Annotated in this window: 56 protein-coding genes and 1 tRNA gene (2 of these 57 only partly in view); 33 read left to right on the forward strand and 24 right to left on the reverse strand. The window is 62.8% G+C overall.

The features are described 5' to 3' along the window. The 5 genes from rpe to BGO80_RS02355 all read left to right on the forward strand — a co-directional run. Positions 1-124, forward strand: partial view of a ribulose-phosphate 3-epimerase gene (gene rpe, locus BGO80_RS02335; RefSeq protein WP_286718791.1) — the 3' end only. The gene continues 557 nt to the left of window position 1, outside the view; the window shows 124 of its 681 coding nt (coding positions 558-681); its start codon lies beyond the left edge, outside the window; its stop codon occupies positions 122-124. Between the two features lie 180 nt (positions 125-304). After that, positions 305-1,636, forward strand: a complete 1,332-nt coding sequence (gene purB, locus BGO80_RS02340) for an adenylosuccinate lyase (RefSeq protein ID WP_286718793.1) — start codon at positions 305-307, stop codon at positions 1,634-1,636. Beyond that, on the forward strand, positions 1,633-2,181 hold the full coding sequence (locus tag BGO80_RS02345) for an RBBP9/YdeN family alpha/beta hydrolase (protein WP_286718795.1): 549 nt from the start codon (positions 1,633-1,635) through the stop codon (positions 2,179-2,181). Before purB ends, BGO80_RS02345 begins: the two co-directional genes overlap by 4 nt. Further along, complete coding sequence (locus BGO80_RS02350; protein ID WP_286718797.1) at positions 2,178-2,600, forward strand: GNAT family N-acetyltransferase; 423 nt, start codon at positions 2,178-2,180, stop codon at positions 2,598-2,600. The genes BGO80_RS02345 and BGO80_RS02350 overlap by 4 nt, the downstream gene beginning before the upstream one ends. Before the next feature lie 257 nt (positions 2,601-2,857). Next, positions 2,858-3,154: a DUF1344 domain-containing protein gene (locus BGO80_RS02355; RefSeq protein ID WP_126150253.1), complete on the forward strand. Its 297-nt coding sequence runs from the start codon at positions 2,858-2,860 to the stop codon at positions 3,152-3,154. Positions 3,155-3,222: 68 nt separating this feature from the next. Here the strand turns inward: BGO80_RS02355 and BGO80_RS02360 are convergent, their stop codons facing one another. Beyond that, positions 3,223-3,546, reverse strand: a complete 324-nt coding sequence (locus tag BGO80_RS02360; protein ID WP_126150254.1) for a DUF1476 domain-containing protein — start codon at positions 3,544-3,546, stop codon at positions 3,223-3,225. A 208-nt stretch (positions 3,547-3,754) separates the two neighbouring features. Here BGO80_RS02360 and purC point away from each other — a divergent pair, with 208 nt between their 5' ends. Genes purC through BGO80_RS02375 form a run of 3 tightly spaced genes read left to right on the forward strand, consistent with a single transcriptional unit; the run spans position 3,755 to position 4,922 of the window. Further along, entirely contained in the window at positions 3,755-4,519 is a 765-nt protein-coding gene (purC, locus tag BGO80_RS02365; RefSeq protein ID WP_126150255.1) for a phosphoribosylaminoimidazolesuccinocarboxamide synthase, read from the forward strand. 15 nt (positions 4,520-4,534) lie between these two features. Continuing rightward, complete coding sequence (gene purS / locus BGO80_RS02370) at positions 4,535-4,780, forward strand: phosphoribosylformylglycinamidine synthase subunit PurS (RefSeq protein ID WP_126150256.1); 246 nt, start codon at positions 4,535-4,537, stop codon at positions 4,778-4,780. A 7-nt stretch (positions 4,781-4,787) separates the two neighbouring features. Next, entirely contained in the window at positions 4,788-4,922 is a 135-nt protein-coding gene (locus tag BGO80_RS02375; protein ID WP_268907398.1) for a hypothetical protein, read from the forward strand. A gap of 116 nt (positions 4,923-5,038) precedes the next feature. Here BGO80_RS02375 and BGO80_RS02380 read toward each other — a convergent pair whose 3' ends face one another. Next, positions 5,039-6,160: a phosphatase PAP2 family protein gene (locus BGO80_RS02380; protein ID WP_286718804.1), complete on the reverse strand. Its 1,122-nt coding sequence runs from the start codon at positions 6,158-6,160 to the stop codon at positions 5,039-5,041. 229 nt (positions 6,161-6,389) lie between these two features. Between BGO80_RS02380 and BGO80_RS02385 the strand changes: the two genes are divergently transcribed. After that, a complete protein-coding gene (locus tag BGO80_RS02385; RefSeq protein ID WP_286718806.1) occupies positions 6,390-7,460 on the forward strand; it encodes an acyltransferase family protein in 1,071 nt (356 codons plus the stop codon). Positions 7,461-7,620: 160 nt separating this feature from the next. Here the strand turns inward: BGO80_RS02385 and BGO80_RS02390 are convergent. Then, positions 7,621-7,695 (reverse strand) — tRNA-Cys (locus tag BGO80_RS02390). Positions 7,696-7,903: 208 nt separating this feature from the next. On the opposite strand from BGO80_RS02390, the gene purQ reads away from it, so the two are divergent. The 10 genes from purQ (at position 7,904) to grxD (ending at position 14,857) form a co-directional block, all read left to right on the forward strand. Beyond that, on the forward strand, positions 7,904-8,572 hold the full coding sequence (gene purQ, locus BGO80_RS02395; protein ID WP_286718808.1) for a phosphoribosylformylglycinamidine synthase subunit PurQ: 669 nt from the start codon (positions 7,904-7,906) through the stop codon (positions 8,570-8,572). Beyond that, positions 8,572-9,213, forward strand: coding sequence for a Pr6Pr family membrane protein (locus BGO80_RS02400; RefSeq protein WP_126150260.1), 642 nt, complete (start codon positions 8,572-8,574; stop codon positions 9,211-9,213). Before purQ ends, BGO80_RS02400 begins: the two co-directional genes overlap by 1 nt. Continuing rightward, the gene (gene purL, locus BGO80_RS02405; RefSeq protein WP_286718811.1) at positions 9,210-11,435 is read left to right on the forward strand and encodes a phosphoribosylformylglycinamidine synthase subunit PurL; all 2,226 of its coding nucleotides are present in this window, start codon (positions 9,210-9,212) and stop codon (positions 11,433-11,435) included. Before BGO80_RS02400 ends, purL begins: the two co-directional genes overlap by 4 nt. A 113-nt stretch (positions 11,436-11,548) precedes the next feature. After that, complete coding sequence (locus tag BGO80_RS02410; RefSeq protein WP_286718813.1) at positions 11,549-12,145, forward strand: hypothetical protein; 597 nt, start codon at positions 11,549-11,551, stop codon at positions 12,143-12,145. Positions 12,146-12,233: 88 nt separating this feature from the next. Continuing rightward, the gene (locus tag BGO80_RS02415; RefSeq protein WP_126150263.1) at positions 12,234-12,467 is read left to right on the forward strand and encodes a BolA family protein; all 234 of its coding nucleotides are present in this window, start codon (positions 12,234-12,236) and stop codon (positions 12,465-12,467) included. Further along, positions 12,467-12,787 carry a DUF6665 family protein gene (locus BGO80_RS02420; protein WP_223214156.1) on the forward strand — a complete coding sequence of 107 codons (321 nt, stop codon included), beginning with the start codon at positions 12,467-12,469 and terminating at the stop codon, positions 12,785-12,787. The genes BGO80_RS02415 and BGO80_RS02420 overlap by 1 nt, the downstream gene beginning before the upstream one ends. Beyond that, positions 12,787-13,179 carry an HIT family protein gene (locus BGO80_RS02425; RefSeq protein ID WP_286718816.1) on the forward strand — a complete coding sequence of 131 codons (393 nt, stop codon included), beginning with the start codon at positions 12,787-12,789 and terminating at the stop codon, positions 13,177-13,179. The genes BGO80_RS02420 and BGO80_RS02425 overlap by 1 nt, the downstream gene beginning before the upstream one ends. After that, positions 13,176-13,802, forward strand: a complete 627-nt coding sequence (locus BGO80_RS02430) for an HAD family hydrolase (RefSeq protein WP_286718819.1) — start codon at positions 13,176-13,178, stop codon at positions 13,800-13,802. Before BGO80_RS02425 ends, BGO80_RS02430 begins: the two co-directional genes overlap by 4 nt. 71 nt (positions 13,803-13,873) lie before the next feature. After that, a complete protein-coding gene (locus BGO80_RS02435) occupies positions 13,874-14,416 on the forward strand; it encodes a hypothetical protein (protein ID WP_286718821.1) in 543 nt (180 codons plus the stop codon). 105 nt (positions 14,417-14,521) lie between these two features. Further along, complete coding sequence (gene grxD, locus BGO80_RS02440; RefSeq protein ID WP_286718823.1) at positions 14,522-14,857, forward strand: Grx4 family monothiol glutaredoxin; 336 nt, start codon at positions 14,522-14,524, stop codon at positions 14,855-14,857. 448 nt (positions 14,858-15,305) lie between these two features. Here grxD and BGO80_RS02445 read toward each other — a convergent pair whose 3' ends face one another. Further along, entirely contained in the window at positions 15,306-16,280 is a 975-nt protein-coding gene (locus BGO80_RS02445) for a GNAT family N-acetyltransferase (RefSeq protein ID WP_286718825.1), read from the reverse strand. Positions 16,281-16,416: 136 nt separating this feature from the next. Here BGO80_RS02445 and BGO80_RS02450 point away from each other — a divergent pair, with 136 nt between their 5' ends. Together BGO80_RS02450 and BGO80_RS02455 are read left to right on the forward strand one after the other, a co-directional pair. Continuing rightward, positions 16,417-17,628, forward strand: coding sequence for an MFS transporter (locus BGO80_RS02450; RefSeq protein WP_126152122.1), 1,212 nt, complete (start codon positions 16,417-16,419; stop codon positions 17,626-17,628). Between the two features lie 109 nt (positions 17,629-17,737). Continuing rightward, a complete protein-coding gene (locus BGO80_RS02455) occupies positions 17,738-18,991 on the forward strand; it encodes a multidrug effflux MFS transporter (RefSeq protein ID WP_286718828.1) in 1,254 nt (417 codons plus the stop codon). On the opposite strand, the gene BGO80_RS02460 is transcribed toward BGO80_RS02455, so the two are convergent. The 3 genes from BGO80_RS02460 to BGO80_RS02470 are packed head-to-tail and all read right to left on the reverse strand — an operon-like array spanning position 18,988 to position 20,323. Continuing rightward, positions 18,988-19,614, reverse strand: a complete 627-nt coding sequence (locus BGO80_RS02460) for an ATP-dependent Clp protease proteolytic subunit (RefSeq protein ID WP_286718829.1) — start codon at positions 19,612-19,614, stop codon at positions 18,988-18,990. The genes BGO80_RS02455 and BGO80_RS02460 overlap by 4 nt on opposite strands. A 53-nt stretch (positions 19,615-19,667) precedes the next feature. Beyond that, positions 19,668-20,012 (reverse strand): SRPBCC family protein, encoded by a 345-nt coding sequence (locus tag BGO80_RS02465; protein ID WP_286718831.1) that lies wholly within the window; start codon positions 20,010-20,012, stop codon positions 19,668-19,670. After that, positions 20,009-20,323, reverse strand: coding sequence for an ArsR/SmtB family transcription factor (locus BGO80_RS02470; RefSeq protein ID WP_286719600.1), 315 nt, complete (start codon positions 20,321-20,323; stop codon positions 20,009-20,011). The genes BGO80_RS02465 and BGO80_RS02470 overlap by 4 nt, the downstream gene beginning before the upstream one ends. 107 nt (positions 20,324-20,430) lie before the next feature. Here BGO80_RS02470 and BGO80_RS02475 point away from each other — a divergent pair, with 107 nt between their 5' ends. Further along, complete coding sequence (locus BGO80_RS02475; RefSeq protein WP_286718833.1) at positions 20,431-21,624, forward strand: pyridoxal-phosphate-dependent aminotransferase family protein; 1,194 nt, start codon at positions 20,431-20,433, stop codon at positions 21,622-21,624. Positions 21,625-22,235: 611 nt separating this feature from the next. Here the strand turns inward: BGO80_RS02475 and BGO80_RS02480 are convergent. From BGO80_RS02480 to ttcA, 3 genes are read right to left on the reverse strand one after another with little or no spacing between them, the layout of a single operon-like run. Further along, the gene (locus BGO80_RS02480) at positions 22,236-23,048 is read right to left on the reverse strand and encodes an inositol monophosphatase family protein (RefSeq protein WP_286718835.1); all 813 of its coding nucleotides are present in this window, start codon (positions 23,046-23,048) and stop codon (positions 22,236-22,238) included. Between the two features lie 35 nt (positions 23,049-23,083). Then, positions 23,084-23,887: an inositol monophosphatase family protein gene (locus BGO80_RS02485; RefSeq protein ID WP_502686539.1), complete on the reverse strand. Its 804-nt coding sequence runs from the start codon at positions 23,885-23,887 to the stop codon at positions 23,084-23,086. 11 nt (positions 23,888-23,898) lie between these two features. Continuing rightward, positions 23,899-24,759 carry a tRNA 2-thiocytidine(32) synthetase TtcA gene (gene ttcA, locus BGO80_RS02490; protein ID WP_286719601.1) on the reverse strand — a complete coding sequence of 287 codons (861 nt, stop codon included), beginning with the start codon at positions 24,757-24,759 and terminating at the stop codon, positions 23,899-23,901. A gap of 179 nt (positions 24,760-24,938) precedes the next feature. Here ttcA and sbmA point away from each other — a divergent pair, with 179 nt between their 5' ends. Further along, positions 24,939-26,255 (forward strand): peptide antibiotic transporter SbmA, encoded by a 1,317-nt coding sequence (gene sbmA / locus BGO80_RS02495; protein ID WP_286718839.1) that lies wholly within the window; start codon positions 24,939-24,941, stop codon positions 26,253-26,255. Between the two features lie 644 nt (positions 26,256-26,899). On the opposite strand, the gene rpsD is transcribed toward sbmA, so the two are convergent. The 6 genes from rpsD to BGO80_RS02525 all read right to left on the reverse strand — a co-directional run bounded on the left by rpsD (position 26,900) and on the right by BGO80_RS02525 (position 32,939). Then, the gene (rpsD, locus tag BGO80_RS02500) at positions 26,900-27,517 is read right to left on the reverse strand and encodes a 30S ribosomal protein S4 (RefSeq protein ID WP_126152019.1); all 618 of its coding nucleotides are present in this window, start codon (positions 27,515-27,517) and stop codon (positions 26,900-26,902) included. Positions 27,518-27,692: 175 nt separating this feature from the next. Further along, positions 27,693-28,931 carry an MFS transporter gene (locus tag BGO80_RS02505; RefSeq protein ID WP_286718841.1) on the reverse strand — a complete coding sequence of 413 codons (1,239 nt, stop codon included), beginning with the start codon at positions 28,929-28,931 and terminating at the stop codon, positions 27,693-27,695. A gap of 253 nt (positions 28,932-29,184) precedes the next feature. After that, positions 29,185-29,988, reverse strand: coding sequence for an RNA methyltransferase (locus BGO80_RS02510; protein ID WP_286718842.1), 804 nt, complete (start codon positions 29,986-29,988; stop codon positions 29,185-29,187). After that, positions 29,924-31,447 carry a GGDEF domain-containing protein gene (locus tag BGO80_RS02515; protein WP_286718845.1) on the reverse strand — a complete coding sequence of 508 codons (1,524 nt, stop codon included), beginning with the start codon at positions 31,445-31,447 and terminating at the stop codon, positions 29,924-29,926. Before BGO80_RS02515 ends, BGO80_RS02510 begins: the two co-directional genes overlap by 65 nt. 199 nt (positions 31,448-31,646) lie before the next feature. After that, on the reverse strand, positions 31,647-32,243 hold the full coding sequence (locus tag BGO80_RS02520) for a GNAT family N-acetyltransferase (protein ID WP_126152015.1): 597 nt from the start codon (positions 32,241-32,243) through the stop codon (positions 31,647-31,649). Between the two features lie 93 nt (positions 32,244-32,336). Beyond that, the gene (locus BGO80_RS02525; RefSeq protein WP_286718847.1) at positions 32,337-32,939 is read right to left on the reverse strand and encodes a GNAT family N-acetyltransferase; all 603 of its coding nucleotides are present in this window, start codon (positions 32,937-32,939) and stop codon (positions 32,337-32,339) included. Positions 32,940-33,017: 78 nt separating this feature from the next. Between BGO80_RS02525 and BGO80_RS02530 the strand changes: the two genes are divergently transcribed. The 3 genes from BGO80_RS02530 to BGO80_RS02540 all read left to right on the forward strand — a co-directional run bounded on the left by BGO80_RS02530 (position 33,018) and on the right by BGO80_RS02540 (position 35,104). After that, positions 33,018-33,455 (forward strand): GFA family protein, encoded by a 438-nt coding sequence (locus BGO80_RS02530; protein WP_286718848.1) that lies wholly within the window; start codon positions 33,018-33,020, stop codon positions 33,453-33,455. Further along, entirely contained in the window at positions 33,452-33,787 is a 336-nt protein-coding gene (locus tag BGO80_RS02535) for a TfoX/Sxy family protein (RefSeq protein ID WP_286718849.1), read from the forward strand. The genes BGO80_RS02530 and BGO80_RS02535 overlap by 4 nt, the downstream gene beginning before the upstream one ends. Positions 33,788-33,892: 105 nt before the next feature. Continuing rightward, the gene (locus tag BGO80_RS02540) at positions 33,893-35,104 is read left to right on the forward strand and encodes an NADP-dependent isocitrate dehydrogenase (RefSeq protein ID WP_126152012.1); all 1,212 of its coding nucleotides are present in this window, start codon (positions 33,893-33,895) and stop codon (positions 35,102-35,104) included. Between the two features lie 128 nt (positions 35,105-35,232). Here BGO80_RS02540 and BGO80_RS02545 read toward each other — a convergent pair whose 3' ends face one another. Continuing rightward, positions 35,233-36,927: a VWA domain-containing protein gene (locus BGO80_RS02545; RefSeq protein WP_286718851.1), complete on the reverse strand. Its 1,695-nt coding sequence runs from the start codon at positions 36,925-36,927 to the stop codon at positions 35,233-35,235. Between the two features lie 290 nt (positions 36,928-37,217). Between BGO80_RS02545 and BGO80_RS02550 the strand changes: the two genes are divergently transcribed. Next, complete coding sequence (locus tag BGO80_RS02550; protein ID WP_286718852.1) at positions 37,218-38,102, forward strand: DMT family transporter; 885 nt, start codon at positions 37,218-37,220, stop codon at positions 38,100-38,102. A 78-nt stretch (positions 38,103-38,180) separates the two neighbouring features. Here the strand turns inward: BGO80_RS02550 and alaS are convergent, their stop codons facing one another. Both alaS and recA read right to left on the reverse strand, forming a co-directional pair. Next, entirely contained in the window at positions 38,181-40,820 is a 2,640-nt protein-coding gene (gene alaS / locus BGO80_RS02555) for an alanine--tRNA ligase (RefSeq protein ID WP_286718854.1), read from the reverse strand. A gap of 341 nt (positions 40,821-41,161) precedes the next feature. Continuing rightward, complete coding sequence (gene recA, locus BGO80_RS02560) at positions 41,162-42,235, reverse strand: recombinase RecA (RefSeq protein WP_126152008.1); 1,074 nt, start codon at positions 42,233-42,235, stop codon at positions 41,162-41,164. Between the two features lie 284 nt (positions 42,236-42,519). On the opposite strand from recA, the gene araD1 reads away from it, so the two are divergent. Beyond that, the gene (gene araD1 / locus BGO80_RS02565) at positions 42,520-43,515 is read left to right on the forward strand and encodes an AraD1 family protein (protein WP_286718857.1); all 996 of its coding nucleotides are present in this window, start codon (positions 42,520-42,522) and stop codon (positions 43,513-43,515) included. A 151-nt stretch (positions 43,516-43,666) separates the two neighbouring features. Continuing rightward, a complete protein-coding gene (locus tag BGO80_RS02570; protein WP_286718859.1) occupies positions 43,667-44,686 on the forward strand; it encodes an aldo/keto reductase in 1,020 nt (339 codons plus the stop codon). A gap of 144 nt (positions 44,687-44,830) precedes the next feature. Here BGO80_RS02570 and BGO80_RS02575 read toward each other — a convergent pair whose 3' ends face one another. The 5 genes from BGO80_RS02575 to tpiA all read right to left on the reverse strand — a co-directional run bounded on the left by BGO80_RS02575 (position 44,831) and on the right by tpiA (position 51,201). Then, entirely contained in the window at positions 44,831-45,223 is a 393-nt protein-coding gene (locus BGO80_RS02575) for a DUF2237 family protein (RefSeq protein WP_286718861.1), read from the reverse strand. Position 45,224: 1 nt separating this feature from the next. Beyond that, positions 45,225-47,792, reverse strand: coding sequence for a cell cycle histidine kinase CckA (gene cckA / locus BGO80_RS02580; RefSeq protein ID WP_126152005.1), 2,568 nt, complete (start codon positions 47,790-47,792; stop codon positions 45,225-45,227). A 270-nt stretch (positions 47,793-48,062) separates the two neighbouring features. Beyond that, positions 48,063-49,691, reverse strand: a complete 1,629-nt coding sequence (gene pyrG / locus BGO80_RS02585; RefSeq protein ID WP_126152004.1) for a CTP synthase — start codon at positions 49,689-49,691, stop codon at positions 48,063-48,065. A gap of 112 nt (positions 49,692-49,803) precedes the next feature. Continuing rightward, complete coding sequence (secG, locus tag BGO80_RS02590; RefSeq protein WP_164550479.1) at positions 49,804-50,241, reverse strand: preprotein translocase subunit SecG; 438 nt, start codon at positions 50,239-50,241, stop codon at positions 49,804-49,806. 207 nt (positions 50,242-50,448) lie between these two features. After that, positions 50,449-51,201 carry a triose-phosphate isomerase gene (gene tpiA / locus BGO80_RS02595; RefSeq protein ID WP_286718865.1) on the reverse strand — a complete coding sequence of 251 codons (753 nt, stop codon included), beginning with the start codon at positions 51,199-51,201 and terminating at the stop codon, positions 50,449-50,451. Positions 51,202-51,324: 123 nt separating this feature from the next. Between tpiA and BGO80_RS02600 the strand changes: the two genes are divergently transcribed. From BGO80_RS02600 to trpD, 4 genes are all read left to right on the forward strand, one after another. Beyond that, positions 51,325-53,196 carry a peptidylprolyl isomerase gene (locus BGO80_RS02600; protein WP_286718866.1) on the forward strand — a complete coding sequence of 624 codons (1,872 nt, stop codon included), beginning with the start codon at positions 51,325-51,327 and terminating at the stop codon, positions 53,194-53,196. Between the two features lie 33 nt (positions 53,197-53,229). Next, positions 53,230-54,738: an anthranilate synthase component I gene (gene trpE / locus BGO80_RS02605; protein WP_286718868.1), complete on the forward strand. Its 1,509-nt coding sequence runs from the start codon at positions 53,230-53,232 to the stop codon at positions 54,736-54,738. A 185-nt stretch (positions 54,739-54,923) separates the two neighbouring features. Further along, on the forward strand, positions 54,924-55,523 hold the full coding sequence (locus BGO80_RS02610; RefSeq protein ID WP_286718869.1) for an anthranilate synthase component II: 600 nt from the start codon (positions 54,924-54,926) through the stop codon (positions 55,521-55,523). Then, positions 55,520-55,953, forward strand: the 5' end (the start) of a protein-coding gene (trpD, locus tag BGO80_RS02615) for an anthranilate phosphoribosyltransferase (RefSeq protein ID WP_286718871.1). Its footprint extends 589 nt past the window's final position; only the first 434 of its 1,023 coding nucleotides appear in the window; it begins with the start codon at positions 55,520-55,522; its stop codon lies off the right edge, out of view. Before BGO80_RS02610 ends, trpD begins: the two co-directional genes overlap by 4 nt.

Raw genomic sequence — 55,953 nt, forward strand, 5'->3', positions numbered from 1 at the left:
AATCGTGGCCGCTGGTGCCAATGTCCTGGTCGCCGGTTCGGCCATTTATGCGGGCAACGACCCATCGACCTATGCCAGCCGGATCAAGGCGATCCGCGACGCGGCAACGGGGATGGTGGTTTAGCAAGGCCCCCACCCAACCTCACCCTGTTAGGGGGAGGGACCGATCGAGTTGTGGACTCGATCCTGAGACAAACACCGCCCTACTCCTCCCCCTCCTTCAGGGGGAGGCCGGGTGGGGGTGATCGTGGAAAACACATTGCCTCGCAACTGAATCAAACTCTGACTTACCAAGGCTAAACCCATGATTCCGCGCTATTCCCGTCCTGAAATGGTTGCCAACTGGTCGGCGGAGAGCCGCTTTGCCATCTGGTTCGAGATCGAGGCGCACGCCACCTCCAAGCTCGCAGAACTGGGTGTCGTGCCCAAGGAAAGCGCCGACAAGATCTGGGAGGTCATGAATGCCCGCAAGGCCGAGCTGGGCAATTACGGCTTCGACGTCGAACGCATTGATGAAATCGAGCGCACCACCAAGCATGATGTCATCGCCTTCCTGACGCACCTCTCCGAAATCGTCGGTCCCGATGCCCGCTTCGTGCACCAGGGCATGACCTCTTCCGACATTCTCGACACCACGCTTTCGGTGCAGCTCAAGAACGCGGCCGATATCCTGCTGGCCGATATCGACGCCCTGCTGGCAGCGCTCAAGAAACGCGCTTTTGAGCACAAGAACACCATCACCATCGGCCGCAGCCACGGCATCCATGCCGAGCCGACCACCTTTGGGGTCAAGCTCGCCGAGGCCTATGCCGAATTCAGCCGGAACCGCGCCCGCCTCGTCGCCGCCCGCGACGAGATCGCAACGGCGGCCATTTCCGGCGCCATTGGCACCTTTGCCAATATCGATCCGCAGGTGGAAGAATATGTCGCCGAAAAGCTCGGCCTCTCAATCGAGCCGGTCTCTACCCAGGTCATCCCGCGCGACCGCCACGCCATGTTCTTCGCGACCCTGGGCGTCATCGCCTCGTCCATCGAGCGCGTCGCCGTCGAAATCCGTCACCTGCAGCGCACCGAAGTCCTGGAAGCCGAAGAGTATTTCTCCCCCGGTCAGAAGGGCTCATCGGCCATGCCGCACAAGCGCAATCCGGTGCTGACCGAGAACCTCACCGGCCTCGCCCGCCTCGTGCGCGGCATGGTCACCCCGGCGCTGGAAAACGTGGCGCTATGGCACGAGCGCGACATCTCGCATTCCTCGGTCGAGCGCATGATCGGCCCGGACGCCACCATCACCCTCGACTTCGCCCTGGCCCGCCTCACCAGCGTCATCGACAAGCTGGTGGTCTATCCTGAAAACATGCGCAAAAATCTTGACCTGCTGGGCGGGTTGCACAATTCCCAGCGCATGCTCCTGGCGCTGACCCAGGCCGGCTACAGCCGCGAGGACAGCTATGCCGCCGTACAGCGCAATGCCATGAAGGTCTGGGAGCACCGCGGCGACCGCACCGGTCTGTTTGCGCAGAACCTCAAGGACGATCCGCAAGTGACTCTGAGCGACGCGCAAATCGACGCCATGTTCGACGACGCCTATCACCTCAAGCATGTCGACACGATCTTCAACCGGGTCTTTGGCGCATGAGGATTGCGGAAGCGGACATTCTGATCCTGCCAGGGCTCGGAGGCATCAAGCCGGGCCACTGGCAGACGCGCTGGGCGGAAAAGATGAATACTGCCGCCATCGTCGAGCAGGCCGACTGGTGGGAGCCCAATGCCGACGACTGGGTCGACACCATCGTCAAGGCCGCCGAATTGACCGAACGGACGGTGGTGTTCGTGGCGCATTCGACATCGGTTTCCGCGCTGGTTCATGCCGCACCGCGCCTGCCCGACAATGTGCGCGGTGCCTTCCTCGTCGCGCCGACCGATGTTGAAGAAAGCCCAGCGGCGCCCGAGGCTATCCATGTTTTCCGCCCGATCCCGCGCGATCCCCTACCCTTTCCATCCATGCTCGTCGCCTCCAGCAACGATCCCTATGTGACCTTGGAGCGGGCCGCGGAATTTGCCAGTTGCTGGGGCTCCGACTTCCATCAGGCCGGTGAGGCAGGCCACATCAATGTCGATTCCGGCCACGGCCCATGGCCCGAGGGGCTGTTGATGTTCACCCGGCTGATGCAGCGGCTGTGACGGCGGGTTACACCATCGTCGCGCGCACGCCCGACATTGCCGACTATCGGCGGCTGCGGGTCGAGGCGGGACTCAGCCCCAAAACGCTCGAACAGGCCGAAAAGGGCCTGCCAAATAGCTGGTTTGGCGTGACGGTCGAGCACGAGGGTCACGCCATCGGCATGGGCCGGATTATCGGTGACGGCGGCACAGCGTTTCAAATTGTCGATATTGCGCTGATGACCGCTCATCACGGCAAGGGCCTGGGCAAGGCCATCATGGCGGCGCTGATGGATCACCTGACGACCCACGCGCCGGCAGGCGCCTATGTCAGCCTCATCGCCGATGGGGACGCCAAGCATCTCTACGCCAAATATGGCTTTGAGCCGGTCATGCCAGCCTCCATCGGCATGGCCATGCTTGTGCCCAAAGGGTCTTGAGCCACGCCCAGTTTGGAGTGGTTCCAGACCGACCGGGAAATGCCTGAAATCCGCCGCAAGTGTCAGGAATTGCGGCACTTTCGCCGCGATCGGAATTAAATCTTCTTAATTTGAAAAGGCGTTTGGACGGGCCTAGACCAGTCCTCGTCGGTTTGGAGCCGCCGGCGAGAACGAATGATCTCGCGACGCGACGACCCCTGAAAACCGGCTATCGAGGGCCAGCTAAGCTGGTCCGCGCGGACTTACGGAGACGTATCATGCGCAAAATTCTTGTTCCCGCCTTCCTCGCTTTGGTCGCAATGGCTCCTGCCGGAGCGGCATTCGCGGCATCCACCACCGCAGCCGCCGTCTCGACGCAGGCAGAGCAGTCCATCTCGGGCACGGTCAAGCAGATCGACCTGAAGGCGCGCTCGCTGCAGCTGGCCGATGGTAGCAGCTATGTGCTGCCGGCCGGTTTCAACGCACCCGCCAACCTGAAGGCCGGCGACAAGGTGACCGTGAAGTGGAAGATGAACGGCACCGCCCATGACGTAACCGCCATCACGCTCGGGTAACCGGGCCAGCAAAAAGGGAGCCGGCAGTGCCGACTCCCTTCTCATTTCTGAACTGCGTGGCGGGTCGCTCAGCCCTCTGAAGCGACCTGCTCATTGGCAACGGCCACCAGCTGGCTCATCTTGGCGCGAATGGCGGCGTCGTCGATATTGACGCCCTTGGCCTTGAGATCGCCCGAGACCTTTTCGAACACGTCCTCATCGCCCGGCTTGGCGAAATCGGCCGCAACCACTTCGGCGGCATAGGCATTGGCGGCATCGCCGCTCAGACCCAGCAATTCGGCAACCCACAGACCCAGAAGCTTGTTCCGGCGTGCCTCGGCCTTGAACTTCTTTTCGGCGTCGAAAGCAAACTTGGCTTCCTGGCCCTTCTGCCGATCTTCAAACTGGCTCATGGTCTCTCCCAAATGGCTCTGTGCGCCGCCTAACCGGCTATCGCCTTGGACATAAGCGCTCTTCGCCCTCAAATCAACTTCGGGCCGGTCGGTGCGACCCCATGCCCCCGCGTTAAGGCCATCATCGGAAAGGCCTTGCTTTTTGGCCTCGTTCTGGCGCATGAAGCGGCCAAATCCACCCCTCCTCTCCATGACAGCGGATTCGTTCATGAACCGTCGACGTAAAATCTATGAGGGCAAGGCCAAGATCCTGTTCGAGGGTCCCGAGCCGGGCACTTTGGTTCAGTACTTCAAGGACGATGCGACAGCCGGCAACGGCGCTCGTCATGAGGTCATCGACGGCAAGGGCGTGCTGAACAATCGGATTTCCGAGTTCATCTTCTCCAAGTTGAACGATCTGGGCATCCCGACCCACTTCCTGCGCCGCATCAACATGCGCGAGCAGCTGATCAAGGAAGTCGAGATCATCCCGCTCGAGATCATCGTGCGCAATTACGCGGCTGGCTCGCTGGCCAAGCGCCTCGGCCTCGAGCCCGGCACCCGCCTGCCCCGCTCGATCATCGAGTTCTGCTACAAGGACGATGCCCTCGGCGACCCGATGGTCTCCGAAGAGCATATCACCGCCTTCGGCTGGGCCAACCCCGCCGAGCTCGACGACATCATGAGCCTGGCGGTCCGCATCAACGACTTCCTCACCGGCCTATTCATGGGCGTCGGCATCCAGCTCGTCGATTTCAAGATCGAATGCGGCCGCCTCTATGAGGGCGACCTGATGCGCATCGTGCTGGCCGACGAAATCAGCCCGGACAATTGCCGCCTGTGGGACATCAAGACCCGCAACAAGCTCGACAAGGATCGCTTCCGCGAGAACCTCGGCGGCCTCGTGGAAAGCTACCGCGAAGTCGCCCAGCGCCTTGGCATCCTTGTTGAAAACGACAATGCGCTGACCACCGGTCCGCGCCTCGTCCAGTAAGCAAAGCGGAGAGAGCTGATGAAAGCGCGCGTCATCGTCACGCTGAAAAACGGCGTTCTCGATCCTCAGGGCCAGGCCATCGAAGGCTCGCTGGCCAGCCTGGGTTTTGGCGGGGTCCATGGGGTCCGCCAGGGCAAGGTTTTTGACCTGGATATCGAGGGAACCGATGTGGAAGCAGCGCGTTCACAGATCACAGCGATGTGTGAAAAGCTGCTCGCCAACACTGTCATCGAAAACTTCGCGATCGAAATTTCAAATTAACGCCTTCGTGGCAATCCTTTCCATCGCGCCGCGTACCCTGGCGCAGGACCCTACCATCATGCGCAAAACCATCGCTCTCTCCGTCATGTTCGTCGCCTCGCTCGGCCTGCTCTTCGCAGCCTATGCATCGGTACCGATGTGACGAGCCGATTCCGGCGACGCTGATTTCAGCAACGCCCGATCGCCTCCCGAACCCCGCGCTCATGCGGCCGGGATTCGCAAGATTTCCGACAGTTCTGGATTATCTTGGAAACGGGCTCAGGCCCGTTTTTCTATTTGTGCTGTCAAAGCCTTGGGGAGAGCGCGAGCGGACAAGCCCCAGCGCAGACGCCCAAGATTGGGCATCAGTACCCGCAATGCCCAGTAAAGGCCGCTAACCACGACGATCGAGGCATAGCCATCGATGGCGTAATGCCAGCCGAGATAAACCGAACTGCAGACGATGAAGGCGACATAGACCCAGGCAACAAAGCCAAGCTTGCGTGACCATTCCCAGGCATAGAGCGCGACCACCGTGGCCAGCGCCACATGCATCGAGGGAAATGCGGAAATGCCGGAGCCCAGCCCGATCGTCCCGCTTTGATAAAGCGTCCAGAGATATTCCTGGAACATGTGCGCCGAAGCCGATTCAGACGATGTGCTGGATAAAAACGCGGCCTGCTCGGCAAACCGCGCGGTATCGCCCGTTACTCGCCCATAATAGACCGGCCCCGCGGAAAGCCAGGTGCTGGCCATTGCCGTCCCAACGACAACCCAGCTCCCCAGCCAGGTCAGCGCAAAGCGCAGCCGGATCTTCTCCATCCGCGGCGAGGTCATAACCACATAGAGCGAGAAATAGCAGATGATGAACCAGAGGATACCGTAGTTCAGCTCGACAATGCGCAACAGCCATTCATGCTGGCCGAAAGCATAGAGATGATGGAAGGGATCGACGCCGAAATGCATGGCCTTGTCGATATCGGCGTGAAGGTGGTCGTAGACGAAGCCTTGGCCTTGGGGAAATGAGGTCTTGATAGCCGAAAAGGCGCTGGTGAATACCAGCCCGCCGGTCAGCAAAAACAATGTTCCGGCAAAAAGGCGTGCCAGGCGGCGCGGCGCAACCATGGTGCGATAGGACAAACGCTTCCGCCCCTTCATGCGCCAGGCAATGTGGACGACACCGACCACGAAAGCGAAAAACGGCCCGATGATCATGAAGTTTACGGTCCACTTCACCGCATACTGATCGATCATGCCGATGATTGAATAGTCGCGCCCGACGGCGTGGATCAATCCAAACAGGAAAAAGCCGGCGCTGAGGGCATAGAGAGGCCAGTCGCTGCGAACGCTACGGGCTAACTCTGCCCTGAAAGAAGCCGGAAAGCGCAGTCTTGTGGTCACGGCCCATCCCCCAGATCTTGTCAATGTCTAGGCGGACAGCTGTTAAATTCCTCTAAAATCACTCCGGAGCGCCTGATGGAACCGCCCATGTCGCTCTCCCTCAACAATTAGACCCAGTCTTTTAGCCGACTACTTACCATTTTCGGATTTTGGCGCTGCAATGGCACCGGCGTTATCAAAGCGGTGGCGCGAGCGCTCTAGGATGCTGCTGCGAAATTCGGAGCGTTACATGAGCGACACACGCAAGCGTCTGGACTGGGCGGATATGGCCAAGGGCCTGTCCATTTTCCTTGTCGTCATCATGTATTGCGCCGCCAGCGTGGGGGAGGATACCGGGCAGACCGGGTTCCTGCACTGGACCATCGCCTTCGCAATGCCGTTCCGCATGCCGGAATTCTTCATGCTGTCGGGGCTGTTCCTGTCGCAGGTGATCGACCGGCCCTGGCGCGCTTATGCCGATCGCCGCATCGTGCACTACTTCTATTTCTACGCCCTCTGGGCCGTCATCCACATCGTCTTCAAAATTGCCCTGATCGGCCGCGATCCAGGTGGCGCGCTTGGCGCGCTCGCCTTCGCTATTGTCGAACCCTATGGCGTGCTGTGGTTCATCTACATGCTGGGCATTTTCGGGCTGGTCAGCAAACTGCTGCACCAGGGCAAGGTGCCGCACTGGGCAGTCTTGTTGGTCGCGGCCGGTCTGCAGATCGCCAGCATCCATACCGGCAGCTATCTGATCGACCAGTTCGCCGCATATTTCGTCTACTTCTATGGTGGCTACGTTTTCGCACCGCACCTTTTCGCACTGGCCAGTTGGAGCAGTGCCAACACACGAGCGGCACTCGGCGTGCTGGCGGCCTGGGCCGCTATCAATGCGGTCATAGTGTTTTCGCCCGGCTTCCGCATGGACCCGGTTCACATCCAGATAGGATGGGGCGCCCTGCCCGTCCTGCACATGATCCTCGCATTTGCCGGTGCGACTGCCATTGTGATCGGCGCGGCACTGTTGTCGAAAATTGCCTGGATGGACTGGCTGCGCTGGCTGGGCAGCAAGTCGCTGGTCATCTATGTGGCCTTCGTGCTGCCCATGGGCATCGCCCGCACCCTACTGCTCGCCCTCGGCGTCCACGAGCCCAACATTGTGAGCCTTCTGACCATGATCGTCGCCATTACAGCGCCATTGGTGCTGTGGTGGCTGACGCAGGTGACCGGACTGGGCAAGTTCCTGTTCGAGCGCCCGTCCTGGGCCCACCTGCCGGGGACAAATGGCTCACCCCGCAGAAAGGCAATTCCCGCCGAATAGGCCGCAATCTGAAAGTAATAGCTTCAAGTTACGACGCTTCGAGCACCATAGCCAACCATTGACTGACCGCAGCTGAGCACAAAGACAGCAAAACTGTCACCAAAAAACACTAAAGCGTCCTGAAAACCAAAATCATCCCAACACCTATTTCGCCGGGGGATGGAGGCCTCGCCCTGGACTTGAACCAAGGGTAAGTGGAGTTGCAATCCACCGCGTAACTCTCCGCCACGAGGCCATCGTGGTATGACCCAGTCTTATTCGACAGATTTCACCAATTCGTCAACACGGCTGGCGGATCGGGTGTGCCCGCGCCCCGCGCCGAGTTCTCTCCATGTGGGAGCAGGCCATCCCAGAGATGATGTCGCATGGCGGAAAGGCTTGCCTTTTCGAGCAAGACTCACCACAAGGGCCTCGCACACCCCTCAGTGACAAAGGATCGAGCGATGAAGGCCGCCGTCATCGTGTTTCCGGGACTCAATCGCGACCGCGACATGATCGCGGCGTTGACCAAGATCGGGGGCAGCAAGCCCGCCGTGGTCTGGCACCAGGATGCCGATATTCCTGACGCAGACCTGATCGTCATCCCGGGCGGATTTTCCTATGGCGACTATCTGCGCTGTGGCGCCATCGCCGCCCGCTCGCCGATCATGGACAAGGTTCGCGAACGCGCCGCGCGCGGCGTCAAGGTTCTGGGCGTCTGCAATGGCTTCCAGATCCTGATCGAAGCGGGCCTGCTGCCCGGCGCCCTGATGCGCAATACCTCGCTGAAGTTCGTCTGTCGCGAAGTCAAGCTCGAGGTTTCCAACGCCGATACCGACTTCACCCGCGGCTATTCCAAGGGTCAGATCATCCGCTGCCCAGTTGCCCACCATGACGGCAATTACTTCACCGATGCCGAAACGCTGGCGCGCATTGAAGGCAATGGCCAGGTGGCGTTCCGCTATGCCGAGGGCACCAACCCCAATGGCTCGCTCAACGACATTGCCGGCATATTCAACGCCGAAAAGAACGTGCTGGGCCTGATGCCGCACCCGGAAAACCTGATCGAGGCCGCCCATGGCGGCGACGATGGCCGGGCGCTGTTTGCTACCGTGCTCAAGCAGGTGGCGTGATGGACCTGCGCCGCGCGCTGACCTGGCTGGGTCTGCTGATCGGCGCAGCGGGCCTGGGCCTGCAATTCGCCATCTCGATGCAGGCGCTGCTTGCCTCTGGCCGTGACCTGCCCGGCGCACTCGGGCATTTCTTTTCCTACTACACTATCCTCAACAATATCGCCGTCGTGCTGGTCTATCTGTCGGCCCTGACGGCTTGGGGATGGCTGGCGCCTTTCCGCACGCCGCTCGTGCGTGGCATCGTGGCGGCCAATATTGCGCTGGTCGGGCTCTACGTCTTCTTCGTGCTGCGTTTCCTGCAGTCGCTGGAGGGTCTTTTTGTTCTGGCCGACAGCCTGCTGCACTACGTCGCGCCGGTCGTCTATGTGCTGTGGTGGGCCATCACCCAGCGCCACGGCCTGCTGCGCTGGGCGAAACTACCGGTGATGATCGTTCCGACGCTGGTATACTTCTTCTACGCCATGGCGCGCGGCGCCTGGGTTCAGGAATACCCATACCCCATCCTCAATGCCGCCAAGCTGGGTTATGCCCAGGTCGGCATCAACGCCCTCTACATGACCGCGTTTCTGGCAGCGCTGGCGCTCGCCGTCATCGCGGCCGACATGCTTCTTGCCCGAACCTCCCGGACAGTTTCTCCATGACCCTTCGCAACGACATCGCCATCACACCCGAACTGGTCGCCAACCATGGCCTCAAGCCGGATGAGTACCAGAAGATTCTCGACCTGATCGGCCGCGAGCCGACCTATACCGAGCTCGGCATCTTCTCGGCCATGTGGAACGAACACTGCTCCTACAAGAGCTCGAAGAAGTGGCTGCGCACCCTGCCCACCAGCGGTCCGCGCGTCATTCAGGGCCCGGGCGAAAATGCCGGCGTCGTCGATATCGGCGATGGCCAGGCGGTGGTCTTCAAGATGGAATCGCACAACCATCCGAGCTTCATCGAGCCCTATCAGGGCGCGGCGACCGGTGTGGGGGGCATTCTGCGCGACGTGTTCACCATGGGCGCCCGTCCCGTTGCGGCAATGAACGCGCTGCGCTTCGGCGCGCCCGAGCATGAAAAGACCCGCCACCTGGTCTCCGGCGTGGTTGCCGGCGTCGGCGGCTATGGCAATGCCTTTGGCGTGCCCACCGTCGCAGGTGAAGTCGAATTCGATGCCCGCTACAATGGCAATAATCTGGTCAATGCCTTCGCCGCCGGCCTCGCCGATACAGACAAGATTTTCTATTCCAAGGCAGAAGGCGTGGACCTTCCAGTGGTTTACCTCGGCGCCAAGACCGGTCGCGACGGCGTCGGCGGCGCCACCATGGCTTCGGCTGAATTCGGCGACGATATCGAGGAAAAGCGCCCCACCGTGCAGGTCGGCGACCCTTTCACCGAGAAGCGTCTGCTGGAAGCCTGCCTCGAACTCATGGCCACCGGCGCAGTGATCGCCATCCAGGACATGGGGGCTGCGGGCCTTACCTGCTCGGCCGTCGAAATGGGCGCCAAGGGCGATCTCGGCATCGAGCTCGATCTCGACAAGGTGCCGGTGCGCGAAGAGCGCATGACAGCCTATGAGATGATGCTGTCGGAAAGCCAGGAGCGTATGCTCATGGTGCTGCATCCGGAAAAGGAGCCCGAGGCCCGCAAGGTCTTCGAGAAGTGGGAACTGGACTTTGCCACTGTGGGCAAGACCACGGACGACCTGCGTTTCCGTGTGCTCTGGCAGGGCGAGGAAGTCGCCAATCTGCCGATCAAGGAGCTCGGCGACGAGGCTCCCGAATATGATCGGCCATGGGTAGAACCCAGGATTCCTGCGGCTCTCGCGGCAGCCGATGTGCCCAAGATGGATGTGGCCGAAGCCCTGATCAAGCTGGTCGGCGGGCATCAGTGCTCGTCGCGGCGCTGGGTCTATGAGCAGTACGACACCCTCATCCAGGGCAATACCATGCAGCGCCCCGGCGGCGATGCCGGTGTGATCCGCGTCGAGGGTGCAGAGACCAAGGGCCTGGCCTTCACGTCGGACGTAAATCCCCGTTATTGCGAGGCAAATCCGTTCGAAGGCGGCAAGCAGGCCGTCGCCGAAGCCTGGCGCAACCTGACCGCGACCGGTGCAGAACCGCTGGCCGCGACCGACAATCTCAACTTCGGCAATCCCGAGCGGCCGGAGATCATGGGGCAGTTCGTCAAGGCCGTTCAGGGCATTGGCGAGGCGTGCCGAGTACTGGAATTCCCGATCGTTTCGGGCAATGTCAGCCTCTACAACGAGACCAATGGACGAGGCATTCTGCCGACGCCGACCATCGGTGGCGTGGGTCTGCTGCCCCAGTGGAACAAGAGCGTAGGCATTGGTTTCGTTGAGGAAAATCAACCTATCCTCCTCATCGGCGGGCCGGCTGAGCGGGGGACGCACCTGGGGCAGTCGATCTATCTGCGTGATCTGTTCGACCGTCGCGAAGGCGATGCGCCGCATGTCGATCTGGCGGCTGAAAAGAAGACCGGCGACTTCGTGCGCAAGCTGATCCGCTCCGGCGTCGTGACCGCCTGCCACGATCTCAGCGATGGTGGCCTGGGCGTGGCGTTGGCGGAAATGGCCATTGCCGGCGGCATCGGCGCGCGGGTAACGGAAGCCGAAGGCATTGATTCCGTTACCCAATTCTTCGGCGAAGACCAGGGCCGCTATCTCGTGACCCTGAACCTCGATCCCCAGGGCGATGCGATTGCCGCGCTATGGGAGGAGGCAAAGGCGCTTGAAATTCACGCGCCCTGGATCGGCACCACCGGTGGCAATAGCCTCATTCTGGGCAATGCCGAACCGGTCGCCGTGGCCACCCTGACCCAGGCTCACGAGTCCTGGTTCCCCTCGTTCATGACCGCATAATGAACGGATTATGAACAAGTGAAATGCACCCTTGCCGGTGCTGCCTTATGATTGCCGCGGTTTGGGATGCTTAGCTGCATGCTACTGCGGCAGTCGCGAGTTTGGAGAGGATGATGATGCTGTTTCGAACCCTGGCGATTGCCGCAAGCCTGAGCACGGGATTTCTCCCCGCCGTGGCATTCGCCCAGAGCGTCAACCTCACCCGCTCCATCCTGCCCGACCAGCCCTACACGCTGATCTATCCCGACACCATGCTGGCCAGTGGCGGCGCCGGTGAACCGCTGGTGATCAACCACCCCAATGCGCCGCTGCAGTGCAATCTGCAGGTCATACCTGTCGAGGATACCGACTGGACCGCCGAGCAGGCGCTGGCCGAACTCGACGACGCCAGCGTCGTGACCGCCTGGGCGGGCACCATGCCCGGTTTCACCTTGGGCACCAAGGGCACCACCGCCTATCAGGACGCCACGGCGCTTTTCTATGACGGCACCAGCCCCGAATCCACCATGGGTGTGCCGCTGACGCTGGTGCATACCGAAACCGTGTCGAATGGCCGTGGCTATTCGCTCGATTGCTTGTTCGCCACCGAAGTGACGGAGCAGGCCCGGCCGATCGTCGATTTCATCATCGCCAACTTCGCCACCCGCTCTGACGCTGATTGCTGCGTCGGTGCCACTGTGGAAGAACCGGCCGTCGAGCCCGCCCAATAGGCCGACGATGTTGAACCTGCCCCACCTGCATGCCATATCAGGAGCAGGTGCCGGGCCCCACCGGTGAATCAAGCAATGGAGACCGGACATGCCCATGGACGCCACCGAGATCGAGCGCCGCATCAAGGCCGCCCTGCCTGACGCCCAGATCGAAATCCGCGACCTTGCCGGCGACGGCGACCACTATGCCGCTACCGTGATTTCCGAGCAGTTCCGCGGCAAGAGCCGCGTGCAGCAGCACCAGCTGGTTTACGCGGCGCTGCAGGGTGACATGGGCGGCGCCCTGCATGCCCTGGCGCTGCAGACCAACGCGCCGGACTAATGGCCGGGCTGCGCGATTCTCTCGACCTGATCCGGATGGTCCGGCCCGAGGCCGGCACCGCAGCCATTGAACATGAGATCCTCGCCGAGCGCGCCAATTCGCTGGGCGCGGCCGAAACGCGCGTCATCAAGGCCGTGGCCGGCCTCGCCTCCGGCACGGAGCGCGAGCAATGGCTGGCCGAGGCGCGCGACGCAGTCTGGTGCTATTTCGTGCAGCGCGAACTGATTGGCTTCCGCCGCCACACCGAAGTGATTCAAGATCTCAAAATCCCAGGCGAAGTGCTTGCCGGACTTGGGATCGTGGCGCCGGGACGCAAGTAATGGCGGCGCGACCGGGGTGCCGCTTTTGCCTCAAAAACAAACTGCTTTTGGACGAACCCATTTTCGAGACTGGGCACTTCTATATGCTCGGGAGCATCGACCCGATGGTCCCTCTGGCCGGCATGGTTATTCCCAAACGTCATAGTGACGACCCGTTCGGCCTGCTGCCGGAAGAGTGGGCCGATTTCGGCACCGCATTGGCCACGGCAAAGGCGTATTTCTCGCATCACCGCCCCGATGGCTACACATTGGGATGGAATGTGGGCGCGGCGGGCGGACAGCATGTCTTTCACACCCATCTGCACATCATCCCACGCTTTGCGGGAGAACCCAATGAGGGCGTCGGCATAAGGCGGGTTATGAGAACACCAATGTGGGGCTTGGATCAATGAAACGGGCGCTGGTTTTCGATGTCGATGGCGTGCTGGTGCATGGCTATCATGCGACGCCGGACCAGCGGGACGCCTGGGACGCGGCCTTGCAGGAGCGTGGCATCAATGCCGATCGCTTCCAGCGCGAATTCATCTTCGACATTTTTCTCAAGCGGGTGCTGATCGGCGAGGTGCCGATGGTCGAGGCTTTGGACAAGCGCCTGAAAGCCTTTGGTTACAAGGGTCCGACCATGGCGATTCTCGATCTGTGGCTGAGCTTTGACTGCAATCCCAATACTGCGCTGCTCGAGGTCATCGCCCGGTTGCAGCGCCGGGACGATGTGGTGCTCTACCTGGCCACCAACCAGGACCATTCGAGATCCCAGTTTTTGTGGCAAAGCATCGGGCTGCAGCGCTTTTTCGCCGACATGTTCTATTCGGCCCGCTTCGGGCGGACCAAGTATGACAAGAAATTCTTCGGCATGGCCGAAGAGCGCATGATCGCCGGGGGCGAGCCACCTCTGTTTTTCGATGACACGCAAAAAGTGCTCGATGTGGCCAACAAGGCCGGCTGGGAGACAGTGCTGTTTACCGGCAATGACGCCGTGACCGGCCATCCTTTCATCGCCGGGCGGCTCAGCTGACCATTTGCATTGGCACACGCCCGCGCTATGCGTGTGGTCACCGCGCCATATCGACGCTCAGGAACAGACCAATGAGAGTAGCCCTGCTGATTTCGACCCTCGCCCTTCTGGGTTTTGCCGTCTCCGCCCAGGCCCAGGAAGCCCAATGCTTCCAGAACGAGCAGTTCCTGGTGATCGCCCAGGAACGCACCGACGATGTCGGCACCGATTTCCTGGTGCGTGCGCCGGCCAAGGGGAAGATCAAATGCGAGTTCGTCGAGGCCGAAGGCGATTTCAGCATCGGCAATCCCGATGACCCGCTGTGGTATGCGGGGCTGGCTGGCAAATACCTGGCGCTGACCCGCTCGACCGGGCCGGATGGCGACGTGGTGATCTATGACCTCGACAGTCGCAGCAAGGTGGTCGACGTGGCCGCCGACGACGACCTAGCGGTGGACGAAGATCGCGTGGTCTATTGGGAGCGCGTGGCCGAGGGCACGGACAAGACCTGCCCGGAATTTGCCGAATATCAAGCCAATGGCCTGGGCGCGGTGATCGCCGAAGAGCGTATTTTCGAAGTTGCTACCGGCGCGGTCGCCAAGACCGGGGAGAGCCGCTGCAGCGCCACGCAATGAGGCCATGCAGTGGGATTGCTCACCTCGACAGCGCCGCAAACCTATCCTATTTAAGGGCCAGCTTCAGCCGGCCCTTGAAACCGGAATTATCGAAAGGCTCCTCCAATGTCCGATATCAACGCCTTCATCGACGACAAGGTGAAGAACAACGACGTGTTCCTGTTCATGAAGGGCACGCCCGATTTTCCCCAGTGCGGCTTTTCCGGTCAGGTCGTGCAGATCCTGAACTATCTCGGCGCTGAGTTCGACAGCGCCAATGTGCTGGAAAGCGAAGAGCTGCGCGACGGCATCAAGGCCTATACCAACTGGCCGACCATTCCCCAGCTCTACGTCAAGGGCGAGTTTATCGGCGGCGCCGACATCACCCGCGAAATGTTCCAGTCGGGCGAGCTCAAGACCCATCTCGAACAGGCCGGCGTCGCCCTCAAGCAAAGCGCCTGATTGCGGGGGGTGTCACCCGTCCTGCCAAGGATGGGTTTGTAGCGCTTGGATTGAGCGTGCTGCATACCCCCACCCAGCCTCCCCCTGAAGAAGGGGGAGGAGTTACATCGCGTTTGGGGTGGGATGGTGTCCCGCTGCGTCCCACCCACTAGATCATTTCAAAGTGAGGTGGACTCTGGACCCTTTCGCCTCCCTCCCCCTTGAGGGGAGGGATTGAGGGTGGGGGTCCATCAGTGGATCGCCAAACGACCCCCTCCCCGACCCTCCCCTCAAGGGGGAGGGGGCGATGGAGCCAAGGCCTCCGCGCATCCGAATGCGCCAAAAGTAAACACTGCCCTTGTGAGCGGCGCCTATCGCACTTGGGTGTGAGCGTGCTGCACACCCCCTCCCGGCCTCCCCCTGAAGGAGGGGGAGGAGTTGCATCCGGTTTGGTGAGATAGACCCTGCCCTAGCCTGGCTGGGTCTTTTGTTTTTTGAGAGTGTCGAGGGCCTCAGACAAGCGGGGGTGGCCGACCAATGCGGCCATGGCCCAATGGCCTGATATCCAGTCCGCCTCGCCGTTCCAGTGCCGGTCGACCAGCCGGTTGACGGCGGCAAGGGCCTGATCCTCAGCGCCGGCCAGGGACCAGGAGCAGGCGGCATGGAAGGCCAACCAGTCGATTTCGGCTTCGCCGGCTTCGAAATGCACCGCCAGCGTGCGACAGGTCTGCGGATCGAGATCACCGACATTTTCCGCCGGCAGCGAGGCGCTGTATGCCAGCGTGGCGGCGGGCGCGCCAACGGCGAATTTGCGCGCGATTGCGGCAGAGGCTCGATTGGAAGCGTGGCAATGCCAGCCCACCTCGGTGAACCCGGCAGCATCGAGCGCGCTCAGCACCGCGGCCACCAATTGGACGGCCAGCCCGCGGCGCCGCCAGGCCGGATGCACCCAGACCCCGATTTCGCAGCGCTTGCCGACGATCAGATCAGGCAGGCAGCGGGCGATTTCACTGGTGCCCTCATAAAGCCGATGCCCCAGACCATCGGCATCGACCGCCAGCACCAGCGGCGGCGGCAAGCGAAAGCCATAGCGCGCCGGACGCAGGCGGAAGGCAAGGCGCGGATGCGGCAGCATGTGGCGATTGGGCAGGATGCGATGGATGGCGCCCAAGGCCACCGGATCGACATGCAGATAGACCCAATCGGCCAGCAGCTCCGCTATCGACCGGGCGAGCGTCGGATCGTGGGTGGTGCCGACGAGATAGGTGCCTTCAGGCCCGTCGATGACGGCCAGTCGCGGCTCGGCCCCGTCATTGACCCAGACCCGGCCCTCCGCCGCGCCGGCCAGAACGGCGGCGATGCTGCCATGCAGACCCGCCATGGGTGCAGCAAGGGCGGACAGGCGGCCAAATCGGGCCGATTCAAGGGCGACAAGAGCAGTCATGGCAATAGCATAGCAGCGCCATGGGGCTTGTCACGCGGGCGGTGTCATCACCAACGCTGATGAAAGTCATTCCAATTATCGTTTGGCGTGATGAAAGGGCCGGGCCTATGTTGGCGCATCCGCTGGAGAGTCCAACATGTCCACCGTCCGCCCGGCCGTTCCCTTGCCCCTGGTCATCGTCGCCGGCTGCATCATCGCGGCCATCGGCTTCGGCACGCGCGGCGCCTTCGGGCTGTTTACCCTGCCGGTCACGGCCGATCTCGGGCTGACGCGGGAACAATGGGGCATGGCCATGGCCATCCAGAACCTGGTCTGGGGCATTGCCCAGCCGTTCGCCGGCGGCTTTGCCGACCGCTACGGCACCGGCAGGGTGCTGGCAGTGGGCGGGCTGGTTTATGCGCTGGGCGTTTTGGGCATGGCGTTTTCGACCGACGCGCTGACCATGACCATGACCGCAGGCATCGTGACCGGCGTCGGCATCGCCATCGCGTCGTTCGGCGTCGTCATGGCCGCGTTCGGCCGCGTGGTGCCGGCGGAGAAGCGCAGCTTCGTCTTCGGCATCGCCACGGCGGCATCGTCGGCCGGACAGTTCATTTTCGCTCCGGTCGGCCAGGGCTTCATCTCCGCCTTCGGCTGGCAGATGGCGCTGGTCTATATCGCGGTGCTGCTGCTGCTGATTGTGCCGCTGGCGAGCGCCTTGCGCGGGCGCACCGAGTCGGTGCCCGGCCAGGCCGACCTGCCCTTCATGGAGGCGCTGTCGCGGGCCTGGGGGCATGGCTCCTACCGGCTGCTGGTCATCGGCTTTTTCGTCTGCGGCTTCCACCTGGCCTTCATCAATGTGCATATGCCGGCCTATCTGGTGCAGTGCGGCCTGTCGCCGGAAGTGGGCAGCTGGACCATTGCGGTGATCGGGCTGTTCAACATTGTCGGCTCGCTGCTGTCGGGCTGGCTGGGCAGCCGTCTGCCCAAGCAATTGCTGCTGGCCTCGATCTATTTCCTGCGCGCCATCGCCATTGCCGCCTTCCTGCTGTTCCCGGTCAGCGAAGTGACCGCCTATGCCTTCGCGGCGATGATGGGCCTGCTCTGGCTCTCCACCGTGCCGCTGACCGCCGGGCTGGTGACGCTGTTCTTCGGGCCGCGCTATATGGGCATGCTCTATGGCATCGCCTTTCTCAGCCACCAGCTGGGGTCGTTCGTCGGCGTGTGGCTTGGCGGCTATGTCTATGACGCCACCGGCGCCTATGACCTGGTGTGGTATCTGGGCATCGTGCTCGGCCTGGCCTCGGCGGCCATCCACATTCCGATCAACGAGCAAACCGATACCAATTTCACGCTCAAGCGGGCGTAAAGCCGCGCTCGACTTTATCGGCATAGTGAGTTGCCAAATGAGGGCGCGGGGTTCATGGTCCCGCGCAATGTTTCGGCCCCTTTCCGCGCGGCCCAATAGAGTTTCTTAAATGTCCGATCATGCCACGCGGGTTCTTCCCCGCATCGAATTCATTGCCCTTATTGCTGCCCTTATGGCGCTCAACGCGCTGGCCATCGACGTCATGCTGCCAGCCCTGCCCTATATGGGCGAAGCGCTCGGCATCTCCAGTGAAAACGAGCGGCAATTCGTCGTTTCATCCTACATGCTGGGCATGGGTATCGCCGTGCTCGCCTTCGGGCCGCTGACCGACCGCTTCGGGCGGCGCGGACCGCTGCTGGTGGGTGTCGGCATCTATGTCGTGGCCGTGATCATCGCCGCTTTCGCCCCGAATTTCGCGATCCTGCTGGTGCTGCGCTTCATCCAGGGCATGGGCGCCGCCAGCGTGCGCGTCATCGCCACGGCCGTGGTGCGCGACCGCTATTCGGGCCGCGAAATGGCCGAGATCATGTCGCTGACCTTCATGGTGTTCATGGCCATCCCGATCATCGCGCCGGGAATCGGACAGGTGCTGCTGCTGACCGGGCCGTGGCAGGCGATCTTCATCTTCATGGGCCTGTTGGCCGCTGCCTTCTGGGTCTGGACCTATCTGCGCCTGCCCGAGACCCTGCCGGAAAGCCAGCGCCGCCCGCTTGCCTTGCGCAGCGTCCTCGACAGCTTCCGCATCGTCTTCACCAATCGGGTGGCGATCTCCTACGGGCTGGCCGGCATGTTCCTCTTCGGCGCGCTGTTCGGCTTCATCACCTCGTCCCAGCAGATCTATGTCGATATCTATGGGCTGGGCGTCTACTTCCCGGTTGCCTTTGCCGCCATGGCCGGGTTGATGGCGGTTTCCTCCTTCACCAATTCCAAGGTTGTGCGTCGCTTCGGCATGCGGCGGCTGTCGCACGGCGCCATGCTGGTATTCACGATCTTCTCCGGCATCTGGCTGGTGCTGGCCCTGATCGGCCATCTGCCGCTCTGGCTGTTCTTCAGCCTCCTCGCCATCATCATGTTCGCCTTCGGCTGGGCCTCTTCGAACATGAATTCGCTGTCCATGGAGCCCCTGGGTGCGGTTGCCGGCACGGCGGCCTCGGTATTCGGCTTCGTACAGACGGTAGGCGGGGCCGTGCTGGGGAGCCTCGCCGGACAGATGTTCAACAACACCACCATTCCGGTGGCGACCAATTACTTCCTGATGGGCGTGATGGCGCTGGTCTGCATCCTCGTCGCCGAAAAGGGCAAGCTCTTCGGCGTCGGCGAGCAATATGCCAAGTCCGACGGCCCGGTGATGGACGCGCACTAATCGGTGCGCGTCTCCAACTGCAGCAGTTGGCTGCGGTCGGAAAAAATGTGGTCGACCAGGCCCCAGGCCAGTGCCTCCTGGGGCGCCATATAGCGGTCGCGCTCCAGCGCGGCCTCGACTTCCTCGTAAGTGCGGCCACAGTGTTTGGCATAGATCTGGTTGGTGAGGCGCTTGAGGCGCAGGCTCTCCTCGGCATGGATGAGGATATCGGTCACCTGCCCCTGATAGCCGCCCGAGGGCTGATGCAGCATGATCGAGACATTGGGCAAAACCGCGCGCATGCCCGGCGCCCCGGCGGCCAGCAATAGTGTGGCGGCGGACGCGGCCATGCCCATGCACAGCGTGCCCACCGGCGCCTTGATAAACTGCATCGTGTCATACATGGCCAGGCGCGCCGTCACCACGCCGCCGGGCGAATTGATGTAGAGATAGATGGGCTTGGCGGGGTTTTCGGATTCAAGAAACAAGAGCTGGGCGCTGACCAGCGAGGCCATATTGTCCTCGACCGGTCCGTTGACGAAAATGATCCGCTCGCGCAGCAGCCGCGAATAAATGTCGAAGGCGCGTTCGCCCCGGCTCGATTGCTCGACCACCATAGGGACGAGTTGCATCATGTCGCGCATCGGCGACCTCCTGAGTTTGATGGCAATGAAGGGAAGCGCCCGGAGGGCGCGTATCAGGCCGCGCGCAGCATGAGCGCGACGCTGTCGTTGCTGTTTGCCGCCGCTGGCACAGCCATAGGCGCATGGGTCAGGCGGAAGCCGGTGCGGCCGTCCTCCTGCGGCGTCAATTCGAAGGTGACGACACTATCCTCTATAGCCGGACCATCCACAGGCGCCGGCTCGCGCCAGCGATAGCTGACGCGTCGGTTTTCCTCGGAGGCGATGACATCGAGCGCCGTATCGGCCGGAGGCTGCAGCCAGCGCTCGAGATATTCGGGAATGGTCAAAGCCCGCCAGACCTTTTCGGGCGGCGCATCGAGCGTGGTCTCAAACACCAGCATGTCGTCGGCGTCGGTCATTGATCCATCTCCCTCAGCAAGTCCTTGAGATTGTCGATGCGGCTCGGCCAGAAATCGCGGTAGCGCGCCAGCCAGGCATGGAGCGGAGCGAACCCGTCGGGATCGACGCGGTAATGGGCAAAGCGCCCCTCGCGCCGTTCCTGCACCAGCCCTGCCCCGCGCAGCACCGCAAGATGTTGCGACATGGCCGGCTGGCTGATGGCAAAGCCCTCGCGCAATGCAGTGGCCGTCAACTCGGTGCCGCTCAGCCGCTCGAGAATGGCGCGGCGGGTTGGATCGGACAGGACTTTGAACAATTCGGTTTCACTCATGCCGATAGATAAGCACATACTTATGAGTCGTGGCAAGGGCTGGATGGAAGCCTTGCGCCAATGCGGGAGCGCGCTAGGCTGGGGCCATCTCTCCCACGGATTCCTCCATGCCCATTGCTACCGGCCACACCTATCTCGCCATTCCCGGCCCCTCGGTGATTCCCGAGCGGGTGCTGAATGCCATGCACCGCGCCTCGCCCAACATTTATGAGGGCGAGCTGATCGCCCAGACCGAAGTGGTGTTCAACCAGCTCAAGCGCCTGGCGGGCACGCAGCACCATGTGGCCATCTACATCGCCAATGGCCATGGCGGCTGGGAGGCAGCGCTGAGCAACATGTTCTCGCGCGGCGACAAGGCATTGGCGCTGGCCTCGGGACTGTTCGGGACCAATTGGGCCAAGACCGCCCAGCGCATGCAGATCGATGTGGACATGCTCGATTTCGGCCGCGCCGCCGCCGATCCCGAGCAGGTCACAGCAGCACTGGCAGCGGATCGGGAGCGCCGCATAAAGGCGGTGCTGGTGACCCATGTCGATACCGCCTCGGGCATCAAGAACGACATTCCGGCGCTGCGGCGGGCCATGGACGAAACGGGGCATCCGGCGCTGCTGGCGGTGGATGCCATTGCCTCGCTGGGATGCGATGAACTGCGCATGGATGAGTGGGGCGTGGACGTGCTGGTGGGCGCCAGCCAGAAGGGGCTGATGCTGCCGCCCGGCCTGGCGCTGATCTGGATGTCGGACAAGGCGGCGGCCGTGGCGCGCGCCGCCGATCTCAAGACACCCTATTGGGATATCACGCCGCGCATCGAAGCCAGCCAGTATTGGCAGCATTTTGGCGGCACCCCGCCCACGCACCATATTTTCGGCCTGCACGAAGCACTCAGCATGATGCTGGACGAGGAAGGGCTCGACGCGGTCTGGGCCCGCCATGGTCGGCTCGCCCGGGCGATCTGGGCCGCCTTCGATGCCTGGGGCGCTGGGGACAGCGGCATTCGCCTGATGGTGGAAAACCCCGCCTGGCGCGGCCATTCCGTCACCGCCGCCACCATTCCCAATGGCGGCGCCGGCGCCTTGCGGCGCTGGATGGAACAGGAAACAGGCGTGACGCTCGGCATCGGCCTCGGCATGGCCCTGCCCAGCGAGCCCGAATATGACGACTTCCTGCGCATCGGCCATATGGGCCATGTCAACGCCCATATGGTGCTGGGCGTGCTGGCCTGCATGGACGCGGGGATGCAGGTGCTGGGCATCGCGCGTGGCAGGGACGCGATTGAGGCGGCGGCAGCGGCGCTGGGGTGAGGTGGGAGCCGCCCATGCGAGGTCCCTCTGAGCGCATGGTCGGGCACGATAATTCCTCCCCCTTCTCCAGGGGGAGGTTGGGAGGGGGTGGGCAGCACGTTCAGACTCATATGCGATGGCCGCTCGACGGGGAGCGCGGCGAGAATAGGAAGAACCCCCACCCGGCCTCCCCCTGAAAGAGGGGGAGGAGCAGAGGGGGCCGAAGGCGGTACCGTGGGTGGGGACGTCCCTCTGAGCGCATTGTTCGGGCACGATGCAACTCCTCCCCCTTCTTCAGGGGGAGGTTGGGAGGGGGTGCGCAGCACGCTCAAAGCCATAGGCGATGGCCGCTCGACGGGGAGCGCGGCGAAAATAGGCAGAAGAACCCCCACCCGGCCTCCCCCTGAAGGAGGGGGAGGAGCAGAGGGGGCCGAAGGCGGTACCGTGTGGCGAGTGCTCGAGGGCGCTGCGGTGTTTACTTTGGGCGTTTTGATAGCCGATCTCGGAGCACTTTCGCCTCCCTCCCCCTTGAGGGGAGGGATTGAGGGTGGGGGTCCATCAGTGAATCACTGAACCACCCCCACCCCGGCCCTCCCCCTCAAGGGGGGAGGGAGGAGCAGAGGGGCCGAAGGCTAGACCGTGAAAACCTCCTGGCGGAGGGTTTGCCAGCTGTCGGGGTCGCTGGCGATGAGGAGGCCGCCGGAGAGGTCGCGGGGGGTGTAGGGGGTGCCGTCGAACTTGGCGACGGTGGCGCCGGCTTCGCGCATCATCAGGGCGCCGGCGACGTGGTCCCAGGGCATGAGCTTGCCATAGGCGAGGAAGTGGGCATTGCCGCCGGCGGCGTAGCGATATTCGTGGCCGGCGCAGCGGTAATTGGCGGTCATCTTGACCTTGGCCAGATTGGCGAGGACGACGCGGCGCTGCCCGACCGGCAGGAAGGCGGTGGAGGCGGAGCCGCCCATTTCGGACAGCGGCACGGGATCGGCGAATTTCTGGCGGATGCGGCGGCCATCGGGAAACACCTGCCAGGTGCCGCAGCCCTTTTCGGCCATCAGGAAATCGTCGCCCAGCGGATCGTAGATGACGCCGGCGACCGGCTCGCCATTCTGCACCACCGAGGCCATGACCGCGAAGAGCGGCAGACCGCCGGCAAAATTGGCAGTGCCATCAACGGGATCGACGTAAATCACGATTCGATCCTCGAACTGCGTATCGAGCAGGCGCGGATTGGCCGAGACCGCTTCCTCGCCGATGACCACGGTATCGGGCGAGTGGGCATTGATGGCGGCGGTGATGACGCGTTCGGCATTGGTATCGGCCTCGGTGACGAGGTCGAAGGCGCTGGTCTTGGTCTGGATCATGCCATCATCGAGCCGGCGAAAGCGCGGCATGATCTCATCCTTGGCGGCCTGACGGAGAATGGCGGCCAGACGATCGATATTCATGGCATGAAGTCCTTGTCGGTTCAGGTGTGGTCGATTCAGAGCCCGAGAATGTCGCGAGCAATAAGCTGCCAGCTCTCCTTGTCGGGCGCGTTGAGAATGCCGGCATCGATGCGACCGGCGCGGAAAGGCGTGCCGTCGAAATGGGCGCTGAAACCACCGGCTTCGGCATGGATCAGCGCCCCGGCCAGGTGGTCCCAAGGCATGACCCCATGCGAGGCGGAGAAATGGGCGCGGCCGCTGGCGAGCATCCAATATTCATAGGCCGAACAGCCATAGGCCATGGCCAGCTTGACCTTGGTGAGATTGGCGGCGACGCGGGCGCGCATGGGGTCGGGCAGATAGCTCCAGCAGGCGACCGAAACCATAGTGTCGAGGCTGGTGGGCGCGGCAACCCTGATGGGGCGGCTCTGACCGTTGGACTTCACCAGTCGCGCCCCTGCCCCGCGCTCGCCGATCAGCACATCGCCGCGCAGGGGATCAAGGATCAGCCCGCCAATGGTCTCACCCTGGCGCACCACGGCGAGGATGGAGCCAAACATTCCATTGCCGGCGGCAAAGTTGAAGGTGCCATCGACCGGGTCGATGACGAAGGCGAGATCGGCTTCGACCAGGCCGGAGAGAATGGACTTGTCGGCGGCATAGGCCTCCTCGCCGACGATCAGCGCCTCCGGATAGAGGTCGCGCAAGGCGGCGGTGATGACGCGCTCGGCGCCGAGATCGGCCTCGGTGACGAGATCATATTCATTGGCCTTCTGCCCCATATCGGCCTCGTCCAGATTGCGGAACCGCGGCACGATTTCCTGGTTGCCGGCATCGCGCAGGATGGCGGCGAGGCGCATGACGTCGATGGTCAAGACGGGCTCCGGCTGGTGGAGAGGCCTGCGAAATCGAAAAGCTTCGGGTCGAGCATATGGCTGGGATTGATATTGCCCAGGGCGCGGATCATCACGTCCTTGCGGCCGGGCATGGCTTTTTCCATGTCGGTCAGCATGGCCTTGGTGACATTGCGCTGCAAGCCGTCCTGCGAACCACAGAGATCGCAGGGGATGATCGGGAAGGCCATGGCGTCGGAAAAGCGCTGCAGGTCCTCTTCGGCGCAGTAGATCAGCGGGCGCAAGACTTCGAGATCGCCCTCGTCATTGACCAGCTTGGGCGGCATGGCGGCGAGCTTGCCGCCGTGGAAGAGGTTCATGAAGAAGGTTTCGAGACTGTCGTCGCGATGGTGGCCGAGCACCAGGGCGGTGCAGCCCTCTTCGCGGGCGATGCGATAGAGATTGCCGCGGCGCAGGCGCGAGCAGAGCGAGCAATAGGTGGCCCCGGCCGGCAGCTTGTCGGTGACGATCGAATAGGTGTCCTGATATTCGATGCGGTGCGCGATACCCAGCCCGGTCAGAAATTCGGGCAGGATGTGCTTGGGAAAATTGGGCTGGCCCTGGTCGAGATTGCAGGCGAGCAGCTCGACCGGCAACAGGCCCCGCCATTTGAGATCGAGCAGGAGGGCGAGCAGGCCATAGGAATCCTTGCCGCCGCTGAGGGCGATCAGCCATTTGTCGCCCGGCCGCACCATGGCGAACTTGTCCAGCGCCTCGCGGGTATTGCGGATCAGCCGCTTGCGCAGCTTGTTGAACTCCACCGAGCGCGGGGCATGGGCGTAGATCGGATGCGCGCCGGAGGTGTCGGCGTCGTCTTCCGGGATGGCGGGGGCTTCCATCGCCGCACTCATGGCAAAACTCTCATTTGATCGGTCGAAAAAGCTGATAGCGCCGATATCGGGCGATGGGAAGTCAAAGCGGCGGTGCACAACCTTACCAAAGCTTAACTTCCCTTCCTTGTTTTAACCCGTTTGCCACAGTTAGATGAACCATCCTCACGGCACCCTGGAGTCTCCCGGTGTTTCGCTCCTTTTTTCCCAATCCAAAGCTGTTCTTCGGCTCGGCCCTCGCCTGGACGGCATTCTGCATGGTGGTATGGTTCACCATCGGGCCGGCCCTATCCAATATCATTGGCCTCGGCTCAGTCTTCGGCCAGGTGGCGGCGGAAGGTGAGGCCGAGCCCTTCCTGACGCCCGACAAGGTCTGGCTCTACCAATTCGTGGTGATGTCCGGGATACTATTCTGCATCCCCTGGTACTGGATCGGCGACAATCGCCGCTGGTACTGGTGGAGCGTCGTCGGCAGCGTGACCATCATCGAAGTGGTATTCTTCGATGTGCAGATCGGCGCCTGGATGAACGCCTGGTATGGCGAATTCTACAACATGTTCCAGGGGGCGCTGACCAATCCGGGCAGCGTATCGCTGGAACAGATCTATGGCGAGCTCTGGACAGTGCTGTATGTGCTGTTGCCCCGCATCGCCGTGCTGGTGCTCAACGCCTTCTTCATCGCGCACTACCTGTTCCGCTGGCGCCGGGCGATGACCTTCTTCTACATGAGCCACTGGCCGCGGCTGCGCGGAGTGGAAGGCGCATCCCAGCGTATTCAGGAAGATACGCAGCGTTTTGCCAATATCGTTGAAGGCCTCGCCGTAGCGCTGGTCAGCTCGATCATGACGCTGCTGGTGTTCCTGCCATTGCTGTGGACATTGTCGCAGAACATCACCGAACTCCCCATCATCGGCCCGGTGAACGGCAGCCTTGTTTGGGTGGCGCTGATGTCCGCTGTCGCCGGCACGGTGCTGCTGGGTCTGGTGGGCATCAAGCTGCCGGGCCTCGAATTCCAGAACCAGCGCGTCGAGGCCGCGTTCCGAAAGGAACTGGTCTATGGCGAAGACGATCCGGAACGCGCCCGCCCGCTCGATACCAAGGAATTCTTCCTGGGCGTACAGCGCAACTACTTCCGGCTCTATGGCCACTATCTCTACTTCAACGTCGCGCGCTACATCTACCTGCAGGGTGCCAATTTCGTGCCGCTGATCGCCATGTCGCCATCGATCGCGGCAGGTGCGCTGACGCTGGGCCTGTTCCAGCAGGTGAGCAATGCCTTCGGGCAGGTGGAGGATTCCTTCCGGTTCCTCGCCAATTCCTGGACCACGATTATTTCGCTGATCTCGGTCTATAAGCGCCTTCGTACCTTCGAGGCCAATATTCCGCCCGGTGCCATCTCGGGCGTGGACTATGACGATCCGCGCTATCTGGCGACCGAAGCCGAGTTCCGCGCATTGATCACCGACCTCGACGGCGGCAAGGAAGGCGTCCCGCCCGGACTTTAGATCAGTTCAAACTTCGGTGGCCTCAGAGCTCCATCGCCGCCCTCCCCCTTGAGGGGCCTCGACCCGTGCCGGAGGCAAAATCGCTCCAGTGGAGCGATTTTAGGTGAGAAGGCCATTCGAGCTACGCTCGAATGGATTGGGATTGAGGGTGGGGGTCCATCAGTGGGCGCACTCAACCACCCCCCACCCCAGCCCTCCCCTTCAAGGGGTGAGGGGGCGACAGAGCTGAATCAACAAGACCACGAAAAGCTTTAGGGTTTTAAGGGGGGCGGCGGTGCCGCCCCTATTCATTTGTATTTCTCCCACCTCAGTTCGTCACCCTCGGGCTTGACCCGAGCGGTCTTTACCAGAGCCAATTGACGTGAGTGAAACGCCCTCGGGTCGGGCCCGAGGGTGACGCCGGTGAAAGGGCGCGTGATGCTCACGCCCCGCCGTGACTTTCAAAAACGACGGCGATAACGGGATGCCATTCTGGCCTCGGGCGGGGATCGATCTCCCGAGCTCGGGTTGAGCACAGCCTCGGCCGAGGTGACGGCCGGTGGGCCAGCGAGAGACTGTGCCAGCACTTGTGGATCTGCGAAAAGCCCAAAACAAAAGGGCCGCTCCGGAGAGCGGCCCTTTCGGCATTTGGGGTCGTTTCGCGATTAACGCGAGTAGAATTCGACGACCAGGTTCGGTTCCATCTGGACCGGATAGGGCACGTCCGACAGGGCGGGAACGCGCACGAAGGTCGCGACCTGCTTGCCGTGATCGACTTCCACGTAATCGGGAACGTCACGCTCGGCGAGCTGGTTGGCTTCGAGGACGATGGCGAGCTGCTTGGAGCGCTCACGCACTTCGACCTTGTCGCCGATCTGGACCTGGTAGGACGGGATGTTGACGCGCTTGCCGTTGACCAGAACGTGGCCGTGGGACACGAACTGACGGGCGGCGAACACGGTCGGGACGAACTTGGCGCGGTAGACGATGGCGTCCAGACGACCTTCGAGCAGGCCGATCAGGTTCTCGCCGGTGTCGCCCTTGCGACGGGCCGCTTCGTCATAAAGACGACGGAAGGCCTTCTCGGTGATCGAGCCGTAGTAGCCCTTGAGCTTCTGCTTGGCGCGCAGCTGCAGACCGTAGTCCGAGAGCTTGCCCTTGCGGCGCTGGCCGTGCTGGCCGGGGCCATAGGCACGAGCGTTCAGCGGGGACTTCGGACGGCCCCAGATGTTTTCGCCAAGGCGACGGTCAATCTTGTACTTTACGGAATGACGCTTCGACATCGCGTATCCTTCTTAAACGTTTGAATGGATCGCGCCCTCCTCTGCCCTGGCTTGCGACAGGACCGACAGACCTCCCAATGAGAGAATCCCGGGTGCGCCTATGGGCCATATGGCCGGAATAGGTGGCCGCGTCTTAGAGGCCCTGCCCCCTCGAGTCAAGCGCCGCAGGGCTTTTTCAGGCCATGCGCTTGTCGATATGGCGCTGTTGGCGCAATTGCGGGAACAGCCGGCTCCAGATCACCGCCACCGCCATGGCGCCGAAGCCACCAATGACCACTGCAGGCACCGGGCCGATGAAATGGGCCACCGTGCCGGCGCGGAACTCGCCCAGCTCGTTGGAGGCACCGATAAACACCGAATTGACCGCATTGACGCGCCCGCGCACCTCCTCGGGCGTCCAGAGCTGCATGATGGTTTCGCGAATGGTGACGCTGACCATGTCGCAGGCCCCGACCAGCGCCAAAGCGGGAATGGAGAGCCACACGGTGGTCGAGAGACCGAAGATGACGGTGAAGGCGCCGAACAGGCCTACGAAGATGAAGAGAATCTTGCCGGCATGATCACGCACCGGGAAACGGGTGAGATAGAGCGCCATGAGGATGGCGCCGATCCCCGGCGCGGCGCGCAACAGGCCAAGCTCCATCGGCCCGGCATGCAGGATATCCTTGGTATAGACCGGCAGCAGCGCCACGGCCCCGCCCATCAACACGGCGAACATGTCGAGCGAGATGGCGCCCAGCACCACCTTGTTGGAAAAGATGTAGCGGAAGCCGCCGAAAATGGTTTCGAGACTGGTGGCCTGATGTGACTGACGCTGCGCCGGGCGCGGAATCAGCAGCACGGTGACGACGGCGCAGATGAGCAAGGCTGCGCCGGTGCCGAAGGCAAAGCCGGGCGCGACACCATAGAGCAAGCCGCCGACGGCAGGGCCGGTAATGGAGGCAAACTGCCAGGCGGAGGCATTGACAGTAATGGCATTGCTGAGCGCTTCGGCGGGCACCAGATTGGGCGCCAGCGACTGCGCCGCAGGGCCCCAGAAGGCCCGCGCCGTTCCCAGCACCACCAGCACCACGAAAATCGGCCAGACCTCGTGCGCCTCGACATTGACCAGCGTCAGGAAGGCGATGGCGCAGCCGAGTTCGACGGTGAGGCAGATAGCCATGATGCCGCGCCGGTTAAAGCGGTCGGCGGTGAGGCCGGTAATCAACATCAGCAGCAGCGCCGGCAGGAACAGGCAGAGCCCGACCAGCCCGAGCAGGAAGGCATTGCCGGTGACGTCATAGATCTGCCAGGCGATCGACACTGACATGATCTGCACGGCAAAGCTCACCAACAGCGTGGTGAGCCAGAAAAAGCGGAAGCCGAGATAGCTGAAGGCGAGCTTCGAGGGCTCGGAGGGTGCGTGACTGCTCATAATGTCGCAGGCTTCGCATGCCGGCGCGGGGCCGTCAAAGGCGATAAACGCGATTCCGTCCGGTTAGGCGCAAGATTGATGGGTTTGGGGGTGGTGCTCGATGAAGAGTGGCACAGGGCGGTGCGCTAAGCCGGGGGCTGCGTTTGGCGATAGGGCTTTAAGGGCAGAGCCCTCGGGTCTTCGCCCGAGGGTGACGGCCGGTGGGTGGGGGGCTGGAGGGTCGAGCCCGAGGGCGGACCGGTCAGTGGGAAAATTACTCGTCCGTGTCGGTCTTTTTGGCGCGATTGGGGTTGGGGCGGAGGTGGCGGCGGTCGATGGAGGAGATGACGCCGCGCAGGGTGCGGATTTCCTGGCTGGTGAAGCGGCCGCGGGTCAGGGCGGTGCGCAGGTTGTTGACCATGCTGGGGCGCTTGTCGGGCGTCGTGAAGAAGCCGGACTGGTCGAGCACGCCTTCGAGATGCTCGAACAGGCCCACGAGCTCGTTACGCGGCGCGGCTTCGTCGAGACCCTCGCTGAACGGCAATGCCCTGCCCTCGGCGCTGGTGCGGCGCCATTCATAGGACATCAGCAGCACGGCCTGGGCGATGTTGAGCGAGGCGAAGGCCGGCTCGACCGGCAGGGTGACGATGGCGTCCGACATGGCGACTTCGTCATTGAGCAGGCCCCAGCGCTCGCGGCCGAACAACAGCCCTGCCCCCCGCCCTCCCGCAATATGGCCGGCCATAGTGTTGGACGCCTCCTCAGGGCCGAGCACGTCCTTCTGCATGTCGCGGGAACGGGCCGTGGTGGCATAGACCAGGGTCAGATCGGATATGGCCTCTTCCAGCGTCTCGAACACCCGAACGCGCTCCAGCACGTGGTCGGCGCGTGACGCTGCGGCAATGGCCTTCTCGTTGGGCCAGCCATCGCGCGGGCGGACCAGGCGAAGATCCCAGAGGCCGAAATTGGCCATGGCGCGGGCGGCCGAGCCGATATTCTCACCCAGTTGCGGCTCACACAGAATGATGGCCGGAGTCGGCTTGAAGCTGGCTTCCTGAGACCGGTCGGTTCCCGCCATGATCGCTGTCCTCGTCGTAGTGCATCGCGTCAAGATCGCGGCGCTGAACCTGGTTCCGCCCCGCGCGCTTGGCCTCATACATTGCCCGGTCGGCAAGCGAAAGCACTTCGGACAATTCCACCGTGGTCTCGACCGAGGCGACGACGCCGATGCTGACGGTCATGGTGAGAATGGTGCCATCGGCAATGGGCGTCTGCAGGCGCTCGATCTGACGGCAGATGCGATTGGCCACCAGAGCCGCCGCGTCGAGATCGGCGTCGGGGAGCAGAAGGGCAAATTCCTCCCCACCCAGCCGGCCGAACAGATCGCCACCGCGAATGGTCTTGCGGATGACGGCTGCCATGGCCGTAAGCGCCAGATCGCCGGCGGCGTGGCCATGCAGGTCGTTGATGCGCTTGAAATGATCGACATCGAGCAGCAGACCCGCCATCGGTGCATGGGCGCGGCGTTGCGCCGTGACCATCGCTTCCCCCTCGGCCATGAAGGCGCCGCGATTGAGCGCCCCGGTCAGCGCATCGAAACGGGCCGCCTTTTCGAGCTCCGAGAACTGGCGACGGCGATCGGCGGTGACGGCGGCCACCAGCACCGGGGCCAGAGCGATCATTGCCACCCCAAGATGCACCGAGGAAATCAGCGGATCGCTGAGCCCGCCGGTGCCGAAGTCATAAAGCCCCAGCTTCACCGCGAACATGGTGACGCTGGAAAACAGCATCACCAGAAGGCATGTGGCCGGCAGCGGCAGCACCAGCGCCGCCCAGATCAGCGCCGGCACCGGGAAGACGATGGCGATCGGCTCGACGGCCACGACGCTGACGGCGAGAGTGGCCACCACGGCCAGGGCGGGCAAGAGCGTGGCACTGGCGGTCAGCCGGCGGATGTCGGCGAGCCGGGGACGACGCAGCGGCCAGCCCAGTGCCAGCAGGCCCGGCACCAGCACCAGATAGCTCATGATCTCGGAGCCGAACCAGGTGCGCCAGGCATCGAAATAGCTCGCATGCGAGATTTCGGCCAGGATCGGGGCACCGGCCACGCCGGCGGCTGCGGCGGCGAGCACGGAGGCGCCAACCAGCGCCAGGATGGCCCGGGGCCGACCAATGCTCATCTGCTCTTCGCAAAACGACAGGTAGGCAAAGGTGAAGGTTACGGCGCTGACCATATTGGCGGCGGTGAGCTGGATGGCGACCCAGGACACATCCCCCGTCGCATAGCCGGCAGCCTGATAGCCCAGAAGCGCGCCGATCAGCGCCGGAAAGCGCATGGGTGCCGCGACGCGCAGCAAGATCACGGCGAGGATGGCATTCGCCGGCCAGAACGCGGCAAGGAAACCGTTAGGACGCGAAAGAATACCCGCAAGTGAGGCGAAAAAGATGGTGGTTGCGAGAACGAGAAGCAGCCGCGACGCTGCTGTAGCATAATCACGACCGGGCCCGGAAACGGGTGCGGCAGGCATGGTTGGCATAGGGGGCCTTCTTGACGCATTTTAGGGCACCAACCCGTGGAGTCTGAATCCCCCTCGAATCCCGACGCCCGTCCGGCCGGTGCCTTGACCGCACTAAAGCATCTCCGCCTGCCTCTTGCATCCAGAATGCAGGCCAGCCATGCAATTTAAGCTGATCGACCGAGATGGATCAGCGCATTAGGTTTGCGCGCGCGTGAGGTCAAGCGACACGCTCCCGCAGGGGCAGGATCTGTACCTTCGTGCTACGGCGCCATTCCCGATCCAGCATCGCGAAATGCAGCTCTTCGTCCCATTCGCCACGGAACAGCGCATGCTCACGATAATGCGCTTCCAGGCGGAAACCCAGCCTCTGCATAAGCGCATTGGTATGATGGCTGCGGCCATCGCCGCGCACCATCACCCGGTGCATGCCGAAATGGTCAAAGGCCAGATCGAGCATGGCGCCGATGGACTGGGTCAGGTAGCCATTGCCGGCCTGTGATGGATCGATGGCGAAGCGCAACTCGCCCTGCCCGGAGGTGGCATCGGCCCAGGTGAGGGAAATCTGGCCGACGACGCGCTGGTCGCCCTTGCGGACGAGAGCAAGGACAAGGGTTTCGCCCGGACGATTGAGCTGAACCTGGCTGCGCATATGCTCGACGGCGAGGGCAACGTCGTCGGTATAGCGGGTCTGGCGCATCACATAACGCTGTACGCCGGGGAGAAGATGATAGCGGGCTACGGCTTCGACATCACAGCGTTCGAAGGGCCTGAGGGAGAGGTGAGCTGTTTCGATCGGTAGCTGTAGTATCGCCATGGTTCGTTCCTCCGCAAAGCGCTGCCCAATGCCCTGCGTCGAGAACGTGTGCCTCCAACCGAAGTTCCTGAGATTACGCGGAAAATCGTACCCTTACGACGATTGTGATCGGGCAGCCCGAAGCGCGCCCGATACGCCCTGCGAAACCCACTCTGCGCGCAGGATCGCGTAGTAGAATTCCTCGTCCCAACCACCCTTGAACAGGGCGTGTTCACGAAAATGGGCCTCGCGCCGCATGCCCAGCCGCTCCATCAGCCGCCAGGAGCCGTCATTGCGCGCGTCGCAGCGAGCATAGATGCGGTGCAGATCGGCATCTTCGAAGCCAAGCCGCAGCAGTTCGGCGGCCGCCTCGGTGGCATAGCCCCGGCCGTGATGGTCGGGGTGGAAGATCCAGCCCAGCTCGCCCTGTCGCGCCTCCACCGACCGCCAGATCAGCGACACCTCGCCCACCAGGGACTGGTCGTCCCTGGTCTCGACGGCAAGGATGATGCGGTCTCCCTCCGCCTCGAGCGCCAGTTGGGTGGTGCGTTGCTGAATGGCTAGCGCACATTCGTCGCGGCTGAGCGGCGGATCGAACAGATAGCGCGCCACGTCCTCACGACTGCGATAGTCGTAGACGGCGTCGACATCGCCGCGGGAGAAGGGGCGCAGGACGAGGCGGGCAGTGTTCAGCGGATAATCGGGGCGTATGGACATGTCACAATTTCATCTCCCTGCCGCCCAAAGGCAACCCGGCTCTTGCGAGGCGGTGGCGGCCATGCCAGCCTCGCGATCATGAGCTCCATGCCCCATCTCGACCTCACCGCCAGCTGCGATTGCGGCGCCATCACGCTCAGCGTTTCCGGGCAGGCAATTTCGATGTTTCAATGCGCCTGCCTCAACTGCCAGAAGGCGACGGGCGGTGGCCACGCCTCGGTGGTGCTGGCGCCAGTCGGTAGCGTGAAAACGATTGGCGCGACCAAAAGCTTTGTCCGCGCAGCAGATTCCGGCGCCGTGTTCACGCGGCACTTCTGCCCCGAATGCGGCACCACGGTGATGGCGCAGTCCTCGCGGGCTCCGGCTTTCCGCATCCTGCCCGTGGGCTTGTTTGCCGGACAAAACGCCTGGTTCCAGCCCAACCAGCTGATCTTTGCCCGCAGCCACGCCCCCTGGGACCTGGTCGATGCGGCGATGCCGCAGCATTCCGCCTATCGCCCGGAGAAGACGCCATGAGCATGGCATCCGAAGACCTCGCCGAACGCATCCGCAACGTCATGCCGCCACGGCTGGTCTATAGCGAAAAGAAGATGTTCGGCGGGCGCGCCTTCATGATGAACGGCAATATGCTGGTCTGTCCCACCAAGGAAGGCGCGCTGATCGTGCGCGTCGGCCAGGGCGCCATGGAGGAAGCGCTCGCTCGACCCGGCGCCGAGGTCATGGTGATGAATGGCCGCTCCATGCGGGATTTCGTCGTGCTGCCCGGCGACGCCATCGAGGATGACGACGCGCTGGCCGGTTGGCTGCAGCTGGCGCAGGCATTCGTGACGACGCTGCCGCCGAAATAGGCATGGCCCCTTGCCGAGGCGGACTTTGCGCTTTTTGCCCGCGATGCTATACGGGCCGACGAACGGCGAAGGCCGAAAACCGTATTTCTGTTAGGGAGTTTTTCGATGAGCAAAATCAAGGTCGCCAATCCGGTTGTGGATCTCGACGGCGATGAGATGACCCGCATCATCTGGCAGGCGATCAAGGACAAGCTCATCCATCCCTATCTCGACCTGCCGATCGAATATTACGATCTCAGCGTTGAAAGCCGTGACGCCACCAACGACCAGATCACGGTCGATGCCGCCCATGCCATCCAGAAGCATGGCGTTGGCATCAAGTGCGCGACCATCACTCCCGATGAGCAGCGCGTCGAGGAATTCGGCCTCAAGAAGATGTGGAAGTCGCCCAACGGCACCATCCGCAACATCCTGGGCGGCGTGATCTTCCGCGAGCCGATCATCTGCAAGAACGTGCCGCGCCTCGTCCCGGGCTGGACCCAGCCGATCATCGTCGGCCGTCACGCCTTCGGCGACCAGTACCGCGCCACCGACTTCCTGTTCCCCGGCAAGGGCACGCTGTCGATCAAGTTCACCGGTGAAGATGGCCAGGTCATCGAGCACGAAGTGTACCAGGCCCCCGGCGCCGGCGTGGCCATGGCCATGTACAATCTCGACGACTCGATCCGCGACTTCGCCTATTCGAGCTTCAACTACGGCCTTGCCCGCGGCGTTCCGGTCTATCTCTCGACCAAGAACACCATCCTCAAGGCCTATGACGGCCGCTTCAAGGATATCTTCCAGGAAATCTACGACGCCGAGTTCAAGGAACAGTTCGAAGCCAAGAAGATCTGGTACGAACACCGCCTGATCGACGACATGGTCGCCTCGGCCCTCAAGTGGTCCGGCGGCTATGTCTGGGCCTGTAAGAACTATGACGGCGACGTGCAGTCCGACATCGTGGCCCAGGGTTTTGGTTCGCTCGGCCTGATGACCTCGGTTCTGGCCACGCCCGATGGCAAGATCGTGGAAGCCGAAGCCGCCCACGGCACGGTGACCCGTCACTACCGCCAGCACCAGCAGGGCAAGGAAACCTCGACCAACTCCACCGCCTCGATCTTCGCCTGGACCCGTGGCCTCGCCCACCGCGCCAAGCTGGACGACAATGAAGCGCTGGCCAAGTTCGCATCGACGCTGGAAAAGGTCACCGTCGACACCATCGAAGAAGGCAAGATGACCAAGGATCTCTCCCTGCTCGTCGGTCCGGATCAGCCCTGGCTTTCGACCCTGGGCTTCCTCGACGCCATCGACCAGAACCTGCAGAAGGCAATGGCATAAGCCAGGTTCGCTTGTGTCCCGGCGCACGACGCCGGGATGGTAGCAGACTAGAAAAAGGGCCGGAGCAGCGATGCTCCGGCCCTTCTTCTTTGTGGTCCGTCCCGGCGCTTGGCATCGGGACGGTCAGATTACTTGCTCTTGGACTTTCCGGCGGTTGCGGCTTCGATGGTGTATTCATTGCGCTCGCCCGCCTTGACGGTCACAGGCGCTTCGAACTCACCGCTGCCGTCGTGGTGTTCGGCAACCACCACATAGTCGCCGGCCGGCAGAACCTTCTGCATTTCGGTTTCGTAGCCATAGGCCACCGACTTGCGATTGCCCTGGATGTCGCGCTTGGCCTCGAAGATTTCGACGGCCTTGGCTTCAGGGATGGTCAGGGCAAGCACCCCTGCGCCGAGGAAGACCGAAACATCGATGGCCTTGCCGGCCTCGACGGTGAACGGCGTTTCGGCGGTAGCCGCATCCATCTTGGCGACGGCGACATAGTCACCTGCCGGCAGGTCGAAGGAGCTGTCTGGACCATAGGCATAGCCCACGCTCTTGCGGCTGCCGTCGATCGCCTTCTTAGCCTCGAAGATTTCGACCGCAAGATCGCCGTCCTCGACCTTCATGCCCTCGACATAGTCGGCATTCACCTTGGCGATACCCGCCCCGAGAATGACGTCCTCATCGATGGTTTCACCGGCTTTCAGCGTATAGGTGCGCTCAACCATGGCCGAGCCGAGCTTGACGGTAACGGCAATCTCGCCGGCTGGAACGTAGAGGGCAACTTCGCCGTAAGCCGTGGTGACATAGGCACCGTTGGCATTGACCTCGGTCGAGGCATCGCGATCGACTTCCTCGCCTTCCGATGCACGCGGGTGCAGCAGCAGGCGGCCGGCATTGAGCACGAAGTGTGGGGAAGCCACTTCATTCTTGGTGATGGTCACCGGCTGCTCGGCAGTGGCATAGCCATATTTGGCCGTCATGATGTAGTCGCCCGGAGGCAGGGTGCCCTTGAAGCGGGCATAATAGTCGGTACCGATCCACTCGCCCTTGCTGCCATCGGCATTAACCTGATGCCATTCCCAGATCAGGTCGTCGCTGCCGCCGTCGCCGATATTCGGGCCGCCTTCGGCCAGCGAGGCGGACGGGCGGTAATTGTGGTCGGCGACTGGTGCGGGTGCCGGGGCCGGCTCGGGCTTCGGCTCGGCCTTGACCACCTGGGCCACAGTGGTGGTGAGCGCATCGACGAGATCGGCGCCATTCTGGGCGGAGAGATATTTGCCGCCGGTATTCTCGGCAAGGCATGCCACCTGGCGGCCCTCTTCGTCGGAAAGACCGAAGCCGAGCACATGGGTGGTGAAATCGACGCCCTGGCCTTCGAGCTCGGTGGCCAGCGCGCAAGGGTCGACCTCGCAGGTTTCGAGGCCATCGGTGATCAGGATCACCGTGGCCTTTTCCTCGGTATAGCGAAGGTCTTCGGCAGCGAGCCGCACCGCATCCGAGAGCGGCGTCATGCCCTTGGGATTGATCTTGTTGGCGGCGGCGGCGATGGCTGCACCGGTGCCCGGCGCCGGCTCGACCAGCATTTCGATATCGCCGCAATTGCCCTTTTCGCGATGGCCATAGGTCATCAGGCCCAATTCGAGGTCGTCAGGCAGGCTGGACAGCACGGAATCGAGGGTTTCGCGCGCAATGGTGATGCGCGCCTTGCCGTCGATCTGGGCCCACATGGAGCCGGAGCCGTCGAGAACGATGATGGCGCGTTCTGCCGCGATGGCCGGAAAGGCCAGGCCAAGCGCGGCGACCGCGCCCAGAACGAGCTTCTTCAATTTATGCATTGGAATGCCCTCCAAAAAGCGGGCTGCACACCGCCCCCGCATCCGCGCACAACAAGCCATGCTTAGCATGAAGCCGACATGAACGGTTAAATCAGACTTGCAGCTGCCGACGACCCCAGTTTTAGGGGCATTCCGGCCTGCACATCACCCCATGATTGCGGGGGAGCAAATGCTGCTGCGGCTGGTGCCGCAGCGCCGCAATTCCCCCCGCTGCCATGATGACGTGGAGACAATCCGCTTGTATGGTACTCGCGCTTTCCTGAGTCCCTCCATTCATTTCGGATTTTGCGATGCCTGTCGGCGTCATTCTCGCCTTTATGGCCTATGCTGCCTTTTCGATCGCCGACGCGCTGATCAAGACCGTCGGCCCGTCCCTGACGGTCTTCGAGATCGCCTTCTTCACCACCAGCTTTTCGATCATTCCGGTGATGCTGACCAAAAGGGGTGAGCGCTGGCGGGACATCTACAAGCTCCACCATCCCTGGCTGGTGCATCTACGCTGCGCCACGGCCATCACCGGCACCGCCTGCGTGATGTATGCCTTTACCCATATCCCCTTTGCCGATGTCTACGCCGTCGGCTTCACCACGCCGCTCTTCGTCACCCTGCTCTCGGTGCTGGTGCTCAAGGAACATGTGGCGCTGCAGCGCTGGCTGCTGCTGGCGGTGAGCTTCCTTGGCGTGGTGCTGGTCATTCGTCCGGGAATGCGGGAGCTGGAGCTGGGGCACTATGTGATCATGCTGGGTGCGTGCCTGGGCGCGGTGACCACGGTAATCCTGCGCCATGTGGCGCCGCGCGAGCGGCGGGTCAGCCTGGTGGGCATCCAGGTCTTCTATTCGGCCGTGATCAACGGCACGCTGATGCTGCCCAATTTCGTCATGCCGACGCCCCTGCAATTGGTCGTGCTGCTCGGTATCGGCCTGCTTGGCGGGGTCGGCGGGTTGATGCTGATTGCCGCCACCAAGCAGACGCCGGCCAATCTCATCGCGCCGGTGCAATATAGCCAGCTGATCTGGGCTATATTGTTCGGCGCGCTGTTCTTTGGCGAATATCCGGACTGGATCGCGATTGTCGGCATGATCGTGGTGGTGGGTGCGGGCCTGCTCAACGTGTTGAGCGAACGCCGGCCGATCCGCTGGAAGCCGCGGGTCTTCTTCTTCCGCATCGGCGAATAACAAACAAAAAGGCCATCCGGATCAACCGGATGGCCTGATGCCTGGATTCATTTTGTGAGGGCCGGCGGCCCAAGCCGGTCAGAGGAGCGCGCGGATCGCCGCGATGGCGTCGTCGGCCTTGGCGCCATCGGGGCCGCCGCCCTGGGCCATGTCGGGACGACCGCCGCCGCCCTGCCCGCCCAGCGCCACAGTGGCTGACTTGATCAGCGTGCCGGCGGAATACTTGCCGGTAAGATCGTCGGTGACGCCGATGGCAACGGTGCCCTTCCCGTCCTCGCCCTTGAGCACGATGACGACGACGCCCGAGCCGATGCGCTTCTTTTCCGCATCGACCACCGACTTGATGTCCTTCGCGGCGACGCCCTCGACCACGCGACCGACAAAGGTCACGCCATTGACGGTTTCGGAGGCGCTGCCACCCTCACCGCCACCGCCCAAAGCCAGCTTCTGGCGGGCATCGGAGAGGGCCTTCTCAGCGCTCTTGAGCTGGTTCTGCAGGGCCTCGATCCGGTCGAGCACCTCATGAGTGCCGGAGCGCAGAATGCCCGCAGCGGAGGCGACGATATTGGTGCTGGCATTGCCGCGATGACGCGCAGCATTCCCGGTCAGCGCTTCGATGCGACGCACGCCGCCAGCCACTGAGCTCTCGGCCACGACCGAGACCAGACCGATATCGCCGGTGCGGCGCACATGGGTACCGCCGCAGAGCTCGACCGACCAGCCCAGGCCATTGCCGGTGGGCAGGCCCATGGAAACCACGCGCACTTCGTCGCCATACTTCTCGCCAAAGAGAGCACGAGCGCCCGATTCCTTGGCCTCCTCGACACCCATCAGCCGGGTCTCGACCGGAGTGTTCTGCAGGATAATGGCATTGGCGATGTCTTCGACCTCAGCCATTTCCTGTGGCGACATCGGCTTGGTGTGCACGAAGTCGAAGCGTAGGCGATCGGCGGAGACCATCGAGCCCTTCTGCGCCACGTGGTCACCGAGCACCAGGCGCAGTGCCTCATGCAGCAAGTGGGTGGCCGAATGGTTGGCGCGGATGGCCGAACGGCGGTCGTGATCGACGATCAGTTCGACCGGCTGGCCGACCTTGAGGCTGCCTTCCTTGACCGTAACGCGATGGGCGAAGACACCCTGGTGCTTGTTGGTATCGGTGACCTCGGCGATGACACCTTCGGCCTTGATCATGCCGCTATCGCCGACCTGGCCGCCACTTTCGCCGTAGAACGGGGTCTGGTTGACGACAACGACGCCATCCTGGCCGGCCGCGATGGCGTCGACTTCTTTGCCATCGACCAGGAGGGCCTTGATCTCGCCCTCGGCGGTCTCGGTCTCGTAGCCGAGAAATTCGGTGGGGCCGAGCTTGTCGGCCAGGCCGAACCAGACGGTGTCGGTGCCAGCTTCGCCCGAACCGGCCCAGTTCTTGCGCGCCTCGGCCTTTTGCTGCGCCATGGCGGCATCGAAACCGGCCTGGTCAACAGCAATATTGCGGGTGCGCAGCGCGTCCTGGGTCAGATCGAGGGGGAAGCCATAGGTGTCGTAGAGCTTGAAGGCGGTGGCGCCATCGAGCGTATCACCTTCGCCCAGGGCGGCGGTTTCGGCTTCGAGAATCTGGAGGCCCCGGCCCAGCGTCTTGAGGAAGCGGCCTTCCTCGAGGCGCACGGTTTCGGCGATCATGGCCTCGCCGCGCGACAGTTCGGGATAGGCCTGGCCCATCTCGCGCACCAGGGTCGGCACCAGCTTGTAGATGACCGGCTCGGAGGTGCCGAGAAGCGTGGCATGACGCATGGCGCGGCGCATGATGCGGCGCAGCACATAACCACGGCCTTCATTGGAGGGCAGCACGCCTTCGGCGATGAGGAAGCTCATCGAGCGCAGATGGTCGGCAATGACACGCAGGCTGCGATTGCCCGGGCCGTTGACATCGGCATTGGTGGCATTGGCAGCGGCCGAGATCAGCGCCTTGAACAGGTCGATATCGTAATTGTCGTGCACGCCCTGCATGACTGCGGCAATGCGCTCGAGGCCCATGCCGGTGTCGATGGAGGGGCGCGGCAGGCCGGTGCGCGAGCCATCGGCATGCTGCTCGAACTGCATGAAAACCAGGTTCCAGATTTCGATCCAGCGATCGCCATCCTCATCGGGCGAACCCGGAGGGCCACCCCAAATCTTGTCGCCATGGTCGTAGAAGATTTCCGAGCACGGACCGCAGGGGCCGGTATCGCCCATCTGCCAGAAATTGGACTTTGCGCCCAGGCGCACGATGCGGTCTTCCGAGAGACCGGCGATCTTCTTCCACAGCGCCATGGCCTCGTCATCGTCCTGATAGACGGTGACCATGAGCTTGTCCTTGGGCAGGCCCCAATCCTTGGTCAGCAGGTTCCAGGCCAGTTCGATGGCGCGGTCCTTGAAATAATCGCCGAAGGAGAAATTGCCCAGCATCTCGAAGAAGGTGTGGTGACGGGCGGTGAAACCGACATTGTCGAGATCGTTGTGCTTGCCACCGGCACGCACGCATTTCTGCGCCGTCGTCGCAGTCGAATAGGGCCGCTTTTCCATCCCGGTAAAGACGTTCTTGAACTGCACCATGCCGGCATTGGTGAACATCAGCGTCGGATCGTTGCGCGGCACCAGCGGGCTCGACGCGACGGCCTCGTGGCCATTGCGGGCGAAATATCCGGTAAAGCTCGAACGGAGATCGTTTACGCTGGTCATGCACAGGCTTTCATGGCGAGCGGACGCGGACGCGTCCTCTTGGAAAAACGGGGCTTTTTATCGTGAGGCGATGAGCCGTGTCCAGCGCCGCAGCGGCAAGATCGGGAAGTTTCGTCTTTGCCGTCTATTCCGTCTCGCCAGCCGGCGCAGCTTCGCAAACATATTGGGCGGCACACTTGGCCGCTTTGGGCGGATACCTGCTCTTGGGTCAAGCCCGAGGGCAAAGCGGAGAGCAAAGACGCGCCAAGCCCGAAGACAGAGCGGAGCGTCGGGGAATATTCGGCCAATAGAACAAAAAACCCCCGCCGAAGCGGGGGCCAATGCATGGGATCGGGAGGTGATCAGTCGTCGCTGGCCGGATCGTCTTCGCCGCCGGCGACGAGAAGCACTTCGCCCAAGAGGCCGGAGCTTTCGCGCACACCCTGCTCAATGGTGTTGGCAATCTCGGGATTGTCCTTGAGGAACTGGCGGGCATTTTCACGGCCCTGCCCCAGGCGCTGGCTGTCCCAGGAGAACCAGGCACCGGACTTGTCGACGATACCGGACTTGACGCCGAGATCGAGCAATTCGCCGGTCTTGGAAATGCCTTCGCCATACATGATGTCGAATTCGACCTGGCGGAAGGGCGGAGCCAGCTTGTTCTTGACCACTTTCACGCGGGTCTGGTTGCCCACGATCTCTTCGCGATCCTTGAGCGCACCAATGCGACGGATGTCGAGACGCACGGAGGCGTAGAACTTGAGCGCGTTACCACCGGTGGTGGTTTCGGGCGAGCCATACATGACGCCGATCTTCATGCGGATCTGGTTGATGAAGATGACGAGGCACTTCGACTTGGAGATCGAGGAGGTCAGCTTGCGCATGGCCTGGCTCATCAGGCGGGCCTGAAGACCGGGCAGCGCATCGCCCATTTCGCCTTCGAGTTCGGCGCGGGGCGTCAGAGCCGCCACGGAGTCGACCACCAGAACGTCGATGGCGCCGGACCGCACCAGCGTATCGGTGATTTCGAGCGCCTGCTCACCGGCATCGGGCTGGGAGATCAGCAGATCATCGACATTGACGCCCAGCTTGCGGGCATAGACCGGATCAAGCGCATGCTCGGCATCGACAAAGGCGCAGATGCCGCCCTTGCGCTGCGCTTCGGCGATGACATGCAGCGCCAGCGTGGTCTTGCCCGACGATTCAGGCCCAAAAATCTCGACGATACGCCCCTTGGGCAGGCCGCCAATGCCGAGCGCGATATCGAGACCCAGCGAGCCTGTCGAAATCGACTCCACCTCAATAGCGGAGTTTTCGCCCAGGCGCATGATCGAGCCCTTGCCGAAATTCCGCTCGATCTGGCTCAGCGCGGCCGCAAGAGCCTTGTCCTTGTCCATCGATCCACCCTCAACGACGCGAAGCGGCGAAGCTGCCATGATGCTGTCTCCTTATTTCACGCTCTCGAAGGTCACGCAACGAGAGGACCAAAGCTCAATTCGTGCTTTGTTTGTTCTCATTTTGTTTCAGCCAAGTCAAGGCACAAAATGAGAACACAGAGAAAACCGGCAGGCTCGCCAGGAGGTGCAGGGATAGCCCGATTCTGTCGGGGGCGGCAGTGGCGGCGCAAAAGTATGATTTTTATCTGGACAGGCGGGCATGGGATGCGTTTTATGCGGCCACACGCCGTGAACAATGGCCCAGCAAGCCAAGGACCGCCCCCATGCATCTGATCCAATTTGTCGACGACAAGGGAAACCGCGCCGTCGGCGTCACCCGCAATGGCCAGACCCAGACCGTCACCGGCGTTGCCAGCGTCTATGAACTGGCACAGGCCGCGCTCAATGCCGGCAGCGGCCTTGCTGCCGTGGTCGACGCCAAGGGTCTCGGCGCCGTGATCGACAAGGCTGCCTTGCTGGCCGAGGGAAGGCTGCTGTCGCCGATCGACCACCCCGACGCCACCCATCTGCATGTGACCGGCACCGGCCTCACCCATCTCGGTTCCGCCGCGACGCGCGACGCCATGCACAAGGCCAATGGCACTAAGCCCGCCGACGAGCTGACCGACAGCATGAAGATGTTCCGCATGGGGCTGGAAAACGGCAAGCCGGCCGCGGGCGAAACCGGCGTGCAGCCGGAATGGTTCTACAAGGGCAATGGCCATATCGTCGCCAAGCCCGGCGAGGCCATCCCCTCCCCGTCTTTCGCGCTCGACGCCGGCGAAGAGCCGGAGATCGCCGGCATCTATATCATCGACCAGCATGGCCAGCCGCGCCGGCTGGGCTTTGCCCTGGCCAACGAATTTTCCGACCACGTCACCGAGCGGATCAACTATCTGTATCTGGCCCATTCCAAGCTGCGCGCCTGCTCGTTCGGGCCGGAACTGCGCGTCGGCGACCTGCCGGCCCATATCGAGGGCACCTCGCGCATCCTGCGCGATGGCGCGGTTTTGTGGGAAAAGCCGTTCCTCTCGGGCGAGGACAATATGAGCCACACCATCGCCAATCTCGAATATCACCACTTCAAATATGAGCTGTTCCGCCAGCCGGGCGATGTGCATGTGCATATGTTCGGCACGGCGACGCTGAGCTTTGCCGATGGAATTTCCACCCAGCCCAACGACACGTTCGAAATCACCGAAAGCCAATTCGGCCTGCCGCTGCGCAATCCGGTGCGCATCGAGGCGGAAGAGAAGGTGGTGGTGACCGGGCTCTACTGAGCCAGGCACCACGACCATGATCGAAATCGCCGGACCTGGTCCGGCGATTTTTTTGTGTGCGCGAGGGCTGAAGGGTGGCCGGAAAGTCGGCTCGCGCTTTACTCAAGGCAACTAACATGTCAGTTAGTCAGCACCCCTCCGGAGACCGATCATGACCACGAGCCCCCTTGAAAAGCGCCGCATCGGCCAGACCGCGCTCGAGGTCACGACACTGGGGCTGGGGGCCGCATCGCTGGCCGGTATTTTTACCGCGGTCCCGGACGCACAGGGCCGCGCCACGCTGCAGCACGCGCTCGACAAGGGTCTCACCTATGTCGATACAGCGCCGCAATATGGCCTGGGGCGTTCCGAACATCTGACCGGCGACGTGCTGCGTCGGGCGGCCAATCGGCCTGTGATCTCTACCAAGGTCGGGCGACTGTTGAAGCCGGTCGATCCGGCGCGGCAGGACAAGGGTCTTTGGGTCGATCCGCTGCCGTTCGACCAGGTCTATGACTATAGCTATGACGGCATCATGCGCTCGCATGAGGACAGCCTGCAGCGTCTTGGGCTCGACCGGGTGGATATTCTCTATGTCCACGACATCGGGACCGCCACCCATGGCGTCGAGGGCAACAAGCCCTATTGGCACCAGCTCGCAAGCGGCGGCTATCGGGCGCTGCAGGAACTGAAAGCCAGCGGCACGGTCCGGGCCATCGGGCTTGGGGTCAATGAGTGGCAAGTGCTGATGGACGCCTTCGCGCTGGGCGATTGGGACGTGTTCCTGCTCGCGGGGCGTTACACCCTGCTGGAGCAGACCTCGCTCGATCCGTTCCTTACCACCTGCGTCAAGCGCGGGGCTTCGGTGGTTGTCGGCGGGCCGTTCAATTCCGGCATCCTGGTGGGCGGCGACAAGTTCAATTACGCCAAGGCGCCCGAGACGGTTGTGCAGAAAGTGCGGGCCATCGAGGCCGTTTGCCGGGATTTCGGCGTGCCCTTGCCCGCCGCAGCGCTGCGCTTCCCGTTGACCCATCCGGCCGTATGCAACGTGCTGCCCGGCCCGCGCTCGCCCGAAGAGCTGGATGGCATTCTGGACTGGTGGAACGTGGATATCCCGGACGCACTGTGGTCGGCGCTTGCGGAAAAGGGATTGCTCGCCGAGGGCACGCCCGTTCCGGGTGGGAGAGGCTGAGGCACTGAAAGTGCCGCAGACTCCAGCCGAAGGGCCTGTGCTTTCTGGTGCAGCCTAAGTCAAGCGCCCTCGGGTCTTCGCCCGAGGGTGACGGATCGAGCGTGGGATCGTTTGCCGCAGGCAGCGCCATCGCGCGTTGAATCGCTAATTCAAATCCAGCGCGTAAGCCTTGAGAAGGTCGAGCGGGATGAAGTCAAGCACTTTGCGGTTGGTGGCGCGCAGATAGAGGCGCGGGGCCTTGCCGGCGGCGTGGGCCTGGGCCCAGCGGGCGGCGACGAGGCACCAGCGATTGCCCGGTACGATGCCGGCAAAACCGAATTCCGGGCGCGGGGTCGAGAGATCGTTGCCGACGCTGGCCGAATAGGCCAGGAACGCGGCGCTCGCCTCGATGCACACCAGATGCACCGCCGCCTCCTCGGGACCCGCGGCGCAATAGCCGGTGCGGAAAAAGCCGGTCAGCGGATCGTCCGAGCAGGGCTGCAGCGCCTCGCCCAGCACGTTGAACTCATCGGGACCGGGGATGACGGGCGCTGCCACCTCAATTGGCCTTGCCGACGCGGCTCAGAACTTCCTTGACTTTGGAATTGATCTGGTCGAGCGAATAGGGTTTTGGCAGGAAGTCGACGCTCTGATCATCCTCGATATCGCGGCGCACGCTCTCCTCGGCATAGCCGGACACGAAGATGATCTTGAGATCGGGCATCTTGTGGCGGATGGATTTGAGCATGGTCGGCCCATCCATCTCCGGCATCACCACGTCGGAAATGATCAGATCGACCTGGTAGTCGTGATCCTCGAGTACCTCGATGGCCTCTTCGCCGCCTTCGGCTTCGAGCACCTCATAGCCGGTGGCGCGCAGGGCGCGGGCGGAGAAGGCGCGCACGCTTTCCTCGTCCTCGACCAGCAGAATGCGCTCATGGCCGGTGAGGTCGCGAGCGGGAGCAGCTGCCGCGGCGGCCTTGGCCGACGATTCCTCGGCCGTGGGCACATAGCGCGGCAGGAAGATCTTGAAGGTGGTGCCCACCCCGACGGTCGAGACCGGATAGATGAAGCCCTCAGTCTGCTTGACGATGCCATAGACCGTCGAGAGGCCGAGACCGGTGCCCTTGCCCAATTCCTTGGTGGTGAAAAAGGGCTCGAAAATCTTGGCCAGAACTTCGGGGCTCATGCCGGTGCCGGTATCCTGCACGTCGATCAGCACGTAGTCTGCCGGAACCATGCCCTCGAATTTGAGATTGGCGCTTTCGTCTTCGCTGATATTGGCGGTGCGGATGGTGATCGCGCCGCCACTGGGCATGGCGTCACGCGCATTGACCACGAGATTGATGATCACCTGTTCGAGCTGCACCACATCGGCGCGAACCGGCCAGATATTGCGGCCATGCTCGACGCTGAGCTGGTTCTTCTCGCCGATCATGCGCTTGAGCAGCACGGTAAGGTCGTCGACGATCAGCGGCAGTTCCAGCACCTGCGGGCGCAGGGTCTGGCGGCGGGAGAAGGCCAGCAGCTGGCGGGTGAGGCCGGCGGCGCGATTGGCGTTCTGCTTGATCTGCATCAGCTCGCTGAACGAGGGATCGCCCGGCTTGTGCTTGAGCAGCAGCAGGTCGGAGAAGCCGATAATTGCAGTGAGCAGATTGTTGAAATCGTGGGCGACGCCACCGGCGAGCTGACCTACGGCCTGCATCTTCTGGCTCTGGGCGAACTGGGCTTCGAGCTTGCGCTGATCGGTCATGTCGAGGGCATAGACATTGACCTGCTCGGGCGAGCCGGCGCTGACCTCGGAGGCCGAGATATAAAGGCGGACGGCGTGGTCGCCCTCGACGCTGAGAACGGCATCGACCGGTTCGACTTCGCTGCGCTGGGCAGTGGCATCGGCCAAAGCCCGCACCAGCTTGTCGCGGCTGCCTTCGCCGATCAGGTCCTGCAGCGGCTGCAATTCGAGCGTCTTGGCCTCGCCCGACCAGCGGAAAATCCGCCCGAACGGCGCATTGGTGCGCACGATGCGGCCTTCGGCGTCGAGCGTGGCGATGGCGAAGGGCGTGTCGTTGAAGAAGCGTGAGAAGCGCACTTCGGCGGCGCGCAGCTCTTCCTCGGTGTCGGGAGCGCTCGACATATCGAGCACCTGGGTGCGCGTCTCACCCAGTTCGCCATCGGCGAGGCGGGCAGCGCGATGCAGCAGGCGCACCGGCAAGGCGGTGCCGTTGCGACGCACCAGGTCGATATCGATGATCTCGGTGCGGATTTCGCCATCACCCCTGCCCCGCATCAGCAGAGAAGCACCGTCGCCGCGCACGATATCAGAGAGACGCAGCTGGCCAACATTGAACTCGGCTAGGTCATAGCCCAGCCAATCGGCGAGCGTGGAGTTGAGATATTGAATCTGCCCCTGCGCATCGGCAGAAAAGAAGCCGGACGGGGAGTGATCGAGATAGTCGATGGCCCGCTGCAGATCGCGGAAGGCCGTTTCGTTGCTTTCCTGGTCGCGGGTGATGTCTTCGACCGACCAGGCGACGAGGGCGCGCCGGCCTTCATCGGTCTCGGGCAACGGCCGCACGGCGACACGGTAGAAGAAGGCCCGGTTGGCGTCGGCCTGTGCCCCGCCCAGCCCACCAATGACGCGGATATCTTCGATGGCGCTGCGGCCATCCTTGGCGGCGCGCGACAGGCGATAGATCGCCTCGCTGGCGTCGGAATAACCCGCGAAGAGACGCGGCACCCCCACGGGCACGCCATTGGTCAGCGCCCCAGGCAGATTGCCGTAATTCTGGTTCACATAGGCAATCTTGCCTTCGCGATCAGCAATGACAACGCCAAAGGGCAGGCTATCGACCATGGCATTGCTGATGGTGCGACGCTCTTCACCGCCGGCGAAGCGGAAGAGGCCCGCCGCCAGGCCGAAAAGGAAGAACACGCCGGAGACGGCCAGGAGGCCGACAAAGGTCATTACCAGCTCGGCGGGAATGGCATGACCGAACACCACGAAGACCACGGCGGCGGCAATCAGCAGCACGCCGAGCAGCAGCACGCGCCAAAGGCCCGCAGCGCCCCGACCGGCTGACAGAATCGGTTCGGGATAGTTGTCCTCGCCGAGCGGCGTCGATGCCATGGGTCGCTTGCTCCAGTGCGCCTCGAGACCGTCCCGAATCGGGACATGCAGACAGGTCTAGCAAATGGGCCGCCAGCATGGGAGGGCGAAGGCGGTTTTCAACACGCGATGTGACGTTTTGTTTTGGGGGCAGCCTACGCCTTGCGCCGCTTGATGCCGGTGGCTCCGCAATTGGCCCTCGGGTCGAGCCCGAGGGCGGTGCGGGTTGCTAGCTTTGAGCCACATAAGCGAGCCAGCGCGCTGGTGGCGCGCCGGAGCAAGCGTGAGGCGTCAGACCAGACGGCTCTGGTCGACGGCGGCGGAGATGAAGCTGGTGAAGAGCGGATGCGGCTCGAACGGCTTGGACTTGAGCTCCGGGTGGAACTGCACGCCGATGAACCACGGATGGTCGGTGCGCTCGACGATTTCGGGCAGCGTGCCGTCGGGCGAGACGCCGGAGAACAAGAGCCCGTTCTTTTCCAGCAGCTTGCGGTAGTCCATGTTCACCTCGTAGCGGTGACGATGGCGCTCGGAGATGCGGGTCGAGCCATAAATGTCGGCAACGCGCGAACCGCGGGTCAGCTGGGCCGGATAGGCGCCGAGGCGCAGCGTGCCGCCCATATCGCCGTCCTTGGCGCGACTTTCCTTCTCATTGCCCTTGACCCATTCGGTCATCATGCCGACAACCGGCTCCTTGGTGGCGCCGAATTCGGTGGAGGATGCATTCTTGATGCCGGCCGTGTTGCGGGCCGCCTCGATACAGGCCATCTGCATGCCGAAGCAGATACCGAAATAGGGCACGTCCTTGGTGCGGGCAAAGCGCGCCGCCTCGATCTTGCCGGCGGAGCCGCGCTCGCCGAAGCCGCCGGGCACCAGGATGCCATGGACATGTTCGAGATAGGGCGCGGGATCGTCACGCTCGAAGACTTCCGAGTCGATCCACTGCAGGTTGACCTTGACCTTGTTGGCAATGCCGCCATGGGTCAGGGCTTCGCTGAGCGACTTATAGGCGTCCTTGAGGCCGGTATATTTGCCGACGATGGCGATGTTCACTTCGCCTTCGGGATTGTGGTAGCGCTTGGACACCTCTTCCCAGGCCGACATGTCCGGCTCTGGCGCATCGGTAATGCCGAGGGCAGCGAGGATTTCGCGGTCAAGGCCTTCCTTGTGGTAGGCCATCGGCACGTCATAGATCGAGCCAACGTCGAGGCCCTGGATGACGGCGGTTTCGCGCACGTTACAGAACAGGCTGAGCTTCTTCTTCTCGCCTTCCGGGATCGGACGGTCGCAGCGCACCAGCAGCACGTCCGGCGCGATGCCGATGGAGCGCAGTTCCTTGACCGAGTGCTGTGTCGGCTTGGTCTTGAGCTCGCCCGCCGAGGGAATATAGGGCATCAGGGTCAGATGCAGGTAGCAGGCGTGATTGCGCGGCAGATCGTTACCAAGCTGGCGGATCGCCTCGAAGAAGGGCAGGCCCTCGATGTCGCCGACGGTGCCGCCGATTTCGACGAGGACGAAATCATAGTCCTCATTGCCCTCGAGCACGAAATTTTTGATCGAGTCGGTGACGTGCGGAATGACCTGCACCGTCGCGCCCAGGAATTCGCCGCGGCGCTCCTTGGAGAGCAGATCCGAATAGATGCGCCCCGAGGTGATATTGTCGCGCTTATTGGCCGCGCGGCCGGTGAAGCGCTCATAGTGACCCAGGTCGAGATCGGTTTCCGCCCCGTCATCGGTGACGAAAACCTCACCGTGCTGGGTCGGCGACATCGTGCCGGGGTCGACATTGAGATAGGGGTCGAGCTTGCGCAGGCGGACCTTATAGCCGCGTGCCTGCAGGACAGCGCCAAGCGCCGCTGAAGCAAGACCTTTGCCAAGGGAGGAGACCACGCCTCCGGTGATAAAAACGTACCGAGCCATGGGCGATCACCATAAGCACATCATGAACGATTCGCAGAGCGGGGAGTGCGCTCTACACAAAAAGAAGAAGGGGATGTCGCCATCCCCTTTTCCGGTTACGCCTTGCGGCGGATCAGTTGCCCGTTACCGGGGTCGTCGTCTGGTCCGGCGCCGCAGGCACCGGCAGGTCGCTCGCGCCGGCAGCAGGAGCGCTCGGCGTCGCGTCAGCCGGCAGCGGCAGATCCGAATTGCTCGGCTGCATGGCGTTCAGCGCATCTAGAACGCTGGACGGCGCCGCGCCATCCTGGGTGCCGACGGCCTGATCCAGAATGCTGGAAGTGCCGCGATCCAATTCGCTGAGAATGGTCAGTCCGATGGCGGAGGCGAAGAAAAGCGTCGCCAGGATTGCCGTGGTCCGGGTCATCAGATTGGCCGAACCACGCGCCGTGGTCAGGCCGCCGCCACCACCGCCACCAATGCCAAGCGCACCACCTTCGGAACGCTGCATCAGGATGACGACGATCAGCGCCAGCACGATCAACAGATAGGCTACAAGCAGAACGTTGGCCATGAAACTTCGTCTTCGTGTCAGGCTGAAACCATCAAGCCGCAGGAGCGGAAAATGGCTTCATGTTTATTTTGTCGCGACTTGACAGCCAAAGTGAAAGTATCACTTTCGCCGCATGTGCATCAGGAGATGCGGGGTCATACACCGCTCGAATGGCAAATACCAGTCGGCCACAGCGTTTTTCGCTGCAACCGACCGATCATCGCCGGATCATACGGCGGAGATAATGGTGTAAAAGTCTTTTGCCAAGAGGCTGGCGCCGCCGACGAGCCCGCCATTGACGTGATCGACCGCCAGGATTTCGCGGGCATTCACCGGCTTGAGCGACCCGCCATAGAGAATGCGGATGGTTTCCCCTGCCCCGCCAAAGCGCTGCACGAGACTGTCGCGGATGACAGCATGCATCTGGCGGATGTCGTCGAGGCTGGGGGTGCGGCCGGTACCGATGGCCCAGATCGGCTCATAGGCGACGATCACTTCATGCTGAGCGGCAGCGTCGGGAATGGAATTGGCAAGTTGCTGCACGACGACCGATTCTGCCTCGCCGGCATCGCGCTGCGCCTCGCTTTCGCCTACGCAGATGATCGGCTTGAGACCGGCCCCGATAGCGGCCTCCGCCTTGGTGCGGACATCCACATCGGATTCGCCGTGATCGGCGCGGCGTTCGGAATGGCCGACAATGACGAATTGCGCGCCGGCATCGGCGAGCATGGGGGCGGAGATGTCGCCGGTATGAGCGCCGGACGCGTCGGTGTGGCAATCCTGGCCGCCGGCCAGAATGCCGCTGGAGGCGCCCTGCGCGGCGACCGCGGCGAGCAGTGTTGCGGGTGGGCAGACCACGACGAGGGCGCGCGGCGCCTCCCCGGTGGTCAGCAATCTGGCGAGTTCACTCAGCTCTTCGAGCGAATGGGTCAGCCCATTCATCTTCCAGTTTCCGGCGATTAGCGGTGAGATGGTCGTCAATCTTGCTACTCCTGCCTCTTGCGCCAGAGAGGGCTTTGCCCTAACCCCGGCTGTCGGAATTGTCTTACTAGTCCTGCCGAACCCTTGCGGTAAAGCCCGGGACCTTCAAGTGGAACGCTCAATATGCTCGTTGGTTTGCGTGATTTCTCAAAATCCTGGCCCGGCAAGATCCTCGGGGCATTCCTGCTCGTGGGCGTTGCCGGCTTCGGCATCAACAATGTGATCGCCGATTTCGGCAGCAACACTGTGGCGCGCGTGGGCAATGAGGAAATCACCTCCCGCGAATTCCTGCGGGCCTATCAGAGCCAGATCAACCGCGTCGCCCAGCAGCTTGGCTCGGTGCCGACCGCGGCGCAGGCGGAGAGCTTCGGCATTCCCACCGCCGTCATTCTCGGACTGTCCGAGGGCGCGGCACTTACCAATCTGGCCGATCAGTTCGGCGTCGGCGTTTCCGAGGCCAAGCTCGGCCAGATGCTGCGCCAGGACCCGTCCTTCCAGGGCACGCTGGGCAATTTCGACCCGAGCACCTTCACCCAGGTGCTGCAGATGAGCGGCTGGACCGAGGCCGAGTATTTCAAGGCGCGCGGTGACGAGGCCAAGCGCGAGCAGATCACCAAGTCCCTGTTCGCCGAAAACGCCCTGCCCAAGGTCGGCCTCGACCTGGTCAACAACTATGCGGCGACCAAGCGCACCATCGACTATATCACCCTGACCGACACCAATATCGAGACCCCGGCCGCACCGACCGAGGACGAGCTGGCTGCCTATCTCACCCAGCACCAGAGCGAATTCCGCACCGTGGAAAGCCGTCGCGTGCAGATGCTGGACCTGTCCATCGCCTCGCTCGCCGCCACCAAGACCATCGACGATGCAGCGATCGCAGCCGAATATGAGCGCGTCAAGGCCACGCTGACCACGCCGGAACGCCGCACCATCGAGCAGGTGGCGCTGACCACCGACCAGGTTGCCCAGTTCGAGGCCGCAGCCGCTGAAGGCAAGGATTTCGCCACCGTGGTCGCCGAAACCGGCGTCACCCCCACCCCGATCGGCACGCTGGCCCAAAGCGAAGTTACCGATGCCGCGCTGGCTGGCGCCGCGTTTGGCCTGCAGCAGGGTGCCTTTACACTTATCGATGGCATTGGGGGCCGCCGCGCCATCCATGTGTCCGAGATCGTCCCTGCCGGCGAACCGACGCTGGACGATGCCCGCGACCAGATCCGCAATTCGCTGGCCACAGCCCAGGCCCGCAATGAAATCAACGATGTGCTCGACCAGATCGAGGAACTGCGCGCCGCCTTCCGGCCGCTGACCGAGATTGCCGAGCGTTTCGGCCTGCAGCTCTATGAAGCCGAGGTCACCGCCGCCGGCACCGAACTCTCCGTGCTGCCCAATCTCGCACCGGAAGACCGCTCGCGTGTCAGCCAGGCGATCTTCAAGGCGCAGGATGGCCAATTGATCCCGGCCGTCAGCCTGACCGGCAATGCTCATCTCTGGTTCGACCTCGCCGAGGTGAAACCCGCCCGTGACCAGACCCTGGACGAAGTGCGCGACCAGCTGACCACGCTGATCACCGAGGAGCGCACCAATAACGCCCTGCTCGCTCTCTCCAAGGAGCTGGTGGCACGGCTGGAGGCCGGCGAGGCCATGGCCGATGTCGCCGTCTCGCTCAATCTCTTCCCGCAGATCAGCACCCCGTTCTCGCGCTTTGGCGCCGATGATGGCAGCATCGACAATGTGATCGCACAGGCCGTGTTTGCCGGCGGGCCTGATCACAAGGGCTCGGCAGTGTCGAGCACCGGCGAATATGTGGTGTTCGACGTGGCCGAGAACACCGCGCCGACCGAACCGCTGGCACCGCAGGCGATCACCAATGTCGAAAACGAGGCCCGCGCCGGGCTCTATACCGAATTCGTCGGTGCATTGCGCGACGATGCAGGCCTGCGCATCAACCAGCAGGCCCTGACCCAGCTTCTCACCCTCAATTACGGCCAGTAAAAGCTGGCCACCCCACCAACCGGAACCTGACCAATGGGCGACGACTTTTCCAAGCGATTTACCGAGCAATACCAAGCCGGAAAGTCGCAGATCGTCTGGCGTCGCATCGTGGCCGACCTCGAAACTCCGGTGGGGACCTATCTGAAGCTGGCTGCCGGCCGCACCCATTCCTATCTCCTGGAATCGGTGCAGGACGGCACGACGCGCGGCCGCTATTCGATCATCGGCCTCTTGCCGGACCTGCTGATGAAGGTCGTGGACGGCCAGGCGCAGATCAATCGCCAGGCGCAGGTCGATCCCGAAGCCTTCGAGCCCATGGCCGAGAAGCCGCTGGACGCGCTGCGCAGTCTCGTGGCGGAAAGCCAGATCGAGGTGCCGCCCGGCCTGCCGCCGCAATCGGCCGGCATCTATGGTTATCTCGGCTATGAGATGGTCCGCTACATGGAGCATCTGCCGACCGAGGAGCCGGATGCCCTAGGCACGCCCGAGGCGGTGCTGATGCGCCCCTCGCTGCTGGCGATCTTCGACACGCTCAAGGACGAGCTTTACCTGACGGCGCCGGTCTATGTGCGCAATGGCATTTCCGCCCAGCAGGCGCTGGCCTCGGCCGAAAGCCGCATCGACGACGCCATTGCGCGGCTGTCCCGCGCACTGCCCGCGACACCAGCTCTGCCCGAACTCGAGTCCATCGCAGTATCAAGCAACACCTCGCGCGACGAATATTTCGCCATGGTCGCCAAGGCCAAGGACTACATCACCGCCGGCGATATCTTCCAGGTGGTGCTGAGCCAGCGGTTCTCCACCGATTTCACCCTGCCCCCGACGGCACTCTACCGGGCGCTGCGCCGCACCAATCCCAGCCCCTATATGTATTTCCTCGATTTCGGCACCTTTTCCATTGCCGGTTCGAGCCCGGAAATCCTGGTGCGGGTGCAGAATGGCGAGGTAACCATCCGCCCCATCGCCGGCACCCGCAAGCGCGGCTCGACCCCGACGCGGGACCAGGAACTGGCGGCGGAGCTGCTGAGCGATCCCAAGGAACTGGCAGAGCACCTGATGCTGCTTGACCTCGGCCGCAACGATGTGGGTCGCGTGGCCAAGACCGGGACGGTGAAGGTCACCGACAAGTTCTTCCTCGAATATTATTCCCACGTCATGCACATCGTCTCTAATGTGGTGGGCGTGCTGGACCCGCAATATGACTTCGTCGATGCGCTTTCGGCGGGCTTCCCTGCGGGCACCGTATCGGGCGCGCCAAAGGTGCGGGCCATGGAGATCATCGACGAGCTGGAAAAGTCGCGACGCGGCATCTATGGCGGCTGCGTGGGCTATTTCGGCGCCGATGGCACCATGGACACTTGCATCATCCTGCGCACCGGCATCGTCAAGGACGGCAAGCTCTATGTGCAGTCCGGCGCCGGCATCGTTGCCGACAGCCAGCCCGAACTCGAGCAGATGGAATGCGAGAACAAGGCCCGCGCCCTTTTCAGCGCCGCCGAAGAAGCGCTACGCTATGCCGGAGAAGCGGGAGTGGGACAGTGATGGGGGATATTTCGATGAACTATCCGTCGACCGTCATTGCCCGGCTTGACCGGGCAATCCATCTTGGTTGCGGCATGGACTACCGGGTCAAGCCCGGTAGTGACGATAGGGCAATATCGGGTCATCGATGGCAAAGCTGGTTCTGAACGACGTCACCAGAACCCACTCTCCTGAGGCAGGCCCAAATGACCAAGACCCTCGTCATCGATAACTACGACAGCTTTACCTATAACCTCGTCCATTTCCTGGGCGAGCTCGGCGCAGATATCACCGTGCGCCGCAACGACAAGATCACCATCGAAGAAATCGCCGCCATGGCGCCAGAGGCGATCCTGCTTTCTCCCGGCCCCTGCACGCCCAATGAGGCGGGCATATGCCTTTCGGTCATCGACCGCTTCAAGGCGCGGATACCCATGCTCGGCGTGTGCCTGGGTCACCAGGCCATGGGCCAGGCGCTGGGCGGCGAAGTGATCCGGGCGCCGCACCTGGTGCATGGCAAGACCAGCAAGATCAACCATACAGGCAAGGGCATTTTCCGCGGCCTCAATGCCGGCTTCGAGGCGACGCGCTACCACTCGTTGATCGTGCGGGCCGAGACCTTGCCCGATGTGCTCGAAGTGACGGCAACGACCGATGACGGGCTGATCATGGGCATGCAGCACAAGACCCTGCCCATCCATGGCGTGCAGTTCCATCCCGAAAGCATCGCGTCGGAAAACGGCCATGCGCTGCTGCAGAATTTCCTCAACATCGCCCGCGACTTCAATGGAAAGCAGGCCGCGTGATGGACATCAAGCAAGCGCTCAACAAGATCGCGGCTGGCAAGGACCTGACCGGCGAGGAAATGCGCGGCGTCATGCGCATCATCATGAAGGGCGAGGCCACGCAAAGCCAGATCGGCGCCTTCCTCATGGGCATGCGCATCAAGGGCGAAAGCGTCGGTGAAATCGCCGCCGCCGTGTCGATCCTGCGCGAGCAGATGGTCCCTGTCAGTGCGCCCGAGGATGCCATCGACATCGTCGGCACCGGTGGCGATGGCGTCGGCAGCCTCAATATCTCCACGGCCACCGCGCTGGTGGTCGCCTCCGCTGGCGTGCCCGTGGCCAAGCATGGCAACAAGGCCCTGTCCTCACGCTCCGGCTCGTCGCAGGCGCTCGAGGCGCTGGGGGTCAAGCTCGACCTCAACCCCGAGGAGATCGGCCGGACCATTTCCGA

Source organism: Devosia sp. 63-57 (assembly GCF_001899045.1).
Lineage (GTDB): Bacteria > Pseudomonadota > Alphaproteobacteria > Rhizobiales > Devosiaceae > Devosia > Devosia equisanguinis.

Excerpts from the sequence above, each read along its gene's own strand:
- purB (WP_286718793.1), top strand. The coding sequence starts at position 305 with ATGATTCCGCGCTATTCCCGTCCTGAAATGGTTGCCAACTGGTCGGCG.
- BGO80_RS02470 (WP_286719600.1), bottom strand. The coding sequence starts at position 20,323 with ATGAGTGAAACCGAATTGTTCAAAGTCCTGTCCGATCCAACCCGCCGC.
- BGO80_RS02535 (WP_286718849.1), top strand. The coding sequence starts at position 33,452 with ATGAGCATGGCATCCGAAGACCTCGCCGAACGCATCCGCAACGTCATG.
- BGO80_RS02460 (WP_286718829.1), bottom strand. The coding sequence starts at position 19,614 with ATGCGCGACATGATGCAACTCGTCCCTATGGTGGTCGAGCAATCGAGC.
- purQ (WP_286718808.1), top strand. The coding sequence starts at position 7,904 with ATGAAGGCCGCCGTCATCGTGTTTCCGGGACTCAATCGCGACCGCGAC.
- pyrG (WP_126152004.1), bottom strand. The coding sequence starts at position 49,691 with ATGGCTCGGTACGTTTTTATCACCGGAGGCGTGGTCTCCTCCCTTGGC.
- BGO80_RS02385 (WP_286718806.1), top strand. The coding sequence starts at position 6,390 with ATGAGCGACACACGCAAGCGTCTGGACTGGGCGGATATGGCCAAGGGC.
- BGO80_RS02455 (WP_286718828.1), top strand. The coding sequence starts at position 17,738 with ATGTCCGATCATGCCACGCGGGTTCTTCCCCGCATCGAATTCATTGCC.
- BGO80_RS02520 (WP_126152015.1), bottom strand. The coding sequence starts at position 32,243 with ATGGCGATACTACAGCTACCGATCGAAACAGCTCACCTCTCCCTCAGG.
- BGO80_RS02545 (WP_286718851.1), bottom strand. The coding sequence starts at position 36,927 with ATGCATAAATTGAAGAAGCTCGTTCTGGGCGCGGTCGCCGCGCTTGGC.
- BGO80_RS02540 (WP_126152012.1), top strand. The coding sequence starts at position 33,893 with ATGAGCAAAATCAAGGTCGCCAATCCGGTTGTGGATCTCGACGGCGAT.
- BGO80_RS02610 (WP_286718869.1), top strand. The coding sequence starts at position 54,924 with ATGACCAAGACCCTCGTCATCGATAACTACGACAGCTTTACCTATAAC.
- rpsD (WP_126152019.1), bottom strand. The coding sequence starts at position 27,517 with ATGTCGAAGCGTCATTCCGTAAAGTACAAGATTGACCGTCGCCTTGGC.
- BGO80_RS02435 (WP_286718821.1), top strand. The coding sequence starts at position 13,874 with ATGAGAGTAGCCCTGCTGATTTCGACCCTCGCCCTTCTGGGTTTTGCC.
- BGO80_RS02480 (WP_286718835.1), bottom strand. The coding sequence starts at position 23,048 with ATGAATATCGATCGTCTGGCCGCCATTCTCCGTCAGGCCGCCAAGGAT.
- BGO80_RS02355 (WP_126150253.1), top strand. The coding sequence starts at position 2,858 with ATGCGCAAAATTCTTGTTCCCGCCTTCCTCGCTTTGGTCGCAATGGCT.
- BGO80_RS02525 (WP_286718847.1), bottom strand. The coding sequence starts at position 32,939 with ATGTCCATACGCCCCGATTATCCGCTGAACACTGCCCGCCTCGTCCTG.
- BGO80_RS02465 (WP_286718831.1), bottom strand. The coding sequence starts at position 20,012 with ATGACCGACGCCGACGACATGCTGGTGTTTGAGACCACGCTCGATGCG.
- BGO80_RS02530 (WP_286718848.1), top strand. The coding sequence starts at position 33,018 with ATGAGCTCCATGCCCCATCTCGACCTCACCGCCAGCTGCGATTGCGGC.
- BGO80_RS02425 (WP_286718816.1), top strand. The coding sequence starts at position 12,787 with ATGGCGGCGCGACCGGGGTGCCGCTTTTGCCTCAAAAACAAACTGCTT.
- ttcA (WP_286719601.1), bottom strand. The coding sequence starts at position 24,759 with ATGGAAGCCCCCGCCATCCCGGAAGACGACGCCGACACCTCCGGCGCG.
- purL (WP_286718811.1), top strand. The coding sequence starts at position 9,210 with ATGACCCTTCGCAACGACATCGCCATCACACCCGAACTGGTCGCCAAC.
- cckA (WP_126152005.1), bottom strand. The coding sequence starts at position 47,792 with ATGGCATCGACGCCGCTCGGCGAGGACAACTATCCCGAACCGATTCTG.
- BGO80_RS02345 (WP_286718795.1), top strand. The coding sequence starts at position 1,633 with ATGAGGATTGCGGAAGCGGACATTCTGATCCTGCCAGGGCTCGGAGGC.
- BGO80_RS02360 (WP_126150254.1), bottom strand. The coding sequence starts at position 3,546 with ATGAGCCAGTTTGAAGATCGGCAGAAGGGCCAGGAAGCCAAGTTTGCT.
- trpE (WP_286718868.1), top strand. The coding sequence starts at position 53,230 with ATGGGCGACGACTTTTCCAAGCGATTTACCGAGCAATACCAAGCCGGA.
- BGO80_RS02510 (WP_286718842.1), bottom strand. The coding sequence starts at position 29,988 with ATGGCGGGAACCGACCGGTCTCAGGAAGCCAGCTTCAAGCCGACTCCG.
- BGO80_RS02505 (WP_286718841.1), bottom strand. The coding sequence starts at position 28,931 with ATGAGCAGTCACGCACCCTCCGAGCCCTCGAAGCTCGCCTTCAGCTAT.
- BGO80_RS02420 (WP_223214156.1), top strand. The coding sequence starts at position 12,467 with ATGGCCGGGCTGCGCGATTCTCTCGACCTGATCCGGATGGTCCGGCCC.
- BGO80_RS02550 (WP_286718852.1), top strand. The coding sequence starts at position 37,218 with ATGCCTGTCGGCGTCATTCTCGCCTTTATGGCCTATGCTGCCTTTTCG.
- BGO80_RS02400 (WP_126150260.1), top strand. The coding sequence starts at position 8,572 with ATGGACCTGCGCCGCGCGCTGACCTGGCTGGGTCTGCTGATCGGCGCA.
- BGO80_RS02570 (WP_286718859.1), top strand. The coding sequence starts at position 43,667 with ATGACCACGAGCCCCCTTGAAAAGCGCCGCATCGGCCAGACCGCGCTC.
- recA (WP_126152008.1), bottom strand. The coding sequence starts at position 42,235 with ATGGCAGCTTCGCCGCTTCGCGTCGTTGAGGGTGGATCGATGGACAAG.
- BGO80_RS02410 (WP_286718813.1), top strand. The coding sequence starts at position 11,549 with ATGATGCTGTTTCGAACCCTGGCGATTGCCGCAAGCCTGAGCACGGGA.
- BGO80_RS02600 (WP_286718866.1), top strand. The coding sequence starts at position 51,325 with ATGCTCGTTGGTTTGCGTGATTTCTCAAAATCCTGGCCCGGCAAGATC.
- BGO80_RS02475 (WP_286718833.1), top strand. The coding sequence starts at position 20,431 with ATGCCCATTGCTACCGGCCACACCTATCTCGCCATTCCCGGCCCCTCG.
- BGO80_RS02445 (WP_286718825.1), bottom strand. The coding sequence starts at position 16,280 with ATGACTGCTCTTGTCGCCCTTGAATCGGCCCGATTTGGCCGCCTGTCC.
- BGO80_RS02485 (WP_502686539.1), bottom strand. The coding sequence starts at position 23,887 with ATGCGCCTCGCCGCCATCCTGCGCGATGCCGGCAACCAGGAAATCGTG.
- BGO80_RS02450 (WP_126152122.1), top strand. The coding sequence starts at position 16,417 with ATGTCCACCGTCCGCCCGGCCGTTCCCTTGCCCCTGGTCATCGTCGCC.
- BGO80_RS02430 (WP_286718819.1), top strand. The coding sequence starts at position 13,176 with ATGAAACGGGCGCTGGTTTTCGATGTCGATGGCGTGCTGGTGCATGGC.
- araD1 (WP_286718857.1), top strand. The coding sequence starts at position 42,520 with ATGCATCTGATCCAATTTGTCGACGACAAGGGAAACCGCGCCGTCGGC.
- alaS (WP_286718854.1), bottom strand. The coding sequence starts at position 40,820 with ATGACCAGCGTAAACGATCTCCGTTCGAGCTTTACCGGATATTTCGCC.
- secG (WP_164550479.1), bottom strand. The coding sequence starts at position 50,241 with ATGGCCAACGTTCTGCTTGTAGCCTATCTGTTGATCGTGCTGGCGCTG.
- BGO80_RS02415 (WP_126150263.1), top strand. The coding sequence starts at position 12,234 with ATGCCCATGGACGCCACCGAGATCGAGCGCCGCATCAAGGCCGCCCTG.
- grxD (WP_286718823.1), top strand. The coding sequence starts at position 14,522 with ATGTCCGATATCAACGCCTTCATCGACGACAAGGTGAAGAACAACGAC.
- BGO80_RS02515 (WP_286718845.1), bottom strand. The coding sequence starts at position 31,447 with ATGCCAACCATGCCTGCCGCACCCGTTTCCGGGCCCGGTCGTGATTAT.
- purC (WP_126150255.1), top strand. The coding sequence starts at position 3,755 with ATGAACCGTCGACGTAAAATCTATGAGGGCAAGGCCAAGATCCTGTTC.